Here is a 54,502-nt window from a genome sequence, read left to right as displayed (position 1 = left end):
CGACACGCCCACCGCTTCCGACAACGTGCGCTCCGCCGGCAACGCCTCGCCTGCGCTCCAGGTGCCCGCATGAATGGCGCTGGCAAGACGCGACGCAAGCTGCAGGTAGAGCGGCGTTGCGCTCTGTGCATCCGGCGTCAATGCCTGCCAATCGTCACCCATCTGGGCTCCCGAAAACCTTGAACGGAGCCCATTATATAACCAACATAATACCAGTCAACGCTTGTTCAACGCCCCTGAGATAGCGATGTAACCCGTTTCAAATCAATTATTTATATGATTTTTTTCGCATTTTTTCGAATTTGACGAACATCAGGATTTACCCGTATCGGCATTCCACTTTTACAAGTGGTTTGCAATGTTGAATTCATTCAACTTTCGGGCATTTTCGTATTCGCATGACCAATCCTTCTTGGCACAATGCTGTCGCTAATTCGGATTCAAAACTAAATTCAATCAAAAATTTTTGAGAGACTACGCGATGGGCCATCCAGATCCGAGCCGGGCCGTTGAAGCAGTGCGTCGCTTCAACCGCTTCTATGCGCGCCATACCGGCGCGCTCCATGAGCGGCTTCACAAGAGTTCGCTTTCCCTTACCGAGATTCGCATCCTTCACGAGCTGGCGCAGCACAAAGCCAGCACGGCCGCGGACCTGTCGCGCAATCTTGGACTGGACACCGGCTATCTCAGCCGGTTGATCAGCAACTTCCAGAAGCTCGGACTGATCGCGCGCCGCAAGAACGAGGCGGACGGACGCGCTCATCTGCTGTCAATCACACCCGAGGCGAAGGCCAAGGTCGATGAAATCGACCTGCATGTTTCCGGCGACACCGCCTTGTTGCTGAAGAAGCTCACGTGCGCCGAAATCGAGCAGTTGTGCTCGGCCATGGCGGATGTCGAACGCCTGCTGTCGCCGGCGCGTCCTGATGTCGAGACGCGTCTTCGTGGTCCACGCGGCGGCGACTTCGGCTGGATGATCGAGCGCCATGCACACCTTTCCGTGGCCGGACGGCCGAAGTTGCAGCACGAGGCGTTCGCCGCGAAACTGGTCGCGCGCTTTTTGACGGCCATGCAGGCGAACACACCGCGTATCGCCTGCTGGGTGGCGGAGCAGGACAATTCCACGCGTATCGGCGCAGCCATGCTGACCGAGGCGTCGCACACGCAGGCGAGCATCGACATGTTGTTCGTCGAGCCGGGCGCGCGCCGTCGCGGGCTTGGAGAACGGATGCTGGCCGCCGCCACCAACTTCGCGCACGGCGCCGGCTATGGACAGGTGATCTGCCGTCTCGAGGAGGCTCAGGAGGATCTGTGCGGACTGTTCCTGCATACCGGCTTCACGCCCGTGCAGGACGATTCGACCACCCTGATCTGGCAACGCGAATTGCAGCAGCTGTTTGTCGAATGAAGCGGCGCGGCGTGAAAGGCACAACGGCGTCCCGCAGGACGCCGTTGCTGGCAATGACGGGCGAAGGCGTCGAGCCTTCGAGCGCCCTCAGAACGACGGCACCATCGAGCCCTTGAACTCGCTCTTCAGGAACTGGCGCACGTCGTCGGACTGGTAGGCGGCCACGAGTTTCTTCACCCACGGCTGGTCCTTGTCCTGCGCGCGCACGGCGATCAGGTTCGCGTACGGGCTATGCACGTCTTCGAGCGCAATGGCGTCCTTCGTCGGCTGCAGGCCTGCCGCAAGCGCGAAGTTCGTGTTGATGACGGCAGCGTCGACGTCGGCGAGCGTGCGCGGCAACTGCGCTGCATCGAGTTCGACCAGCTTGATCTTTTTCGGATTCGCCGCCACGTCGAGCGCGGTCGCGTTGTTGCCGTTCGTGCCGGCGCCCGCCTTCAACTTGATCACGCCCTGCGTCTGCAACAGCAGCAGCGCGCGGTTCTCGTTCGACGGATCATTCGGCACCGCCACCTTCGCGCCCTGCGGCAAGTCCTTCAACGACTTGAGCTTCTTCGAATACACGCCGAGCGGCGAGATATAGGTCAGGCCCGCGCTGACGATCTTGTAGCCGCGCTGCTTCACCTGGCTGTCGAGATAAGGCTGGTGCTGGAAACTGTTGGCGTCGAGATCGCCGGCGTCGAGCGCGGCGTTCGGCTGCACGTAGTCGTTGAACTCGATGACCTTCACGTTCAGCCCTTCGCGCTTCGCGACCTTCTGCACGACTTGCCAGATCTGCGCGTCGGGGCCGCTGATGGTGCCGACCTTGATGACCTTGTCATCCGCGTGCGCGGCGGCGCTCGCGAACAAAGCGGCGGACGTGAGGGCGGTGAGGGCGGTAAGGGCTTTGAGCAAATTTCTGCGCTGCATGGTGTTCCTTGTTTCGATGATGCGTGGCTTGCAGGTAGGCGCCGGTGAGTGACGCGCCAGGGTGACGGATGTTCGCACAGCGCTGGTGCAAGTCGAAATACCGTTTGCTCATGTCTTTATCACGTGCATCACGACGCAGCTAGAATCGCGACAGAAGATCACCATTGCGCATTCAAAGGAGGCGAGCCTCGACATGTATCTGATCAACCTGCGCTATACCGGCGCGCTGGCCGAAATCGACGACGCACTCGACGCTCACCGGCTCTTTCTCGAACGCTATTTCGCGGCGGGCGTGTTCGTCATCGCGGGGCCGAAGGTACCGCGCGAGGGCGGCGTGATCCTGGCGTCGAACATCGAACGTGAGCGGCTCGACGCGATCATCGCCGAGGACCCGTTCACGCAGCAAAATCTCGCGCACTACGAGATCACCGAGTTCAAGGCCACGCGGCTTGCGCCCGGGCTGAACCTGCCGGAGCCTTCTTCCGACGCATGAGAAAACGGCCCGTCGAGCGGGCCGTTTGCAGGTTCAGTCGATCAGCAGCTTCAGGTCGTGCACCCAGGGCTCGACGCCCTGGCCGTCGCGCGCGAAGAGACGCAGCTTGCCGTCCTTGTCGAAGACGTAGCTGGCGGCGGTGTGATCCATCGTGTAGTCGTCGGCGGTCTTGCCCGCCGATTTCGCGTAGTACACGCGAAAGTCCTTGGCGACCTGCGCGAGCTGCGCGTCGTTATCAGGCCTCAGGCCGATGAACGAAGGATTGAAGGCCGCCACGTATTGACCCAGCAATTCAGGCGTATCGCGTGCGGGATCGACGGTCACCATCAGCACCTGCACGTCCTGCGCCTTGTCGCCGAGTTGCTGCAGCGCTTGCGAGAGTTCGGCGAGCGTGGTCGGGCAGACATCGGGGCAATGCGTATAACCGAAGAACAGCACGACGGCCTTGCCCTTGAAATCGCCGAGCGTGCGGGTCTTGCCGTGCGTGTCGGGCAATGAGAAGGCGCTGCCGAACTGCTTGTTGCCGGTGATGTCGAGATTCTTGAAATCGGGCGCTTTCTCGCAGGCGGAAAGCAGCGCCGCGATGAACAGCAGCGCGAACAGACGACGCAGACCGGCCATCATGCCCCGATCACCGTGCGCACGTAATGATCGACGAGCAGCGCGCCGAACAGCAGCGACAGATACACGATGGAATAGCGGAAGGTCCTGCGCGCGAGGGCATCGGAATAATCGCGGTACATCTTCCACGCATAGCCGATGAACCCCGCGCCGAGCGCGATCGCACTCGCCAGATACACGACGCCGCTCATGCCGGAGATGTAGGGCATCAGCGTGACGGCGAACAGCACGAGCGTGTACAGGAAGATGTTGAGCAGCGTGTACTTCTCGCCATGCGTGACCGGCAGCATGGGCAGGCCGGCGTTCTCATAGTCCTTGCGGCGATACAGCGCGAGCGCCCAGAAATGCGGCGGCGTCCAGACGAAGATGATCAGCACGAGAATCCACGCGTCGCCGGGCACGGCGCCCGTCACCGCGGCCCAGCCGAGCGCGGGCGGCATGGCGCCGGACGCGCCGCCGATCACGATGTTCTGCGGCGTGTACGGCTTGAGCAGCAGCGTATAGATGACCGCATAGCCGACGAAGGTGGCGAGCGTGAGCCACATCGTGAGCGGATTGGTGAAGCGATAGAGCGTCCACATGCCGATGCCGCCCAGCACCGCCGAGAACCACAGGATCTGCGCCGTGGTGATCTGGCCGCGCGCGGACGGACGCCATGCAGTGCGGCGCATCTTGGCATCGACCTTCTGCTCGACGAGACAGTTGATGGCGAAGGCCGCGCCTGCCAGCAGCCAGATGCCGACGGCGCCGCCGATCAGCTTGTCCCACGGCACCATGCCGGGAGTGGACAGGAACATGCCGATGACGGCACAGAACACCGCGAGTTGCGTGACGCGCGGCTTGGTCAGCGCGAGATACTGCGCTGCGCGGCTGCCGATGGGGGAGTTGAGAGTCGTGCTGTCCATGATGTGGAGTCACGCTGAAACGACGTCGCGCGCGAGAAGCGTGGCGCGGCCGGGACGGCTGGAAGAGATTCGAAAGTTTAGCATAACGAGTAGCAGCAACAGGATCGCGGCGCCGCCGTTGTGCGCGACGGCAATGGGCAGCGGCCATTGCAGCACGACGTTCGAGAGGCCGGTCAGGAACTGGATCACGATCACGAACAATACGCCATTCGCGGGCTTGCGCAGCGATTCGAATCGTCGCAGGCGGCTTGCAAGCCACAGCAGGTACAACACCACAACGATCGCAAAGGTGCGGTGCGTCCAGTGGATCGCGACCAGCGCGTCCTGCGAGATCACGTCGCCGTCGCCGGTCATGCCGAGCGCGCGCCACAGATGGAAGCCGTGCTCGAAGTTCATCGGCGGAATCCATTGGCCGTTGCACAGCGGGAAGTCGGTACACGCGAGCACCGCGTAATTGGTGCTGACCCAGCCGCCCAGCGCAATCTGCACGATCAGCAACAGCAAGCCGAACATCGCGGCGGGCATCCAGCGCGCGGCGGCGGTGTCGAGCGACGGAATCGGCGTCATGCGCGCGGCCAGCCAGCCGAGCACGCCGAGCAGCGCCAGGCCGAGCAGCAGGTGCGTCGTGACGATCACCGGCTGCAGCTTGAGCGTGACTGTCCATGCGCCGAACGCGCCTTGCAGCAGGATCAGCGCGAGGATGCCGGTCGGCCACCACGGCGACACGTGCAGCGGCCGCTTCCTGATGCGCGCGGCCCACGCGATGATCGTCTGCGCGATGATCAGCACGCCGATCGCCATCGCAAAGTAACGGTGCAGCATTTCGATCCACGCCTTCATCATGCTGACGGGGCCGGTCGGCATCGCCTGGTACGCGGCGGCAATCTGCGCATGCGCGATGAACGGCGACGACGTGCCGTAGCAGCCCGGCCAGTCGGGACAGCCGAGGCCCGAATCGGTCAGGCGCGTGAAGCCGCCGAACATGATCAGGTCGAGCGTCAGGAAAGTCGTGAGCCAGACGAGCTTGCGAAACTTGCTGTCATCAGCCTTGACCCACACGTAGGACAGCGGCAGCAGCGCGATGCACACGCCGATCAGCCCCAGTTGCAGTAGGAACATGCTCTCTTACCCTTGCACTTCAGTATCAGGCGCCCATCAGCCGATCCGCGACCACTTCAACAGCTTGGCCACGTCGCCGTTGATCTTCTTCGGATCGGGGTTCTTCGGGAAACGCATCATCAGATTGCCGTTCGGATCGACGAGATAGATGTGGTCCGTGAGCTTCGTGCCGTCATCGACGGGCAGCCACGCGGCCACCGCCTTCTCGTCGGCGACCAGCATGCGCGTGTCGGGTTGCGGATAGGCGGCCTTGATGACGTCAGAGACCGGCTTGTCATCGGTACGCAGCCAGACGTTCACCACGCGCTCGCGCTCGCCCGATTGCAGCACGCGCACCTGACGCATGAAGTAGAGGCGCGTCACGCATTGCTCGTCGCACGCGCTGCCGTTCACCGTGATCATCAGCCATTTGCCTTCGAGCGACTTGAGCGGCACGCTCTGCCCCTGCTCGTTCGTCACGACCAGTTGCGAAGGAATCGGCCGCTGCGGTTCGACCAGCGCGCCGTAACTCGACGTGCCGCCCGCCGGCTTGAACACGTAGTACATCAGATAGGACGCGATCACCGGCGCCGCGCACACGAGCGCCAGCAAGACCAGCATCCAGCGTCCGCTGGTCCAGGAGCCTTGTCTGGCCGTGCGTTGCCGGGCGCGGGGGGTCTTGTCGGGATCGGTGTCGGCGGCGGTGGAGCGTTGTGTTTGCATCGATGAAACGTGCCTCGGTTCTTCGGTTGTCAGGCGTGGTGTTCGGCTTCTTCGTCGAGTGTGTCGCGTGTCGTGCCCTTCTTCGCGGCACGCCGCGCGGCGTACAGGCCGAAGCCGACCGCCGCCGCCGCCATGCCCCACCACTGGAACATGTAGCCATAGTTGCGCTCGACGCCCAAGGTCGGCGCGGGCCAGTCACGCACGAGCTTGTCGCCGGTGTCGTTGGTCTGCTGGATCACGAACGGCTGGAACGACAGACCGGTTTCTGCGGCATACGCGCGGATATCCAGGTTCTGGCGGATCTCCTTGTGCGCGGCCGAGCCGCCATGACCCAGTTCGAAAGCCTGCGACGCATTGGCGCGCGCGATGCCCTGCACGTCGACGACCCCTTTCGGCGTGTCGTACGCCTCGATGCCCGTGCGATCCGCCATGTTGCGCGGCAGCCAACCGCGATTCACGAGCACGTAGCCGCCGTCCTCGAGTTTAAGCGGCATCACGACATAAAAGCCCGGCTGGTCGTTATACGGACGATTGTCCAGATACACGACGCGTTCCGGCATGAACTCCCCGCGCGCCTCGACGCGATGGAATTCGATCGACTTCAGCGGCAGCGGCTCGACGCGGACTGTCTGCGCCGGCGCATGTTCGAAGGCGAGGATATGCGCGTTGAGCGCCTCCTTCTGATGGGCGCGGTCGCGCTGCCAGAAGCCCAGCCGCACCGTCACCGCGACGACGATCAGGATGAGGAGCGTGGGCCAGAAACGAATCTTCATGCGGCAAGCCTTACCGCCGGCATCCGTTTGAGCGGCGCACGGCGCAATCCGTCGAGTGAGATAATGGGATGTTTCGATTCCATACTGCTCAAGGTGGTTCCTGACATGGCCTGAAGTGCCGCCAACCGGACCCACGAGCAAACAAGGCTGGCTGGTTTCATGCACATCTTCGTTGCTATCGCATTCATCCTGATCATCGGCAGCCTGGGCTCGGCGCTCTACTTCATGATGACCGACAAGGGCCGCACCAAGCGGATGGTCTGGTCGCTCGCCGCGCGCGTCGGACTGTCCATCTCGCTGTTCCTCTTCATCCTGTTCGCTCACTGGATGGGCTGGATTCAATCATCGGGCGTGCCGATCGGACGATAACGCCGTTGCGGGCAGGTCCCGCGAGACGGATTGTCGCGCCCCGTCCCTGCGCTGCCCACTGCGCATCAAACGACAACGCCGCCCCTGTGGACTTCGAGGGCGGCGTGTTGGTCACTGCTTCTATGCTCTCTTCAAACAGCGTTGCCACCGGTCGCGCATCGCGGACGGCGCAGCGCGCCGGTCCGCTCCAGTCTTCTTACAGCCAGTAGACGACGACGTACAGACCCAGCCACACGACGTCGACAAAGTGCCAGTACCATGCGGCGCCTTCGAAGGCGAAGTGATGCTCCGCCGTGAAGTGACCGCGGATCAGACGGATCATCACCACGGCCAGCATCGTGCCGCCGAGGAACACGTGGAAGCCGTGGAAGCCGGTCAGCAGGAAGAACGTCGAGCCATACACGCCGGAATTGAGCGTCAGGTTCAGTTCGTTGTACGCGTGGAAGTATTCGTAGCCCTGGCAGAACAGGAAGATCAGGCCCAGCAGCACGGTGGCGCCCAGCCAGATGATCGCTTTCTTGCGATGGTCTTCACGCAGCGCGTGGTGAGCCACCGTCAGCGTCGCGCCGGACGACAGCAGCAGCGCGGTGTTGATGGTCGGCAGGGGCCACGGCACCATCGCGCGGAAATGCGGCACGAGCGCGGCGGGACCGTTGTTCGGCCAGACGGCGCTGAAGTCCGGCCAGATCAGCTTGTAATCGAGGCTGCCGAGTTCATGCAGCGCGATCTGCCGCGCATAGAACAGCGCGCCGAAGAATGCCGCGAAGAACATGACTTCCGAGAAGATGAACCAGCTCATGCTCCAGCGGTACGACACATCCACGCGCTTGCCGTACATGCCGCCTTCGGATTCGGAGATGGCGTCGCCGAACCAGTGCCACAGCACGAACAGTACGAACAGCAGGCCGATGAACGTGCCCGCAGGCCCGAAGCTATGACCGTTCACCCACGATGCCAGCGACGCCAGCATGATCAGCAGGCCGGTTGCAGCCATCACCGGATGCCGCGACGGATGCGGCACGAAATAGTACGGGCTCTCGTTTTGACCGCTCATTGTTGATTCTCCACTTCGATCCAGTTGCTTGAATTTTCTTTTCCCGCCGGACGCATGGCTGGGCCACGTCCCGGCGTTCCGTCTATCCCACTACCGCGCGCACGATCAGCAGCAACACGACGATGAACAGCACCGCGCCGATGATGCCTGCCGCGATCAGATGCAGTGGGTTCAGCTGGGCCGCATCGCTTTCCAGGTCCGCGCGCCGGCGTACGCCGAAGAACGACCAGAACACGGCCTTCATGAGCTTGAGGAAACCACCCTTCGGCGAATCCGCGCTCATGGCCGTCAGGTTCCTTTCTCGACCGTCTTCGGCGCATCCAGCTCGAAGAACGTGTACGACAGGGTGATCGTCCTGATGTCCTTCGGCAGCTTCGGGTCGACGACGAACACCACCGGCAGGCGCTTGGTTTCGTTCGGGCCGAGCGTCTGCTGCGTGAAGCAGAAGCATTCGATCTTGTTGAAATACTCGGTGGCCTGCTTCGGGGCATAGCTCGGGATGGCCTGCGCCTTCACCGTGCGACCCTGCTGGTTGGTCACCTGGTACATCACCGTCATCACTTCGCCGGGGTGGATGTCCAGCGTGTTCTGCTCCGGCTTGAACTGCAGCGGACCGCGTGCGTTCGCATCGAACTCGATGGACACCGTGCGGCTCGCATCCACCTGCGTGTTCTTCGCCTCGCGCGCGCTGACGTCGCGCTGCACGAGGTTGTTGATGCCGGTGACTTCGCAGATGGCCTTGTACATCGGCACCAGCGCGAAGCCGAAGCCGAACATCAGCGCGGCCACGACGAACAGCTTGACGAGCATCGACCGGTTGAACGACCGGTCGACATGCGAATTTTCCTGCGGAGCAGACACTTGGCTTTCCTACCCTCGTGACAACAGGTACTGCCTGACGACGATACCCACAAAGAAGACGGCGGCAATCAACACCATGACGATTCCGAGCCGCTTGTTGCCCGCGCGGATTTCTTCGGGCGTGCGTCTTTTTTGTGGATCCGGGGCCATGCTTTCCTTGGCTTTCCTTGCTCTCGATTCGCGGGACGCTCGGGAGAGCCGCCCCGCGAAGCATTCAGACTGATTACTCGACCGTCGGCGGATGCTCGAAGGTATGGAACGGCGCCGGGCTCGGCACGGTCCATTCGAGGCCTTCCGCGCCATCCCACGGCTTGTCGCTCGCCTTCTCCAGCTCACCGCCGCCACGGTACGTGGGCAGCGCGACCGCGAACAGGAAGTACACCTGCGCGAGGCCGAAGCCGAATGCGCCGATGGTCGCGATCTGGTTGAAGTCGGTGAACTGCGCCGGGTAGTCCGCATAGCGGCGCGGCATGCCCGCGAGACCCAGGAAGTGCATCGGGAAGAACGTGATGTTGAAGAAGATCATCGACGCCCAGAAGTGGATCTTGCCGCGCATCTCGTTGTACATCCAGCCGGTCCACTTCGGCGCCCAGTAGTACCAGCCCGAGAACAGCGCGAACAGCGAACCCGCCACCAGCACGTAGTGGAAGTGCGCCACCACGTAGTAGGTGCCGTGCATCTGGATGTCGAGCGGTGCCATCGAGAGGATCAGGCCCGTGAAGCCGCCCATCGTGAACACGAACAGGAAGCCGATCGCGAACAGCATCGGGGTTTCAAAGGACAGCGCGCCGCGCCACATGGTGGCCACCCAGTTGAACACCTTCACGCCCGTCGGCACGGCGATCAGCATCGTGGCGTACATGAAGAACAGCTGGCCCGTCACCGGCATGCCGGTCGCGAACATGTGGTGCGCCCACACCATGAACGACAGGATCGCGATCGATGCCGTTGCGTACACCATCGAGCTATAGCCGAACAGCGGCTTGCGCGAGAACGCCGGGATCACCTGCGACACGATCCCGAACGCCGGCAAGATCATGATGTACACCTCGGGGTGACCGAAGAACCAGAAGATGTGCTGGTACATCACCGGATCGCCGCCGCCCGCTGCGTTGAAGAACGACGTGCCGAAGTGACGATCGAACAGCACCATGGTGATGGCGCCCGCCAGAACCGGCATCACGGCGATCAGCAGGTACGCGGTGATCAGCCAGGTCCACGCGAACATCGGCATCTTCATGAGCGTCATGCCCGGCGCGCGCATGTTGAGGATGGTCACGACGATGTTGATGCCGCCCATGATCGACGACGCACCCATGATGTGGACCGCGAAGATCGCGAAGTCCATGCCCGGGCCCATCTGCGTGGAGAGCGGCGCGTACAGCGTCCAGCCCGCGGCGGTCGCGCCGCCCGGTGCGAAGAACGAACCGACCAGCAGCACGGCGGCGGCCGGCAGCAGCCAGAAGCTGAAGTTGTTCATCCGCGCGAACGCCATGTCCGATGCGCCGATCTGCAGCGGCACCATCCAGTTCGCGAAACCGACGAACGCCGGCATGATCGCGCCGAACACCATGATGAGGCCGTGCATGGTGGTCAGCTGATTGAAGAACTCGGGGCGCATGATCTGCAGGCCCGGCTCGAACAGCTCGGCACGGATGCCGAGCGCCATCACGCCTCCAGAGAGGAACATGATGAAGGAGAACAACAGGTACAGCGTACCGATGTCCTTGTGGTTGGTGGCGAAAAGCCAGCGGCGCCAGCCATGCGGCAGTTCGTGCGCATGGTCATCGTGCGCGTGGTCGTGGCCTGCGCCTACATCGTGTCCGATGCTAGACATGACAATCATCTCCTAAAGCGAATACTCGGGGCACTTGGCAATGACGCGTGGTTTTCCGTTGCTTATATGCATCTTCCGATGCGGCGAAGGAAAACAGCACGCCAGGCACGTCAAGCAGCCGGACTGATTTCAACGCGACGGGCTTCCTTGTTGTCGGCGCCCCCCGTGATGGTTTCCGGTTTCTTCAACACGATACGGTCTTCCGCTACGCCCGCTGCCTTCAGCGCATCGCGCACGGCTTGCGCGCGGCGCTTGGCGAGGTCGGCGTTCAGGTCGGCGCCGCCGGTGGCATCGGTGAAGCCGGACAACGCGATCTTCGCGTCCGGATGCGCCTTGGCGTAGGCCGCTGCGGCGTCGACCGCGTTTTTCGCGTCGGCGGGCAGAGTGTCCTTGCCCGTCTCGAAATAGATGCTCGCGGGCAGGCCGGCGGCCTGCGTCGCGCTGCCGGCTTCCGCGCCCGATGCCGCCGGGGCGCTCGCTTCGGCCGCGGCGGGCGCGGCGCTCGCTGCTTCCGGAGCGGATGCCGATGCCGCCGCTGCCGTGCCGCCGCCCTCGGGCATCTTGCCGGCCTTGGCGTCGATGACCTGCTTCGGTTGCAGCACGTCGCCGGTGTGGTTGCTCCAGCTATTGCGTTCGAAGGTCACGACCGAGGCGATCTCGACGTCGTTCAGCACGCCCTGCCACGAAGGCATCGCGCCCTTGCCGTGCAGCACGAGATTCAGGTGCTCGGCGATCGAACCGTTCGCGATTTTCGAGCCGTCGAGCGCCGGGAACTGGCCCGCGCCCTTGCCGGTCGGCTGGTGGCAGACCGCGCAGTTCGACGTGTAGACCTGCTGGCCGCGCGCCATCAGCTCATCCTTCGTGTAGGTCTTGAGCGGATCGTCCTGGCCTGCGGCCATCTTCTTCTTCTGGCCGTCGACCCACTTCGCGTAGTCGTCGGTGGACAGCACTTCCACCACCACCGGCATGTACGCGTGCTCCTTGCCGCACAACTCCGTACAGAAGCCGCGGTAGGTGCCGACCTTCTCCGCCTTGAACCACGTGTCGCGCACGAAGCCGGGGATCGCGTCCTGCTTCACGCCGAAGGCCGGGACATACCACGAGTGCACGACGTCGTTCGCCGTGGTGATGATGCGGATCTTCTTGTCGACCGGCACGACCAGCGGGTTGTCGACTTCCTGCAGATACAGCGTGGAGATAGGCTTCTGGCCATTGGTCTCGCTGCGCGGCGTGGACAGGGTGGAGAGGAAGCTGATGCCTTCGCCCGGACCCTTCACGTAGTCATAGCCCCACTTCCATTGATAGCCGGTGACCTTCACGGTGAGGTCGGCGTTGGAGGTGTCCTTCATCGCGACGACCGCCTTGGTGGCGGGCAGCGCCATCAGGATCACGATGATGAACGGCGCGATGGTCCAGATGATTTCGACCGTGGTGCTTTCGTGGAAATTGGCGGGCTTGAAGCCCTTCGACTTGCGATGCACGAACATCGAATAGAACATCACCCCGAACACGCCAACGAAGATGACGGTGCAGATGATGAGCATGAAGATATGGAGGCCGTAGAGCTCCTCGGCGATCTTCGTCACGGGCGGCTGAAAGTTGATCTCGTTGACAGCGGGACCGCCTGGACTGTTTTCGACCGCCAGGGCTGCGCCGGCGGAAAGCAGTGCGCCTGCCGCCAGCACGCCCGAGAGGGCTCGCTTGATTGTTTTCATAGCATCCTTACCCAAATTTTCCATTCAAACCCTCGACCCCCGTGGCATCAAGCATCGGCCGGCTCCTCTCGCAGGCGCGCATCAGAGACATCTCAAAGACATCTCAGCGAGGCCCGCAGCTCGGCAGCAAAGTGTTGGCGACGATGCTGTGCAAGGTGTTGTCCGATTTTCACCGATTGACCGCGCGAGGTGATCGTGAGCGGTTCCCTCGGTGTCGCGCCCGCTTCGACCCGCACCCAACGCGGATTGAACTCGAACTGCGTCAGCTCTTCGGCGTTCATCTGCTCGATCAACAACCGGTTTTGATACAGCCGGATTCGCTCGTAGTCCACCGCATGACGCGCGTAAATCACGAACGCAATGCCTGTGACCGTCAGTTCGATTCCGGTGAACGGCAGCACCAGCCAGGCGCCATTCAGGAACAGCGGCGTTGCGATTGCCAGCGAAAACAACGCAAGCGACAGATAGAAGCCCACGAACTGACGCGGCGATACCGAACAGTTGCGCTTCATGAGCCAGTCCTTGATGACCGGCTCGGTATCCGTCAGCGTCTGGCTGGCTTGCATCGCTGCCTCCATCAATCCGCACGCAATCGCATACTTTTGCTCGGATTTCGCCCAAAATTGTGTCAGCCCGGGCGACAAACTGACGCATTATAGGCGTCTTGAGGGGCATCCACAAGCAAGGGTCGTAACGCTGGAAAGCCAAGCGCCACAAGCTTCTGCGCCCTTTTGACGCACCTTTTTGCGCAGCTTTTCCACGCAAATTTCAGACATAACCTGAGCCCTATTTACGGCTCGGCGCTTCTCCCTACAACTTCCTTTTCGGTCCTCGCCCGACATCCTCGAGCCGCACAATGCCGTGTCCTTCCGCCGTGGTGCGCGGCACGGCCTTCCATGCGTGGCCGTAGATCACCTCGAAGGTCAGCGGAATGGTGCCGTCGTCGCGGCGCAGCGCCTCCAGCGCCTGATGCACCGCACCGCACACGGCTTGCGGATCCGCGCGGCCCGCCGCGTAAACCCGGACGAACGGATACGCGCCCCACCGTGTCACATCGGCCAACAGGGATTCAGGGGACTTGTAGGTAATGGTCAGGACTTCCTGATCCATCACCGGAATTTCGAAGCCGCTCTCCACGAGCATGTCGCCGAGATCATGCATGTCGACGAAATCGATCGTGTGCGGCACAGGCGCGAGACCCAGCGTGCGCTCGGCTTCGCGGTACGCGGCTCGCAGCTCGCGCAGCGTGTCGGGGCCGAACGTGCTGAACATCAGCAGGCCGTTCACCTTCAGCACGCGCTGCCATTCCGGAAACACGAGATCCGGGCGCGCGTGCCAGTGCAGCGCGAGATTCGACCAGAGCAATTCGAATGCGCCCGATGCGAACGGCAACTCGGAGAAATCGGCTTGAGCGAGTTGCGGGCCGCGCGCGCCGAGCGCCTTGGCGAGTGTCGCGGGGAGGAAACGGCGCCAGCCTGCGCCGGCATCGCCATCGGCGGCCTCGGCGGCGTGCGCGCGTGCGAGCATTGCAGACGAAAGATCGACACCTGTCACCGAAGCTTCGGCGAAGCGTTCCCGCAGACCGGGCAGATCGGCGCCCATGCCGCACGCCGCGTCGAGTACGCGCAGCGGGGCGACCTTGATGTAGTCGAGCCGCTCGCGCATCCGTCCGGCGATCTCGCGCGGCAGGAATGCGACCTCGTCGAAGGCAGCGGCGCGGTCGTCGAAGATCGCGCGCAAACGGCGCGAATCATAGGCCGGACGGCTGGTTTCGGAGGAGGTTGGGGACATGTCGATCTATTTGCGAAGAGTGCGAAGTATACTCGGTCGTCTCTAAAACGACCCATGCGAAGTGCTGATACGAGGCATAAAGGCCGCGAGACGCATGACGAGTGCGTGCAAGCAGCCGGGTCGAGCCATCATTTTTCCGGGCAAGCGGCCTTGAACGCCAACACGATTCGTCCCTCGTCTCAATCGCCTCGTTCGCCGGCTGTCAGTGGCTTTATGCGCCTGCGCGCATTCGGCACAGCGTTGAAGCGCCTCGTCTCGGCTGCGCTGCCGGGTCAGTGCGCACTATGCGGCAATTTGTCGCAAAGCCTGCTGTGCCCGGGATGCGATGCGCAAGTCTGGAACGAGCCGCGGATGCGCTGCGCCACGTGCGCCCTGCCGCTGACCGTGTTTCAGCTCCGCCGCCGCGGCGACGATGCACGATGTCATTGCGGCGCGTGTCTCGACAAACCGCCTTCCTTCAACGATACGCTCGCGCTCGCCGACTATCGCGCGCCGCTCGATACGCTGACCGTCGGACTCAAGTTTCGCGGCCAGCTCGCGGCGGCCCCGGCATTCGCGCGGCATCTGCATGGCGCGTTCGAGGACAGCGGCCTGCCCCGGCCGGACGTGATCGTTGCGGTGCCATTGTCGCGCAAGCGGCTCGTCGAACGGGGCTACAACCAGGCTTGGGCGATCGCGCGTCCGCTCGGGCGCCTGATGGGCGTGCAAAGCGATGCAGCGCTCGTGCTGCGCAACCGGCACACGCCGGCGCAGTCGCGGCTCGATCAGGAGACACGCCGCCGCAATGTCGCCGAGGCGTTTTCGGTTTCGCGAGCGGTGCGCGGCCTGCACGTCGGCGTGGTGGATGACGTGATGACCTCGGGCGCGACGCTCGACGCGCTCGCCCACACGCTCAAGCGAGCCGGCGCGCGCCGCGTCACCAACTTCGTGGCGCTGCGCACGCCGCAGGATTAACCATTTCATCTTCAGACAGTCATGTTCAACGTCGTACTCGTCGAACCCGAAATCCCGCCGAACACCGGCAATGTGATCCGCCTGTGCGCCAACACCGGGGCGCGGCTGCATCTGATCGAGCCGCTCGGTTTTCCGCTCGACGACACCAAGATGCGTCGCGCCGGCCTCGACTATCACGAGTACGCCGAGATGAACGTGCATGCCAGTTGGGACGCGTTCATCGGGAAGGAAGCGCCGGATGCGGCGCGCATGTTCGCGTTCACGACGCGCGGCTCGACGCCGTTCTTCGATCACGCGTTCAGACCCGGCGACTGGTTCGTGTTCGGCGCCGAAACGCGCGGACTCGCGCCTGCGCTGCTCGAACGCTTTCCGAACGGACAGCGCGTGCGCCTGCCGATGCGACCCGGCAACCGCAGCCTGAACCTGTCGAATACGGTGGCGATCGTGACGTTCGAGGCCTGGCGTCAGGCCGGTTTCGAAGGCGGTGCCTGAAGGTCGGGTTCGGACCGGAGTTGGGAATGGAGTGCGGCCTGGAGTTCAGCCTGATAGCGCGTGAGCATGTCGTCCTGGAAGCAGGCGAAGATCACGTGCTTGATGCCAGGCGCGGCGGGCAGGGTTTGAATGACCGTGCGCACGGCAATCGGCACGGCTTGTTCGACGGGAAAGTGATAGATGCCGCAACTGATGGCCGGGAACGCGATCGACTCGCAGCCGGCTTTAGCCGCCAGTTCGAGCGAGCGCCGGTAACAGCTTGCAAGCAGTTCGGGCTCGTTCTTGTTGCCGCCGCTCCAGCGCGGCCCGACGGCGTGAATCACGTGTTTCGCCGGCAGGTCGTAGCCCGCGGTGAGCTTCGCGTCGCCGGTTTCGCAGCCGCCGAGCGTTTCGCATTCGCGCAGCAGATTCTTCCCCGCCTTGCGATGAATCGCACCGTCGACACCGCCGCCGCCCAGCAGCGACTTGTTCGCCGCGTTGACGATGGCATCGACTTGCAGCGTCGTGATGTCGACCTTTCGGGCTTCGAGCTGGGCCATGGCGCGCCTCCGGTTCGTGGACTTCAGCGACTCTGACGACGCGCCTGTCCGGTCCTGCGCGGACCTATTCCGCCTTCGCGTCCCGATTGAGCAGCGCCTGCACGGCATCGCGGGGCGCTACCTGCTCGAAGAGCACACGGCATACCGCCTGCGTGATCGGCATCTCGATGCCGCGCGACTGCGCGAGCGCCAGAACAGCGCGTGCGCAACGCACGCCTTCCGCGACGTGGCCGAGCGCCGTGAGAATCTCGTCGAGCGTGCGGCCGCTCGCCAGCTGCACGCCGACGGTACGGTTGCGCGACAGGTCGCCCGTTGCGGTGAGGATCAGGTCGCCCAAACCGGTCAGGCCCGTGAAGGTCTCCGCCCGCCCGCCGAGCGCGACGCCCAGACGTGACATCTCGGCCAGCCCGCGCGTGATCAGCGCGGCGCGCGCGTTCAAGCCGAGACCGAGGCCGTCGGAAATGCCGGTGGCGATGGCAAGCACGTTCTTCACCGCGCCGCCGACTTCCACGCCGATGACATCGTCGCCGGTATAGATGCGCATGGCGCCGTGATGAAACGCCGAAACCGTGCGCGCGGCCAGTTCCGCCGATGCGCTCGCGACCGTCAGCGCGACCGGCAGGCCCTGCCCCACTTCGCGCGCGAAGCTCGGGCCGGACAGCGTGCCGTTGCTCCTGTGCCCGGGCAGTTCGGCCGCGACGACTTCATTGGGCAGGCACTGCGTGTCGGCCTCGAAGCCCTTGCAGAGCCACACGACATGCGCCGGAACGATGCCTTCCCGATGCATGGCGCGGCACAACTGGCGCAGCCCCGCGACCGGCGCGGCGACGACGCAGAGCGCGTCATCCGCGCACGCGTGCCGCAGCGCGGCGGCGAGGTCCGTCTCGAACGCCAGCGACGGCGGCAAGCGCACGCCAGCCAGATAGCGCGTGTTTTCGTGCGTGCGGGAGAGTGATTCGATGAGCGCGGCGTCGCGCGCCCACAAGGTCGTGTCGTGCCGCTCCGCGAGGTGGCCCGCCAATGCGGTGCCCCACGCGCCGGCGCCAAGAACGGCTACTTGCATTGCCCGGCTCCGGTCGGCAGAAGTCGCGGGAATTTAATGCGTGGCGCCGTTCGCCGCGCCTTCCTGCGCCGTGGCGAGCTGGGCCATGCGTTGCTCGTACAGCGCCTGGAAGTTGATTTCCGCGAGGTGAATGGGGGGAAAACCGGCGCGCGTGATGGCGTCGGCGATATTCGAACGCAGGTACGGGAACAGGATGGTGGGGCACGCAATGCCGACGAGCGGGTCGATCTGTTCAGCCGGAATGTTGCGGATGTCGAAGATGCCTGCCTGCTTCGCTTCGATCAGGAACGCCACCTTGCTCGTGACCTTGGCCGTGACGGTGCCCGTCACCAGCACTTCGAACACGCTTTCCGCGAGACGGTCGGCCTTCACGTCGACTTCGACTTCCACCGAGGGCATTTCCTGCTCGAGGAAGATGGCCGGCGAATTCGGCTGCTCGAGCGACATGTCCTTCAGATAGATGCGCTGGATGTTGAAAAACGGCTGGTTGTTCTCGTCGGACATAGTGATTTCCTAGGTGATTCGGTATGGACGCGCGGTGTCAGGATGGCCCGCGCGCCGGAATGCGAGCTGCTTCAGGCCGATTCGAGCAGCGGCACGAGGCCGCCCTGGCGGTCGAGCGCGGAAAGGTCGTCGTAGCCGCCGACGTGCGTTTCGCCGATATACACCTGCGGCACGGTGCGACGGCCGGTGCGCGTCATCATTTCCTCGCGGCGGCCGGGTTCACGGTCGATCAGGATCTTCTCGATGGCTTCGACCCCGCGGGACTTTAAAAGACGTTCGGCCATCTGGCAATACGGGCACACGACGGTGCTGTACATGACGACTTTCTTCACTTCGCTGCTCCTTGTTTCACCACCGGCATGCCGGCTTTCTGCCAGGCATCGACGCCGCCTTCCAGGACATGGACTTCGGCGTAGCCTGCTTCGGACACGCTGCGGCTCGCACGTTGCGATTGTTGACCAGTCTGGCAGACGAGCACGACCGGATTACTCTTATTCTTTGCGATCTGGCCAATTTTTGCTTGGAGCTCGGACACTTCGAGATTGCGCGCGGACGGCAGGTGGCCGTTGGCGAATTCCGCGGCCGGCCGCAGGTCGACTACGACGGCATTGCGGCGGTTGATCAGCGTGGTGGCCTCGGCGGCGGAAATGCCGCCCCGGCCGCGCCGCATGATGGCCGGCCACAGGAGCAGCGCGCCGGACACGAGCGCGATGACGATGAGTGCGATGTTCTGGTATTCAGTGAAAAACTTCACGTCGAGGGCCGCCGAAATTGAGTGAAAAAGGGAGAAACAGAAATGAGGGCAATCGGCGCATTATAAAATAACCGTTTCCCGCGATGGCCTCTGCCATTCGGCCAATGGCGCCGCGACGCGCGCGCAGGCAGGATGACGGGGTGCGATCGGCGCACCCGCTTTTCCAACTGACCGACCGAAATCATGTACAAGCTAGTGCTCATCCGCCACGGCGAATCGACGTGGAACAAGGAAAACCGCTTTACCGGCTGGGTCGACGTCGACCTGACCGAGCAGGGCAACCGCGAAGCCCGCCAGGCCGGCGTGCTGCTGAAGGAAGCAGGCTATGCGTTCGACATTGCCTACACCTCGGTTCTGAAGCGCGCCATCCGCACGCTGTGGCACGTGCAGGACGAAATGGACCAGATGTATATCCCGGTCGTGCACTCGTGGCGCCTGAACGAACGCCACTACGGCGCGCTCGCGGGCCTCAACAAGGCCGAGACCGCGAAGAAATACGGCGACGATCAGGTCCTCGTCTGGCGCCGCAGCTACGACACCCCGCCGCCCGCGCTGGAGCCGTCGGACGAGCGCGCGTCGTTCAACGATCCGCGCTACGCCAAGGTGCCGCGCGAGCAACTGCCGCTCACCGAATGCCTGAAGGACACGGTTGCGCGCGTCCTGCCCATCTGGAACGAATCCATTGCGCCGGCCATCAAGTCGGGCAAGCAGGTCGTGATCTCGGCGCACGGCAATTCCATTCGCGCACTGGTCAAGTATCTCGACAACGTTTCGGATCAGGACATCGTCGGGCTGAACATTCCGAACGGCGTGCCGCTCGTCTATGAACTGGACAGCGAACTGAAGCCCATCAAGCATTACTACCTGGGCGATCCGGAAGCCATCGCCGCCGCGCAGGCAGCCGTCGCCAAGCAGGGCAAGGCAGGCTGACGCGCACGGGGTTCGCCGGCAATCCCGGCTTCGGCCGGGCGCTCGCGAACTGGCCTGCGCGTCGCGCTTATCTCACGCATCGCACGCGTCGCGCGCATCGCGCAGGCAGAGGCACTTTCGCGAGGGGCGCGCCCCTTCCCGCACATGACGCCCCGCTGACGCCTCGCGGGCCGCATCGACAGCAACGTCCATGACCGGGCTCATCCCCTGCTGGTGGGCATGCGAGCCCCGGGCATTTAAGTTGCGATTAAGTCGCCATTTGAGACGAGCAGGTATACTGGCCCGTCACCACGATGCAGCCCATCCGATTCCGACCGCACCCCTCTATGCGAAAGAACCTGAAAAACTTCAGCCTGGTCGCCGTTGGCGTTGCTGCCGGCGCACTGGCAACCCTGCAGATCTCTGCCTTCGCGCAACAAGCCGCATCGTCGCCTCTGCCGCTCGACCAGCTGAGGCTCTTCGCCGAAGTCTTCGGTCAGATCAAGCACGAATACGTCGAACCCGTCGATGACAAGAAGCTCCTCACCGCCGCCATCAAGGGCATGGTGTCGAGCCTCGACCCGCACTCGTCCTACCTCGACAAGACCGACTACGAGGAACTCCAGGAACAGACCAAGGGCCGCTTCGCCGGGCTGGGCATCGAGATCTCGTCGGAAGACGGGCTCATCAAGGTCATCTCGCCCATCGAAGACACGCCCGCGTTCCGCGCCGGCATCCGTCCGGGCGACCTGATCACGCGCATCAACGACAAGCCCGTGCGCGGCATGACGCTCGACAAGGCCGTCAAGCAGATGCGCGGCGAGCCGGGCACCAAGGTCACGCTGACCATCTTCCGCAAGAGCGACGACCGCACCTTCCCGCTCACCGTCACGCGCGCCGTGATCCGCGTGCAGTCGGTGAAGATGAAGATCCCCGAGCCGGGTTATGGCTATATCCGCATCACGAGCTTCCAGGAACGCACGGTGCCGGACCTCGCCGCGAAGCTGCAAGACCTCGCGCGCCAGCAACCGAACCTGAAGGGCCTCGTGCTCGACCTGCGCAACAACGGCGGCGGTCTGCTGCAGAGCGCGGTCGGCGTCGCGGGCGCGTTCCTGCCGGACAACTCCGTGGTCGTCTCCACGAATGGCCAGATCGCGGACGCGAAGCAGACCTTCCGCGACACCTATGACAACTACCGTCTGCCGTCCTTCGATTCCGACCCGTTGAAGAACGTGCCGGAAATCTTCAAGAAGGTGCCGATGGTCGTGCTGACCAACGCCTACTCGGCGTCGGCGTCGGAGATCGTCGCGGGCGCGCTGCAGGATCATCATCGCGCGCTGATCGTCGGCAAGACCACGTTCGGCAAGGGCTCGGTGCAGACCGTGCGCCCGATGACCGCGGACACCGCGCTGCGTCTCACCACGGCGTACTACTACACGCCGAGCGGCAAGTCGATCCAGAACCAGGGCGTGCGTCCTGACGTGCCGGTCGACCAGTACGCGGACGGCGATCCGGACGACGCGCTCGTCACGCGCGAAGTGGATTACTCGAACCACCTCGCGAACACGCAGGATCCGAACGAGAAGAAGGAGCAGGAGCAACGCGAGGCGGACCGTCTCGAGCAACTGCGCATTCTCGAAGAGCAGAACGACAAGAAGACCCCCGAACAGCGTCGCAAGGATCGCGAGCGCAAGCCGGTCGAGTTCGGCAGCTCGGACGACTTCATGCTGCAACAGGCTCTGAACAAGCTGGAAGGCAAGACGGTGGTCGAGTCGAAGTCGTATAGCGAACGCAAGCTCGCGCAGAACAAGCCGGGACGTTCGGCTTCGGCGCCGGTCGTCGCACCGCCGGCACTGCCGGCCACGCCGGGCTCCGCGCCGGCGTCGGGTGCACAGCCTGCCTCTTCGCCGACCGCACAGCAGTCGAAGTAAGCGAGTCAGCGTCGTACACGAAGGGCTTCGCGGCATCGCGCCGCGAAGCCCTTCGTCTTTGGTGCGCTTAAAATATTCGCTTCCAGCGCGCCGTTCTCACCGGCGTTCCCTTCGCGGCACTCACAGCGCATTCCACGGCGCGAGCTCGATGAACGACGATCAACTCCTCCGCTATTCCCGCCATATTCTTGTCGATGAGATCGGCATCGAGGCGCAGCAGCGCTTCCTCGATGCGCATGCGCTCATCGTCGGCGCGGGCGGTCTGGGCGCGCCCGCGGCGATGTATCTGGCGGCGGCGGGCGTCGGCAGGATCACGCTGGTGGACGCCGATACCGTCGATCTCACCAACCTGCAACGGCAGATCGTGCATATGACGCGATCGGTCGGAACGCCCAAGGTGGCATCGGCACGTGAGACGCTGAACGCGCTGAATCCGGAGGTGAATGTCATCGCGGTGAACGCGCGCGCCGACGCTGCGTGGCTCGCGCTCAATGTGCCCGGCGCCTCGGTCGTGCTCGATTGCAGCGACAACTTCGCCACGCGCCACGCCATCAACGCAGCCTGCTTCGAGCACAAGGTGCCGCTCGTGTCGGGCGCGGCGCTGCGTTTCGACGGCCAGATCAGCACCTTCGATCTGCGCTCGCCCGACTCGCCCTGCTATGCGTGTGTGTTTCCGCCGGACCAGGCGTTCGAGGAAGTTGCCTGCTCGACGATGGGCGTGTTCGCGCCGACGGTCGGCATCATCGGCGCGATGCAGGCGGCGGAAGCGTTGCGCGTGATCGGCGGCTTTGGCGAAACGCTCGCGGGCCGGCTGATGATGCTCGACTCGCTGCGCATGGAATGGAACACGATGAAGATCGCGCGGCAGCCGGACTGTCCGGTCTGCGGCGCGCATTCCAAGGGTTGAAGAACTTCAGACCTTCTGCAGCACGTTGAGCGCGGCCAGCAGTTCATTGGGCTCATAGGCCGCGAGCACGTCCGCGACCGGCTTGTCGAACGCCTTCAGGTTCGAGCGCAGAATCTCCTGCTTCACCACGAGCAACTGGCTCGGATGCATCGAGAACTCGGTCAGCCCGAGTCCGAGCAGCAGCCGCGTGACCGACGGATCGCCGGCCATTTCCCCGCACACCGACACCGGCACGCCCGCGCGCTTCGCCTCGCGCAAGGTGAACGCGATCAGATTCAGCACCGCCGGATGCAGCGGATCGTACAGATGCGCGACGGCATTGTCCGCGCGATCGATCGCGAGCGTGTACTGGATCAAATCGTTCGTGCCGATCGACAGAAAATCCAGCCGGCTCAGGAACAGCCGCACGGCAATGGCCGCGGCGGGAATCTCGATCATCGCGCCGACCTGCACCTGACGGTCGTAGCCGATGCCCGCGTCATCGAGCTGGCGCTTGGCCTCGCGGATCAGGTCCAGCGTCTGGTCGATTTCCTGCGCGTGCGCGAGCATCGGAATCAGGATCTTGGTCGGGCCGAACGCGGACGCACGCAGGATCGCGCGCAACTGCGTCATGAACATCTGCGGCTCGGACAGGCTCCAGCGGATCGCGCGCAAGCCGAGCGCCGGGTTCGGCGCGGTTTCGTAGCCGTCGCCGCCGCTCATCGAATCGAGCGGCTTGTCGGCGCCGACGTCGATCGTGCGGATCGTCACGGGCTTGCCGTTCATCAGCTCGACCGCGCGCTTGTACGCCTCGAACTGTTCCTCTTCTTCCGGCAGCCGGTTCTTGTGATTCATGAAGAGGAACTCGGTGCGGAACAGGCCGACGCCCATCGCGCCCGCCTCCACGGCGACCTTCGCGTCCTCCGGCAATTCGATGTTCGCGCACAGCTCGATCTTCGTGCCGCACAGCGTCTGGGTCGGCGAGAACTTGAGGCGCTGGAGCTTGCGCTGTTCGAGCTGCTTTTCGCTCTGGCGGTAGGAATATTCTTCGAGGACGATCGGCGCCGGATCGACGATCACGATGCCATGGTCGCCGTCGACGATGATCAAATCGTTCTGACGGATCAGCACGCTCGCCTGCTGCACGCCGACCGACGCCGGGATGCCCAGGCTGCGCGCGACGATGGCCGTGTGCGACGTGCGGCCGCCGAGATCCGTCACGAAGCCCTTGAACGCCTGCGTCTTGAACTGGAGCATGTCGGCCGGCGCGATATCATGCGCGACGACGATCATTTCGTTGTGACCGTTGCTCGCGGCCGTATGCACGACCAGCGAAGCAGCGGTGGGCGCGCCGGCCAGCGCCTTCAGCAGCCGTTCGACCACCTGCTCGATGTCCGCCTTGCGTTCACGCAGATACTCGTCTTCGATGTCGTCGAAATAGCCGCCAAGGATATCCAGTTGTTCGGTCAGCGCCCACTCGACGTTATAGCGGCGCGTACGAATGAGGTCGATGGTTTCCTGCACGAGCATGGCGTCGTTCAGGATCATGGTATGGACATCGATGAAGGCGCCCATTTCGCTGGGCGCATCGGCGGCGAGGTCGCTGCGCAGTTCCGCGAGTTCCGCGACGACAGCGGCCTGCGCCGCAAGAAACCGGGCGATTTCCGCGTCGATTTGATCGGGGTCGATCAGGTAATGCGCCACGTCGAGCGCCGCCGGCGCGATCAGATAGGCGCGTCCGATGGCAATGCCGCGCGAGACGGGAATTCCATGCAGCGTGAACGACACGCGCACCTCCTCTAGTTGTGATGTCGCAGCCCCTCGGGCGCCCCTCGGTGGGCGCCAGCCGCTCGCTCATTATAAATTCGAATCCGCTGTCCAGTCCCGGAACAGCGGGTCGCAGCAAGGCCGGCACGGTTGCGCCGCCGTTGCTGCAAACGGCGCACATGCAAAAAAGCCGCGTCGGTGCGCGGCTTGTTCGGCTAGTTCCATGACGGGTGACAGCGTGTTACTGGCCTTCCCCGAATTTGTCCGCGATCAGCGCCAGGATGGCCTGCATGGCTTCGGCTTCGTCGGCGCCTTCGGTCTCGATGGTGACCGTGCTGCCGATCCCCGCCGCCAGCATCATCACGCCCATGATGCTCTTGGCATTGATCCGGCGGCCGTTCCGGCTCATCCAGATCTCGCATTGAAAGTTGCCCGCCAGTTGCGTGAGCTTCGCCGAAGCACGTGCGTGGAGACCCAGCTTGTTCACGATTGTTGTTTCTTGTTGCAGCATGATGCTCCGAACGCTAGGTGGAAAAAGTGAGCGGCGTCAGTGGCTGGCGGCGGCCTTGGCGTTCTCGAGATCGGCGCTCGCGGAACAGGCCGGATCGGGCGAACCGGCGGCTTTCGCGGCGAGCGCGCAGGGGTTCATCGGCGTGGATGCGTCCAGCTCCTGGATGCCCTTGGAGCCGCCCTGGAGAATTTTTTCAGTGAGCGTGTCGAGCGGCGTGGCGCGGTAGCAGACGGCGCGCACGAGCATCGGCAGGTTGCAGCCGGCGAGCACGCGCACGTCGGAATCATGCAGGCTGGCGGCGATGTTCGCCGGCGTCGCGCCAAACACGTCGGTCAGCACGATCGCGCCATTGTCTTCCTTCAGACGATCGATCTCCGATCGCGCGAACGCCCGCACCTCGACCGGATCGCAGTCCGGCGTGACATCGATGACGCCGATGCGCGCGGGCAAGCCACCATAGATATGAGCAATACACTCGCGTAGCGCGGTGGCGAAAGGAGCGTGCGCGATGATCAGAATGCCAGCCATGTCAGGAATGCAATCTCAGCAAAAATCAGACGGAATCGTCAGAGTTCGCTCGAAAGCGCGCGAGCGGCGCGGCCATGCAAAGAAGATGGGCGCGGAACGATGGAAATCAAATAGATGCAATCCACGCGCCCGTTGCTTTCGATACTGTTACTCCACCCTGTGCTTGCCAGCTTAAGGCAGCTTTAAAGCGCAGGGGAACCAATTGTAACAGTCTCTCCCGACTCGGTTCTGGCGCTGCTCACCCGCTTCAACGCGGGTATCCCGCTCAGTGAACCGCGCGCTCCAGCGCGTCGATGAACATGCCCGCGACGTCGAAGCCCGTCTGATCCATGATTTCGCGGAAGCACGTGGGGCTCGTGACATTGACCTCGGTGAGATAGTCACCGATGGCGTCCAGGCCCGCGAGCAACAGGCCGCGTTCCTGCAGCACCGGCCCGAGCATTTCCGCGATTTCGCGATCGCGCGCCGACAGCGGCTGCGCGCGGCCGAGCCCGCCCGCCGCCAGATTGCCGCGCACTTCGCTGCCCTGCGGAATGCGCGCGAGCGAGTAAGGAACCGGCTGGCCGCCGATCACCAGAATGCGCTTGTCGCCGTCCTTGATCTCGGGAATGAAGCGCTGCGCCATTACCGTGCGCGCGCCGTCCTCCGACAGCATCTCGACGATCGACCCGAGATTCATGCCATCCGCCTTCACGCGGAACACGCCCATGCCGCCCATGCCGTCGAGCGGTTTCAGGATGACGTCGCCATGCTCGGCGTGAAACGCGCGCAGCCGTGCGGCGTCGCGGGTGACGAGCGTCGGCGTGACGAACTGGGGCCATTCCGCGATGGCGAGTTTCTCCGAGTGATCGCGAATCGCCTGGGGCTTGTTGAAGACGCGCGCGCCGCTACGCTCGGCGATCTCCAGCAGCCACGTGGCGTTCACGTACTCCATGTCGAAGGGCGGATCCTTGCGCATCAGCACGGCATCGAAATGCGTGAGCGCGAGATGCTCGGCCTGTTCGGCCGCGAACCACGGCCAGCGGTCGCTGTTCGCCTCGTCGCCGACGATCGCAATGCGCCGCACGCCCGCCTCGACCTTCGTGCCGGTCCACGCAAGATGCTGCGGCTCGCACGCGTACAGCACGTGGCCGCGCCGCGCGGCTTCGGCCATCATCGCGTAGGTCGTGTCCTTGTAGATCTTGAAGCGGTCGAGCGGGTCGGCGATAAAGAGAATGTTCATGACGATTTGCGGGTTCGGTGCGCGGCCTGCGAGCTTACCGCAAGCCGCCCGATCACACCTGAATGGCTTCCGGGTCGGTCTTTTCAAGCTCGACCGATGCGGCCAGGAGCCCCAGCCGCGCCACCACGCCATACATGTAGAAGCGGTTCGGCGGCGCGGCGCCGGGCTTCGCGTGGGTGTCCGGCAACGCCGTGTGCTCGAAGCCGAGCGGCACGAAATGCATGCCCGGCGCGTTGAGGTTCTGGTCGCGCTCGCGCGATTCGTGCACCCGGTAAAAGCCGCCGACCACATAGCGGTCGATCATGTACACGACCGGCTCGGCCACCGCGTTCTCGACGCGCTCAAAGGTGTGCACGCCTTCCTGCACGATCACGTCGTGCACCTGCAAGCCTTCCTTCGCGTCGTTCATGCGGACGCGCTCGCGCTTGGTCAGCGCCGCGACCTCGCTGGCGTCGTGCACCGTCATCACGCCCTTGCCGTAGGTGCCGGCATCCGCCTTGATGACCACGTACGGCTTCTCGCTGATGCCGTACTCGCGATACTTCTTCGCGATCTTCTTGAGCACGCCGTCGATGGCATCAGCCAGCGCTTCCTCGCCGGTGCGCGCCTCGTAATCCACGCCTTCCACATGCGCGAAGTACGGATTCACCATCCACGGATCGATCTCGACCAGCTTCGAGAACTTCTTCGCGACGTCGTCATAGCAGGAAAAGTGCGTCGACTTGCGCCGCACCGCCCAGCCCGCGTGCAGCGGCGGCAACAGATACTGCTCGTGCAGGTTCTCCAGCACGGGCGGGATGCCGGCCGAGAGATCGTTGTTCAGCAGGATCGAGCACGGGTCGAAGTTCTTCAGGCCGAGACGTCGCGGCGTGCGTTCGAGCGGTTCGAGCACGATCTTCTGGCCGTCCGCGAGCGCGATGGTCACCGGGCCATGAATGTTTTCATCGAGCGTGCCGAAGCGGATGTTGAGCCCCGCCTGTCGCATGATGAGCGCGAGACGCGCGACGTTCTCCAGATAGAACGCGTTGCGCGTGTGGCGCTCGGGAATCACGAGCAGATTCTTCGCGTCCGGACAGATCTTCTCGATCGACGCCATCGCCGCCTGCACCGCAAGCGGCAGCACTTCCTGCGGGAGATTGTTGAAGCCGCCGGGAAACAGGTTGGTGTCGACGGGCGCGAGCTTGAACCCCGCGTTGCGCAGGTCGACCGAACAGTAAAACGGCGGCGTGTGCTCCTGCCATTCAAGCCGGAACCACCGTTCGATGGCGGGCATGGCCTCGAGGATTTTCCGCTCGAGGTCGAGCAGCGGGCCATTCAACGCCGTGACTAAATGCGGAACCATGTAGTACTCGCAGTGCGTTTTGCGTATGACCGGAAAGGCGCTCAAGCCCCCGCCGGCCGATACAGGGGAGCGAAGATTGTAGAGCAATTGCCTTGCCCAATTGGGGATGAACCGGCAATTGGCAAGGTTTCCCGGGCTTGATCCGCCGGCCTTCCGGGCCCGATGCGCCGCAATCCGCCCCGCTCCCATGGACGAAACCCCGACGCGCGCCCGAGGCAAAAAAATGCCCGCCTGAAAGGGCGGGCAAAGTCGCTGCGCTCATACCTTTGCGCTGGCCGGACGTCCTCTCGCGACGTCCGGCAAACCTCGTTGTTACTCGACGTGTTCGCCGTGCAGCGTGACGTCGAGACCCTCACGTTCCTGTTCTTCGGTGACGCGCAGCCCCATCGTCATGTCGATGACCTTCAGCAGGATGAAGCTCACCACGCCGCTGTAGATCAGCGTGACGAGCACGCCCTTGGCCTGGACCAGCAGGCTGCCGTCGAAGCCGCCGATGTCCTTGACCGCGAACACGCCCGTCAGCAACGCGCCGATGATGCCGCCCACGCCGTGCACGCCGAACGCATCGAGCGAGTCGTCGTAGTTGAACTTGTGCTTGAGCCAGGTGGCCGACCAGAAGCAGACCACGCCCGCCACGATGCCGATCACGATCGCGCCCGTCACGCCGACAAAGCCCGACGCCGGCGTCACCGCCACCAGGCCGGCAACCGCGCCCGAGATGATGCCCAGCACGGACGGCTTGCCCTTGGTGATCCACTCCGCGAACATCCAGCCGAAAGCGGCGAAGGCGGTGGCGATCTGCGTCGTGAGCATCGCGAAGCCGGCACGGCCGTCAGCCGCGACCGCCGAACCCGCGTTGAAGCCGAACCAGCCCACCCACAGCATCGATGCGCCGATCAGCGACAGCACCAGGTTGTGCGGCGCCATCACTTCGCGGCCGTAGCCGACGCGCTTGCCGAGCACCAGACAGCACATCAGGCCCGCGATACCGGCGTTGATGTGAACCACGGTGCCGCCGGCGAAGTCGAGCACGCCCGCCGATGCGAGCCAGCCGGTCGGTTCCCAGACCATGTGGGCGATCGGCGAGTAGACGATCAGCGACCACAGCGTCATGAACACGAGCATCGCCGAGAACTTCATGCGGTCGGCAAACGCACCGGTGATGAGCGCCGGCGTGATGATCGCGAAGGTCAGCTGGAACGCGAAGTAGACCGACTCCGGAATCGTCGAGGCGAGGTGGCTCACGGTGAGCGTCGTCGCCTTGTCGCCCTTGATGTAGGCCATGCCGTGCAGGAACACGCGCGAGAAGCCGCCCAGGAACGAACCGCCCGGCGTGAACGCGATGCTGTAGCCGACCACGGTCCAGATGATCGTGATCAGGCAGCAGATCGCGAAGCTCTGCATCGCGGTCGCGAGCACGTTCTTCTTGCGGACCATGCCGGCGTAGAACAGCGCGAGGCCCGGAATCGTCATGAACAGCACGAGGGCCACCGAAGTCAGCATCCACGCGGTATCGCCCGCGCTGATCTTCGACGAATCGACCATGAACGGCTCGGTCGGCGCCGCAGGCGCGGCGTCCGAGGCGCCGGAAGCCGCCGCGGCCGCTTCAGCCGACGAGGCCATCGCCGTGTTGGCGGAAGCCGGTGCGCTGGCGGCAGTGTCCGACGACGCGGGCGCCGAGGCCGCGGCCGGAGCCGACGCGTCCTGCGCGAGAGCGGTGCCGACATTCGCGCCGATCAGCGCGCCCGCCACCATCAGTGACATCAAAAAATTACGCATTCTTCTGGTTCCTCTTATCGCCAATTTCTTCTTAGAGCGCGTCGGCGCCGGTCTCGCCGGTGCGGATGCGGATAACTTGTTCGATTGCGGTGACGAAGATCTTGCCGTCGCCGATCTTGCCGGTGCGCGCGGCGCGTTCGACAGCTTCGATCGCCTGGTCGACGATGTCATCCGACACGGCGGCCTCGATCTTCACTTTCGGCAGGAAGTCGACGACGTATTCCGCGCCACGGTAGAGCTCGGTGTGGCCCTTCTGCCGGCCGAAGCCTTTCACCTCGGTCACCGTGATGCCCGAGACGCCGATGGCCGAGAGCGCTTCACGCGCTTCGTCCAGCTTGAACGGCTTGATGATTGCGGTAATGAGCTTCATGTATCCCTCGCGGTGGTGTGCTGATCCTTCGTTGCCTTCTGAAGCGGGATGCGCCGGGTGTTACCGCCATGTCCGCAGGTCCACGCCGCCGGGAGCAGCGTGCCGAAAAGGTCGCGCCAGTTATGCAACTCGTATGCCATGCGAGTGTTCATGCGGGTTTGCGCGATTTTCCGAAACGCGAGGGCAGAGCCTCGGCCGAACGGCCAGCGCGCGCCGCGCCTGCTGGCGTCGAGGTTGGTTCATTGCTAGAGTGGCCTCGAAGTCCCGCAAAAAGGGGCACGGGCGGGATACGCGAGGCGCTGCGGCGCTAAAATCGCGGCGCCTTGAAGGTGCGCCGAGGCGTGGCGGCGTCAAAGCCGGTACGCACCAAAATCGACCATTCGATTATTCGGGGCACTGACCTAACAATGAATGCACTATTCCTGTGCAAAGAAGGGAGCAACGATGAAACAGCCCAACGACGTTTTCAACGATCTGCAGCAGAAGATGAGCGATCTCTTCAAGAATTCGCCGGCCAAGGACGTCGAACGAAACATGAAGGCCATGCTGTCGCAGGGCTTTTCGAAGCTTGATCTCGTGACCCGCGAGGAGTTCGACACGCAGACGCAGGTGCTGATGCGCACGCGCGCGCGGCTGGAAGAACTCGAGAAGCGCGTCGCGCAGCTCGAGCAGCGTCTTGCTGGCGGGAGCGGAGGCAGCACCGCGCAGGACTGAGGCTCCTCACTCCTCACCCGCGTATCCCGGCCAGCGAGCCGTCAGTTCCCAGATGTGTTGCCGGCGCGTGTGCCGCGCCGTTTCAGGTGAAATCATGTCGCTTGCCGTGGTACGCAGCCGCGCGCCCGCTCCTGGGCGCGCGCCGGAAGTCGTCGTCGAAGTCCATCTCGCCAACGGGTTGCCGTCGTTCTCCATCGTCGGTCTGCCCGATCTCGAAGTCCGCGAAAGCCGCGAGCGCGTGCGCGCCGCGCTGCAGAACTGCGGCTTCGACTTTCCCGTACGCAGGATCACCGTCAATCTCGCGCCCGCCGATCTCCCGAAGGAGACGGGCCGCTTCGACCTGCCGATTGCGCTCGGCATTCTCGCCGCCAGTGGCCAGATTCCCGTTGAATCGCTCGAATCCCGCGAGTTCGCGGGCGAGCTGTCGCTCACCGGCGCGCTGCGCCCGATGCGCGGCGCGTTTGCCATGGTCTGCGGCGCCGCGCGCCAGCATGCGTCCGCACACGAGCGGGGCGAGCGCGTGCCGGAAATCTACGTGCCGCTCGCGAGCGCGGCGGAAGCGGCGCTCGTGCCAGGCATCGAGGTGTTCGGCGCCGCAGACTTGCCGGCGCTCTGCGCCCACCTGAACGGCGTGCCCGGCGCGCGCCTGCGTCCGGTGCAGGCCGCGTCGCTCGAACAGACGGCCGCGCCCGGTCCCGACCTTGCCGACGTCATCGGTCACCCGGCCGCCCGCCGCGCGCTCGAGGTCGCCGCGGCAGGCGGACATCATCTGTTGATGGTGGGCCCGCCCGGCGCGGGCAAGTCGATGCTCGCCGCCCGTCTGCCCGGCCTCCTGCCGCCGATGAGCGACGACGAAGCGCTCACCTCCGCTGCGATTCTCTCCGCCAGTTCCATCGGCTTTGCGCCCGAGCAGTGGCGGCAACGGCCGTTTCGCGCGCCGCATCACTCATCGAGTTCAGCTGCGCTCGTCGGCGGCCGCAATCCGCCGCAACCGGGCGAGATCACCCTCGCCCATCTCGGCGTGCTGTTTCTCGATGAAATCCCCGAGTTCGATCGCAAGGTGCTGGAAACCCTGCGCGAGCCGCTCGAAGTCGGTCACATCACCATCTCACGCGCCGCCCAGCAGGCGGACTTTCCTGCGGCGTGCCAGCTGATCGCGGCGATGAATCCGTGTCCCTGCGGCTGGCGCGGCGATCCGAGCGGCCGCTGCCGCTGCTCGCCGGAGGTCGCCACGCGCTATCTGCGCAAGCTGTCGGGGCCGTTGATGGACCGCATCGACATTCAGATCGAATTGCCCGCGCTGTCGCCGGCGGAATTGTCGGCGCGCAGCACTGCGCGCGGCGAATCGAGCGCCGTGGTCGCGGCGCGCGTGGCGGCGGCGCGCGAGATCCAGTTGCGGCGCCAGGGAAAGACCAATCGCGAACTGAGCGGCCGCGAAGCCGACGCACTCTGCCGCCCCGACGCCGACGGCGAAGCGCTGCTTCGCGCGGCCGGTGAGCGGTTCGGGTGGTCGGCGCGGGCGTACTACCGCGTGTTGAAAGTCGTGCGGACGATCGCCGATCTGGCCGGCGCCGACCGGCCCGACGCCGCGCATGTGGCAGAAGCCGTGCAATACCGGCGCGCCCTGTCGGCGGCCTGAGCGGGCCGAAACGCTCTGGTTCGGGGCTCGTAAGGCAGAAACATGCTTGTCAAGACTTGACTTATGCACATTGGAGCGATCCGGGACCGATGTTTGTCTGATCAAACCCCGGAAACAACGTTTCTGCACAGACTATTGATTTTATTGAATTATTTAACTTGCCGCGAACGCAGGCAAAGTAACGTAAACCGCATCAATCGGGCATGTGCGCGTAAACGTAAGCTGTTTTCCACATAGTTATCCACAGACACTGTGGATAGTGCAAAAAACCCATATGAATCCGTCGATTAGCTTCCAAACTTGCGACGGAACTTTCAGTCCGGAAGCGGAACTAAGCCGCCTCCGTTGTCAGTGAATGCTGAATTCGAGGGTTCCCTCTAAAACAGCTTGAACGACGAAAAGAACTGATCTGACTGCTCGGCCGGCGGCATTTTGTCCCCGACGATCGCGACTTGATAAACGTGCGCACCGCGCGCCACGAAGCGGGCGTGAATGGTTCGCGCCTCGCGCTTGGCGCCGCTCTCGCCCTGAACTTCGATCTCGCTTCCGGGGACGTGGCCGCCCATGGCGAGGTCGATCTGTGCATCGCGTGTGGCAGGCCGCGCGTTCACGTTGCGCGCCAGTCCCGCCTGGAGAAAGTCCAGCGCGGCGCGCTGCAGGGCCGGATCCGAACTTGGCAGCACTACGGTGCCGACGGCGAACACGGCGTCGTTGGCCTCGGCGGTCTGCATGCGCATCGTCATCGCCTGGCCGGCAATTTCGATCTTGCGTTCGTCCGAACGCGGCTTCGCAGGCAGGGTGACTTCGTAGCCATCGTCGTTGTTCATGATGGTGCGCCAGTCGTAGGCGGGCGTGCAGGCCAGCAGCGCGCCGCATGCGACAGAAGCGCACACCACGGCACGCATCGTCCGGCCAGCGAAGAGATTCGTATGGCGGAAATTCGAGAGAGAAAACCTGCCGGACAGAGGGAAAGCTCGCTTCATGGAAGACTCGTGGAAAACTCGTGCGTGAAAACCTTCATTATCTCGCGCTGATCCCGGGCCTATCGGCGCGTCACGACTCCATCCCGAAAACGGCGCTAGAATACGCAGCACTTCCCCGTGCGGCCGCGCCAGTCTCCGGCGCCGTTTCCGGCAATCCGAGGTTCACATGTCCCAAGCCACGCAAGACTCATCCAGGCGCGCCAAAGGCCCGCTGCGCTATATCGCGATGGCGCTCGTCGCGGGCGTCATCGCCGGCACCGGCTATTTCGCCTTCGGCGGCCAGCAGAAGGTGCCGGACGCGACCTTCACGCTGCTGTCCGGGCAGAAGGTCTCCACTCAGGGCGATCTGAAGGGCAAGGTCTATCTCGTCAATTTCTGGGCGACGAGCTGCGAGACCTGCATGAAGGAAATGCCCGACATGATCAACACGTACAACAAGTTCAAGGGGCGCGGACTGGAATTCGTCGCGGTCGCGATGAACTACGACGCGCCAATGTACGTGACCAATTACGCGCAGACGCGCAATCTGCCGTTCAAGGTGGCGATGGACGACGGCAGCGTCGCCAAGCAGTTCGGCAATGTGCAATTGACGCCGACCACCTTCGTCATCGACAAGAACGGCAAGATCCTCAAGCGCTATGTCGGCGAGCCGACTTTCGCGGAACTGGATCAACTGCTCGACAAGGCGCTCAGCGCAGCCTGAGCAGAGCCACCGCCTGGCATGCGACGCCCGCTTAAGTCCAGCGGGCGTTTTTCTTTTCAGCGCTCCGCCGCCTCTCCCTTCACCACGATCCCAAACCGCTTGATCTTCTCGTAGAGCGTCGCCTTGCCGAGTTGCAGCCGGTCCGCCGCCACCGCGACCACGCCGCCGCAGTGCTCCAGCGCTTCCGTGATCACCGCGCGCTCGAACAGCTCGGTGCGCTCCTTCAGCGATTGTGTCGACGGTTCCAGCGCGGCCGCGCCGCCGTCGTCGAGAATGCCCAGCACCATGCGGTCCGCCGCGTTGCGCAGTTCGCGCACGTTGCCGGGCCAGTCGCGCTGCATCAGTTCCGCGCGCTGCCGATCCGTGATGAGCGGCGCGGGCCGCTCGTAGCGCACCGCGGCATCGAGCAGGAAATGCTCGAACAGCGGCACGATGTCTTCGCGCCGTTCGTTGAGCGGGGGCAGCGTGATGGTCACGACGTTCAGGCGGTACAGCAAGTCGCGCCGGAACGTGCCGTCGGTGACGAGTTCGTTCATGTCGCCCTTCGCCGCCGCGATGACGCGCAGGTTCGCCCGCACCGGCTGGTTCGAGCCGAGCCGCTCCAGCACGCCGTCCTGCAGCACGCGCAGCAGCTTCACTTGCAGCGAGAGCGGCATGCTTTCGATTTCGTCGAGAAACAGCGTGCCGCCCGAGGCGGCTTCCAGCTTGCCGATACGCCGCTTCTGCGCGCCCGTGAAAGCGCCGGCTTCATAGCCGAACATCTCCGATTCGAACATCTGCTCCGGCAACGCACCGCAATTCACCGCGATGAAGGGTTTGTCGCGACGCGGCGACATCTCGTGCAGGCTCCGCGCGATCAGCTCCTTGCCCGCGCCGGTATCGCCGTTGATGAGCACGGACGCGTCCGTCGGCGCGATGTTCGCGATCAGCTGGCGCACCTGCCCGATCGCCGGACTGCGCCCGATGATGCGGCTCTGTCCCGCCAGCTCGCGCCGCAGCGCCTGGTTTTCGAGCACCAGCGACCGCCGCTCCAGCGCGCGGCGCACCGCTTCGATCAGGCGCTCGGAGGCAAACGGCTTCTCGATGAAGTCATAGGCGCCGTCGCGCATCGCCTGCACGGCCATCGATATGTCGCCGTGACCGGTGACGAGGATCACGGGCACTTCCGGCGCGCGTTCGCGGCATTGCGCGAGCAGGTCAAGACCGCTCGCGCCCGGCAGGCGGATGTCGCTGACGATCACGCCCGGAAAGTTCGCGACGATCAGGCGCTCCGCAGCCTCGACGCTGCCGTGCCCGGTCACGTCGAAGCCCGCGAGTTGCAGACTCTGCACGCTGGCGCGCCGCACGAGTTCGTCGTCTTCGATGAAGATCACCTGCAAACCGGTGGTCATGTCTTGCTCCAGCTAGAGGTTGCGCGGCACGTTCACGCGCGCCGCAGCGTCAGTACGAACTCCGCGCCATGCGAATGATCGGCATCGGCCTGCGTGCCGCCCTCGGGACCGTCCGCGACGATCGGCGCCTCGCGATTGCGCGCGGCCAGCGTGCCGCCGTAATCGCGCGCGATCGCCGATGAAATCGCCAGGCCGAGGCCCAGCCCCTGGCCCATTTCCTTGGTCGTGAAGAACGGCTCGAAGAGGCGCGGCAGGGCGTCGGCGGGAATGCCGGGACCATTGTCGCGCACCGTGAGTTCGATCGACCCGGCGCGCGCATCGAGTTCGATGACGATGCGCGGCCGGTCGCACGACGCCACCGCGTCCAGCGCATTGCCGACCAGATTGATCAGCACCTGCTCCAGCCGCAGATCCTCGCAGCGCACGAACTGCGGCGGGCTGTCGCCGTCGAGCTCCGGCGCGATGTCGACCGTGACGTGCTTCATGCGCGGACGCAACATCGAGAACACGTTGCGCAGCGCGCGCGCCACGTCGGCGCGCGCGTTCTTCGGCCGCGCCTTGGTGACGAACAGCTTGAGCTGGTTCGTGATGTTGCCCATGCGCTCCGTCAGCGCGGCGATCGCTTCGAGATTCTCGCGCGCCGCCACCTGCTCGCCCCGCTCGATCAGCACGCGGGTGTTGTCGGAAAAGCTGCGCAACGCGGCGAGCGGCTGATTCAGTTCATGCGTGATGCCCGCCGCCATCTGACCGAGCGCGGCGAGCTTGCTCGCCTGGATGAGCTCGTCGTGGGCGGCGCGCAGGTCCTGTTCCGCGCGGGTGCGTTCGGCCACTTCCTTGGTCAGCTGCGCGTTGGCCTGCGAGAGGTCCGCCGTGCGTTCCGCGACGCGCTGGTTCAGTTCGGCATACGCGGTCTGCAGCAGTCCGCGGCTGCGGATCATCTCGCGCACGCGCGCGCGCCGCATGCGCCAGTAGAACGCGAGCAGGCACAGCGAGACAAATACGAGCGCGGTGACGATCACGGCGTTCTGCGCGGCGCTTTCTACGGGATCGAGCGCGGCCATCGTGATGAGCTGCCAGTCGGGCTCGCCGATCGAACGATGGGTCGCGAGGAACGCCGGCGCATTGCGGCCGCCGCCCACGCGCACGATCTGCGCGCCGCCTTCGAGCGTCTTCACGATGCTGAGCGGCAGCGGCGTGATGGCCTGCTGCGCGTACTGGCGCGTCGCGTACACCGAGGCCTCGACGTTCTGCGGCAGCGGCCGCACCGTGTGGTACTTCCAGCCCGGCACCGACGAAAGAAAGATGACGCCGTGATCGTCGGTGACGATGAGCGGTTCCGACGCATCCGCGCCTTGCAGCCACTCCAGATTGAGCTTCACGACCACGACGCCGACGACCTCCTTCGTGCCTTCGCGATACACCGGCTGCGAGATGTAGTAGCCGGGTTCGGTCGAGATGGTGCCGATGCCGAAGAAGCGGCCGACGCCGCCCTTCATCGCGTCGATGAAATACGGCCGGAAGTTGTAGTCCACGCCGACGAAGCTGTCGGCCCCGTTCCAGTTGCTGGCGGCCACGCAGATGCCGTTGGCGCGGATCAGATAGGTGACGGTGGCGTGCGCGCGCGCGTTGAGGTCTTCGAGGTACCGGTCGGCACGTTCGACGCGCGCCGCATCGGGATGATCGAGCACGTCCTGCACGACCGGATGCCGCGACAGCAGGTACGGCAGATATTCGTAGCGGTCGAGCGTGCTCTTGAGGGTATTGGTGGTGCGATCGACGCGCGCGGCCGCATTCAGCCGCAATTCGTCGGTGCCGCGTTGCCAGGCCACGTGCCACGTGAGCGCGCAGCACGCCATGAGCGCCGCGAAAAGCACGAAGAACACGAGGATGCGGCGCGTCACGTGGGCTGAGTCCCGCGAAAGAGGATCAACCATTGTGGCATACGCGCCCGCGAGATCCGGACCCGCAGACGACGGCGGCGAAGCGCTCGTGGAGTGAGGCTTCGCCGCTTGCATGATGACGTCGTCCGGAGGAAGGAGGCCTGAAGTGCCCGGGCCGGCTTAGACCGACTTCGCTTCTTCGACGTCGGTCACGTCGACGTCACGGGACAAGGCCGCTTTCAGCTTGCTGCGGTCGAGTTCCTTTTCCCATGCCGACACGACCACCGTCGCCACGCCGTTGCCGACGATGTTCGTCAGCGCGCGGCACTCCGACATGAAGCGGTCGATGCCGAGAATCAGCACCATGCCCGCGAGCGGAATGGTCGGCACGACGGCCAGCGTCGCCGCCAGCGTGATGAAGCCCGCGCCGGTCACGCCGCTCGCGCCCTTCGAGGTCAGCATCGTGACCGCGAGCAGCGTCAGTTGCTGGCCCCACGAGAGATCCGTGTTGGTCGCCTGGGCGATGAACAGCACGGCCATCGTCATGTAGATGTTGGTGCCGTCGAGGTTGAACGAGTAGCCGGTCGGCACCACGAGACCCACCACCGAGCGCGAGCAGCCGAGCTTTTCGAGCTTGAGCATCAGTTGCGGCAGCGCGGCTTCCGACGACGACGTGCCGAGCACGATCAGCATCTCTTCCTTGATGTACGCAACGAACTTCAGGATGTTGAAGCCGACCATGCGGGCGATGGCGCCGAGCACGAAGACCACGAACACGATGGAGGTGAGATAGAAGGTGCCGATGAGCTTGAGCATCGGCAGCAGCGAACCGATGCCGTACTTGCCGATGGTGAACGCCATCGCGCCGAACGCACCGATCGGCGCGAGCTTCGTGATGATGCCGACCATGCCGAACAGGATGCTCGACAGGCCTTCGATGAAGTTCGTCACCACCTTGCCGCGCTCGCCGACGTGCGTGAGCACCGCGCCGAACAGCAGCGCGATCAGCAGGATCTGCAGGATTTCACCTTGCGAGAACGCCGAGACCAGCGTGTCCGGGATGATGTGCATGAAGAAGTCGACGGTGCTCTGGCCGTGCGCCTTGGTCGCGAAGGAATCGACGGCCTTGTGGTCGAGCGTGGCCGGATCGACGTTGAAGCCGACGCCCGGACGCAGCAAGTGCGTCGCGGCGAGGCCGAGGATCAGCGCGAAGGTCGAGACGATTTCGAAGTACAGCAGCGCCTTGCCGCCGACGCGCCCCACCTTCTTCATGTCTTCCATGCCGGCGATGCCGGTGACGACGGTACAGAAGATGATCGGACCGATCACCATCTTGATGAGCTTGATGAAGGCGTCGCCGAGCGGCTTCATGTCGGTGGCGAGCGCGGGATAGAAGTGCCCGAGCGCGATGCCGATGATGATGGCCACGATCACCTGCACGTACAGGATTTTATGGAGAGGTTTTTTCACGATGTTTCCAGGCAATAACCAGCAGTTGGCGGGAAGTCAGCCAGCGGCGAGCGTGACGTGCGGGAGGATTCGTCCGTGCGCGGTGAAGCTTCGAGGGATGCGTCCGGTGAATCGCGCCGCAAGGGCGTTTAGCCGCTTCGTCGACGAATTCAGGGACGTTGGGATGCGAGAGGGGTCATCGGCTTGTCTCCTTGACTTTTATGGGCGGCTCATGGGCCGTGCCTTTCTGATTGCAAGGGTGATGCCAGGATTGATTCTTCTATAAGCCGCTGATTTTTATAGCTTATTTTTAGCGGCGGCACGCGCGGAATCCGGTATTCCGGAAATCCGGAATCAAGGCGTCCGGCGATCCGGACAGGATTCAACGGTCAAATGCGTTGCGTGCCGGGCTTTCTCCGCACAAACAAAAAACCCACGGTTTCCCGTGGGTTTTTTTCGAAGCGCATAAACAGGCTTAAACCACCCCCGCTCCATGCGCCTGAAGATCCGCGTGATAACTCGATCGCACCATCGCGCCGACCGCCGCATGCGTGAAGCCCATCTTGTAGGCCTCTTCCTCGTACATCTTGAACGTATCCGGATGGACGTATGCACGCACCGGCAAGTGATGCTCCGACGGTTGCAGATACTGGCCGATCGTCAGCATGTCCACGTCGTGGGCGCGCAGGTCGCGCATCACCTGGAGGATTTCCTCTTCCGTCTCGCCGAGTCCGACCATCAGGCCCGACTTCGTCGCCACTTCCGGATGCAGCGCCTTGAAGTCCTTCAGCAGCTTGAGCGAATGGTGATAGTCCGAACCCGGACGCGCTTCCTTGTACAGGCGCGGCACGGTTTCGAGGTTGTGGTTCATCACGTCAGGCGGCGCGGCGGTCAGGATGTTGATCGCGCGATCCAGACGGCCGCGGAAGTCCGGCGTGAGAATCTCGATGCGCGTTTCCGGCGATTGCTCCCGCACCTGCCGGATGCATTCGACGAAGTGCGCCGCGCCGCCATCGCGCAGGTCGTCGCGATCCACCGACGTGATCACCACGTACTTCAGCTTCAGCGCACCGATGGTGCGGGCGAGGTTCGCCGGTTCGTCGGCATCGAGCGGATCCGGGCGGCCGTGACCGACGTCGCAGAACGGGCAGCGGCGCGTGCACTTGTCGCCCATGATCATGAAGGTCGCGGTGCCCTTGCCGAAGCATTCGCCGATGTTCGGGCAGCTCGCTTCCTCGCACACCGTGTGCAGGTTGTGCTCGCGCAGGATCTGCTTGATCTCGTTGAAGCGCGAATTGCCGGTCGCCGTGCGCACGCGGATCCATTCCGGCTTCTTGAGCTTCTCGATCGGGATGACCTTGATCGGAATGCGCGAGGTCTTGGCCTGCGCTTTCTGCTTCGCGGTGGCGTCGTAGGGCGCGGGAGAGGCCGAAGCAGCGGCGGTGTCGCCGGCCAGGTTTGCGGTTGCGTCAGTCATTCGGTCGATCCGGTGGTTGCAGCGGCAAATGCGGGGAGGCCGCCGATTTGATGCGCCAGCCGTTCGGCCAGCGTAAAGGCTACGTCGCGCCAGTCGGCCGCGACGCCGAGCGTCGCCATGTCGACCGTTTCGAGCCCCGCGTAGCCGCACGGGTTGATCGCGAGAAAGGGCTGCAGGTCCATGTTCACATTCAGGCTCACGCCGTGGTAGCTGCAGCCGTTGCGAATCTTGAGTCCGAGCGCCGCGATCTTCGCGCCCTCATGCAGTGCGTGCTGTTCGCGCAGACGACCGACCGCGCCCTGCGCCTCCGGACGTCCGGAGGGCTGCGCCACATAGATGCCGGGCGCGCCGGCCTTGCGGTCGGTCGCGAGATTATACGTCGCGAGCGTTTCGATCACGGCTTCCTCGATGCGCCGCACCAGCTCGCGCACCATCAGCTTGCGCCGGCGCAGATCGATCAGCAGATAGGCCACCACCTGCCCCGGACCGTGATACGTGATCTGTCCGCCGCGATCCACCTTGACGAGCGGAATACCGCTGTCGGCAAACAGCAAGTGCGCGGGATTGCCCGCCAGGCCGAGCGTGAACACCGGCGGATGTTCGACGAGCCAGATTTCGTCGGGCGTGTCGGGCGTGCGGGCGTCGGTGAACGCGCGCATCGCGTCGAAGCTGTGATCGTAGGATTCGAGCCCCAGCCAGCGCAGCGTGAACGGCCATTCACCGGCTTCGAGGGCGGTGTCGGACGTGTCGGCTGTGTCTTGTGGGAGGGCGAGCGGTGTGGCGGACATGATCCCGGTAGTTTACCGAAAGTGGATCATGCCCGCCGATGGTGAATTCGCATGCCTGCGATGACAAAACCGAATAGTTGCAGCACGCTTCAGACGGTGCGCCAGCCGGACCGGAAACGCTGCGCGAGCCGTTCGATGCCTGCCGACAGCCACTGGATCGCGCGTTCGTCGCAGCGCGGCACGATCGTGAAGACGACGTAAGCCGGCTGTTCGCCCTCCACCGACAGCCAGAGCCGCTCGCGTTCGCGCAACTTCAGGCTGTCGCCGGGTTCGAGCCAGTAGTCGTCGATGTCGTTGCTGCGCGTCGCCCAGACCGCGTTGCCCTGCACCGCGAGACGTGTGCCGCGGGCAATGCGCATCGGCACGGTTTCGCCGGGCTTGATTTCGAAGGTGACGCTTGTTGAAATTTCTCGCATGACCGACTCCGCCAAAGGAACGTTTCGATGACTACAATCCTAGGCGTGGCAAGGCATCAGGCAAAACGATCAATTTTCACCGCTATGTGAGCCAATTTGACAACGGACCCGGCGACCCTGCATATGGACCTGCGACAGCTTCCTGCGTTGAACGCTCTGCGCGCCTTCGAGACCGCCGCGCGTCACGAGAGTTTTTCCCGCGCCGCCGACGAACTCGTCGTCACGCACGGCGCCGTCAGTCACCAGATTCGCGCGCTGGAGGCCGAGCTCGGCGTGCCGCTCTTTGCCCGCGACGGCAAGCGCGTGCGGCTCACGGATCGCGGCCGGCAGTACGCCGCCGAAGTGCGCGCGGCGCTGCTCGCGCTCGCGGAATCCACCCGCCGCATCCGCTCGGGCGACCGCGACCGGCGGCTGATCGTGTCGATGCTGTCGTCGTTCGCGGCGCGCTGGCTGACGCCGCGCGTGGGCCGCTTCATCGAGAAGCATCCGGAGATCGACCTCGAACTGCTGTCGACGAACGCGCTCACCGACTTCAACCGCGACGACGTGGACGTCGCGATCCGCTTCGGCTACGGCAAGTACGCCGGCATCCATACGGAGGAACTGCTGGACGAAGTGTTCTTTCCGGCGTGCTCGCCGAATTTCCGCGGCGGCGACCTGCCGCGCGTGCCGGCCGATCTGGCCAGCCTGCCGCTGCTGCGCTCGGATGAAGAACTGTGGCGCCCATGGTTCGACGCGGCCGGGCTCACCGACCTGGCGGAGCCGAAGCGCGGCGTGTTGTATGAGGATTCGTCGAATCTGCTGCAGGCGGCAATCGACGGTCAGGGCATCGCACTCGTGCGCCGTTCGCTGTCGATGCAGGAGATTCTCGCGGGACGGCTCGTGCGCCTGTTCAACGTGGACGGACCGAGCCCGTGGAAGTATTTCTTCGTGTGCCCGCCCGCGCTGCTCGGAACGGCGCGGGTGCAGGCATTCAGGAACTGGGTGTTCGACGAGGCCGAGCAGTTCAGGCAGCTTTACGAGCGCACGCCCGCCGTCTGCGACGCCCCCGCCGGCAAGCTCAAAGCACTATCTTGACCATCGGATGGCCGGTCAGCGCGCGATAGATGTCGTCGAGATGGGCGCGATTCTGCGCCTTCACCGTGCAGGTGAGGCCCGTGTAATTGCCGCCCGACGACGGCCGGGTCTCGACGCGCGAGGCGTCGAAGTCCTGGTCGAACTGCTTCAGCACGCCGACGATCGTGTCCTGGAACTCGGGATGCGACTTGCCCATCACCTTGATCGGAAAGTCGCACGGGAAGTCGAACAGCTCGTCGGCGCTGTGCGCGGCGGAGTCGGTGGGATCGGTGGCTTGGGGCTTCGAATCTGGTTTCGTATCGGACATGATGTTCTCCTTCACTTCGCGCGCGGCGCCTCGTCGGCGAATTCGCGCGTCTTGGCCCGCTGGTAGGCCTCATACAGCGCAGCATAGACCGGACCGGGACGGCCGTCGCCGACGCGCGCGCCGTCCAGCGTCGTGACCGGCATCACTTCCTTGGTCGCGGAGCTGATCATGATTTCATCGGCGGAACGCAGTTCGGCTTCGCTGATGTTGCGTTCCTCGAAGGCAATCCCGGCGTCCTGCGCCAGCGTCTCGATCAGGCTGTAGCGAATGCCTTCCAGAATGCGCGGTCCGCGCGGCGCGCCCAGCAGCACACCCTGCTTCACGATCCACACGTTCGACGACGAGCCTTCGGTCAGCAGCCCGTCGCGCAGCTGGATGGTCTCCAGCGCATCGTGTTCGGCCGCGTGCTGCGCCATCAGCACGTTGCCGAGCAGCGAGGTCGACTTGATGTCGCAATGCAGCCAGCGCTTGTCCTCGGCGGTCACGGCCACGGCGCCTTGCGCGCGTTCGGCCGGGCTCGGGAACGCGAGCTTGCCGAGCATGACGAACACGGTCGGCGTGATGCCCGCCGGGAACGCATGGCCGCGCCGCTTGGCAACGCCGCGCGTCACCTGAATATAGACGAGCGCATCGCCCTCGCCCGGATTCTCGGCAACCACGCGGTCGATCAGCGCGCGCCAGCCCGCTCCGTCGAACGGATTGCCGATACGGATTTTCCCGAGGCTGCGCTCGAGCCGCGCGAGATGCTGCTTCAGCCTGAACGGCAAGCGCGGACCTGCGGCCTGTGCATAGAGCGGCACGACTTCATAGACGCCGTCGCCGAAGATGAAGCCCCGGTCGAGCACGGGAATGCGCGCTTCGGAAAGCGGACCCCATGCGCCGTTCAGATACACCGTGGGATCGAAATCGTCAGACTGGCTCATCGATACCGCTCCTCGTTCGTTCCGGCTTTACTTGCGCTTTTGCCACCACAGCAGCGCCGAATCCCACAGACGGCCGACCATGCCGGCTTCCGGCACGTCCTGCAGCGCGACCAGCGGGAACTGCGCGACTTCCTTGCCGTCGGCCATCATCTTCACCGAGCCGATCTGCTGGCCCTTCTTGATCGGCGCGACGATCAGCTGATCCTGCGTGACGGTCGGCTTGACCTTGTCGCCGAGACCCTTGGGCACGGTGATGTACTGATCCGTCGTCACGCCGGCCTGCACGTTGTTGGCCGCGCCCTTGTAGACGCGCGGCGACGCGATCACCTGATCCGCCTTGTACAGGCGCAGCGCGTCATACGCGGTGTAGCCGTAGTTGAGCATCTTCAGGCTGTCCTGCACCCGGTTGTGCTCTTTCGGCTCGCCCATCATCACCGACACCAGACGGCGGCTCGCATCGGGCACGCCCGCCAGCGGACGCTTCGCCGAAGCGATCAGGCAGTAGCCGGCGGCCTTCGTGTGGCCGGTCTTCAGGCCATCGACGGTCGGATCGAGCCACAGCAGGCGGTTGCGGTTCGGCTGCTTGATCTTGTTGTACGTGAAGTCCTTCACCGAGAAGATGCTGTAGTACTCGGGGAAGTCGCGGATCAGGCGTGCAGACAGCAGCGCGAGGTCGCCGGCCGTCGTGTAGTGCTGCGCGTCCGGCATGCCGTTCACGTCGGCATAGTTGGTGTGCGTCATGCCGATGCGCTTCGCCGTGGCGTTCATCAGCTGCACGAAGTTGCTCTCGCTGCCGCCGACCAGTTCCGCCAGCGCGATGGCCGCATCATTGCCCGACTGCACGATCATGCCGTACACGAGATCGTGCACGGTGACCGGCTTGTTCGCCTCGATGAACATGCGCGACTCGTCGGTCTTCACGCGGCGCACGGCCTCGCTTGGCATGACGGTCTGGTCCATGTTGATCTTCTTCGCCTTGAGCGCGTCGAAGACGAGGTAGGCGGTCATCAGCTTCGTGAGCGAAGCGGGCTCGACACGTTCGTCGGGATTGCCGGACGCGAGCACCTGGTTGCTGGTGGCGTCGACGAGCACCCACGAGTTCGCCGTCACATCGGGCGGCGGGACCTGCGCGTACGCACTCGCCGCGGCCAGCATGGCGGGCAGGACGAGAGCGGCTTTCGTGGAAACGGAGACAGACGGAAGAGACAGACCGGAAGGGACAAAGCGCATAGGATCGATCGGCGGAAAAAGCAGGCTGCGACGATGGCGATCGGGGATCGGATGATCGGCGAAGCACGGGTTGAACAGGCAGACCGTCGCTGTTGGTCGGGCCTTTCGCCATAACGGCGGCCATGACAGCGGCCATGGCAGCGGCGCTGCGGCAAAAAGCGCTCGTTCGACAGACGGAAGCGAAATCGGTTCTCGGAAGCCGGTGTTCCCGAAGGCCGCGACGCGCGCCGGAAGGCGTCGTGCGGCCGGGAGCAGCGAAAAAATTCTGCGCCATTATACGCGCGGGCTGCTTGCGTCTTCCTTCGAATCTGCGTGCTGGCCGCGTGTTTTAACGTTTTTCCGAGGCGGCTTCAGCGCTTTTCGAGTGTTTCGAGCGCTGCGCGGCAGCGCTCGCGAGTGCATCGCAGGGAAGGACGATCAGCGCCAGGCGTCGACGATCACGCGCTTGAGAATATGCAGCTTGCGATGGAAGAAGTGCTCGCCGCCGGGGATCACGACCACCGGCAGTTCCTGCGGCCGCGCCCAGTCATAGACCGACTGGATGGGCACCGTGTCGTCCACTTCGCCGTGGATCACGAGCGTGCTCTCCGGCACCGGCGCGACTTCCCAGCGGCTCGCCGCCGTGCCGACGAACACCATGCGTTCAATCGGCTTGCCCGCTTCGAGCAGGCGCTTCGCCACATGCGACAGCACGAAGGTGCCGAAGGAAAAGCCCGCGAGGACGATCGGCACGTCGGACTGGCCGGGCTGCGCGCGCATGTGGTCGATCAGCGCGAGCAGGTCGTCCTGTTCGCCGATGCCGTTGTCATGCTCGCCGCCCGTCTGCCCGACGCCGCGAAAGTTGGAACGGAAGGTGGTGTAGCCGAGTTGCACGAAGGTGCGCGCGAGCGTCTGCGCGACCTTGTTGTCCATGGTGCCGCCGAACAGCGGATGCGGATGCGCAACGAGCGCGATGCCGCGCGGCGCCATGTCCGGCTGGTCGAGCGCGCATTCGATCTTGCCGACCGGCCCGTCGATCAGGAACTTCTCGGTCTGCGCGTTCATGCCGGTTGATCGATCAGCAGGCGTTCGACGATCTTGCCGTTGGCCAGATGCGAGTCCACGATTTCGTCGATATCGGTTTCATCGACATACGTGTACCAGGTGCCTTCCGGATACACGACTACGACCGGACCCAGTTCGCAGCGGTCGAGGCAGCCCGCCTTGTTGATGCGCACCTGGCCTTCGCCCGCGAGGCCCAGTTTCTTGACGCGCTTCTTGGCATATTCCTGCATGGACTGCGCGTTGCAGTTGGCGCAGCTTGGCCGCGCGGCGCCTTCTTCGCGCTGGTTCAGGCAGAAGAACACGTGATACTTGTAGAAGGAATCCATGAGTCTGGCACGCTGAGAGTATCGGCCGATTATAGCCAGCGATGTTCGTGCCCGCTCCGGGCGGTTCCACCCAAGCTCAGCGCCCGCGCTGCGCACGCCGCCGCGCCAGCCACGCGTGCTCCGCCGCCGAAGCGAGCCAGCCGAGCGCCGCGTAAGGCCACACCCACGACAGCCAGTGCACCAGCCCGTTGAAATGCACATAGCGGCCCTGCCGCCAGTCGGCGAGGACGATATCGAAGTACGGATTCACCGGCAGCAGGTTGACGAGCGCGAGCGACATCAGCAGCGCCGCCCCCGCGAGCGCTGCGCGCAGGCCGCGCGGCAGCGACACCGAGAGCAGCGCCGCCAGCATCGCGATGGCGACGCCTTCCAGCGCGCCGTCCGTGGCCCAGTCGAAGGTGAGGCCGGCGCGCGACTGCAGAAAAGTCGCGCCCGCCTTCGCGAACAGCGTCAGCGCGACGAGGCCCAGCATCAGGCGCATGCGCGGCGCACGGGTGCGCGTCAGCAGCGTCGCCAGCACAAGCGCGCCGAACAGGCTGCTCGACGTGATCAGCGCTTCCCAGGCGTCGTCGGGCAGCAGCGCGCCGAGCCGGTCCGGCCAGCTTTCCACGTCCCAGGCGACGGGCGTCCACGCAAGGATCGCGTCCTGCATCGCCGGATCGAGCGTGTCCCACAGCATGCGCGGCAGATCGCCGCCGCCGAACAGATAGGGCGCCGGAAACATCGCCGCGAACGGCCACAGCGCCGTCAGCCCGATCACATAGGCCGCGTCGCGCTCGAACCAGGTGAAGCGGATGCGCCGCAGCAGGCCGCGGTCGAGCAGCGCGCTCGTCGCGGGCGCGGCCAGCACGCCGCCGAGCAGTGCGCCGAACGCATTGGCCGCGAGATCGAGGTTCGAGGCGACGCGCGTCGGCAGATAGGTCTGGATGGCTTCCATCGCCCCCGACAACAGCATGCCGCCCGCCAGCGCCGCGCCCACCGCGAGCGTGCCGCGCCAGCGCGGATACAGCGCGAGCACGATCAGCGCGCCGAGCGGCATGTAGCCGAGCACGTTGGTGACGACGTCGAAGACCGTCAGGTATTGCGGCAGCGGATCGGTGAGATAGGCGAACGGGCTCAGGCCCAGCGAGCGCCAGCCGGAAAACGGATACAGCGAGCCATACACGACGAGCGCCGCATACGCGGCGAGCGCCTGCCGGGAAAACGCCGACGGGCGGCGCTGCCATTGCTTGATCGTCATGAGCCGCCCGGATGCCTCCGTGCTGGGCGGAAGAGCGGACCGCCGCGCGTCATCGCGTGGCGGCGAGCGGTTGGGCGGCAAGCCACGCGGAGACCTGCGCGATCACATCGTCCGAGGCTGCAGCAAGCGCCTGCGCGCCGCCCGCCGCATTCGCGCTGCGCGCGGGCACGCTGGCGCTGAAGCTGCGCTGGCCCACCACGCGGCCCTGCTGCGTGAGCGTCGCGCGCACGTCGACGACGCCATGGCTCTGCTCCGGCGCATCGAAGTCCTGTTCGAAGCGGGTCAGCTCGACTTCGAGCAGCGGCACGGCGCGCACCGGATCGGCGCCCGACAGGATCTGACCGCGCGCAGCGAGCGCGTCACGCAGGCGCTGCGTCAGCAGGCGCGCCGGCGGCATCGTCCAGTGACTGTCGGAATAAGTGGCGACGCGCTGCGGGTCGACGTAGCTCAGGCGATAGGCGAACGCGTCCGTTTCGAGATTGCGCGGCGCGGCCACGGCCAGCACCTTGACCGGCGGCAGCGGCAACGCCCCCGCCGACGCATTCCCGATCCGCAGCGCGCCCAGGTCGTAGCGGGCATCCGGCAGCGCGTCCGGCGTCGAGGCGCAGCCCGCCAGCAGCGCGACGCAGGCGCACGCGCCGATGCACAGCCGAGTCACCCAGGCGGTCTTCGTGTCGATGTCTGGCATGTCGTTCTCTCACTCAATGCGCGGGCTGCGCGGGCCACGTGAAACCCGCCTCGCCCGGTCCCGGCGCCTGCTTCGGCGCGCCGAACAGCACGCTGCGCGGATTGGTGCTGAAGGCATCGGCGGCGCGGTCCACCGAACGCGCGGCGGCGCTCACGTCGTCGCTGAAGGAATAGAAGCGCGGCAAGGCCTCGAAGCCCACTCGCGCCGTCACGAAGCGCAGCGATTCGTTCATGTCGGCGAGCGAGGCGCTCGCGTCCTCGGCGGCCTTGCCCGCCTTGTTCAGATTGGTGACGAGCGGACCGTCCGGGCGATTCAGGTTCTGCACCAGCTGATTGGTCGAGGCCAGTGTGGTGTCGAGCTGCTTGAGCGTCTGCGGCAGTTGCGCCGTCGCCGGCTGCACCTGGCTCGCGAGCGTCGCGATGCCGTCCGCCGCGCCCTGCAGGCTCTTCGTGGTCGCCATCAACTGGTTGCGGACGTCATCGGACAGGAACTTGTCGGCGTCTTCGGAGAGGCGCTCGAAGCGCTTCAGAATGACGTCCCCGCGTTGCTGCAACTGCTCGAACAGGCCGGGATGCATCGGCACTTCGGCGATGTGCTGCGCCGACGAAGCCAGCGGGCTCGTGTCCTTGCCGGTGTCATCCAGCTGCACGAAGGCGATGCCCGTCACGCCCTGGAAGCCGAGCGTGGCGAAGGTCGAGTGCGTCATCGGCGCGTTCTGGTCGACGAGGATGCGGATGCGGATCTGCCCCGGATGGGCCTTGTCAAAGCTGATCGACTGCACCTTGCCCACGCCGAGCCCGCGATAGCGCACGGCGGCATCCGTGTAGAGGCCGGTCACGTTGGTGCGCGCGATCAGGTCGTATGGCACGCGCACCGTACGATCCACGTTGAAGAAGAACACGGCGAACGCGATGGCCAGCACGAGGGCGATCGTGAACAGCCCGGTCCAGAACGCATGTGATTTGTTTTCCATCGGCAGGTTCCTTTGACTTCGCGGCGGCGCCGGCTTCGTCCATGCGTGATGCGGCTACTTGTTGACGGTGATCGGCGCGTCCTCGAGCGCCGCCGCGGGCAGCTTCGCGCGGCGCTCCGGCGGCAGCGCCTGCAGCGCGCGGCGGCCGCGCCGGCCGAGAAAATACTCGCGGATGAACGGATGATCCACCGCGCAGGCTTCCTCCACCGGCGCCGCGACGAGCACATGCTTGTCCGCCAGCACGGCGACGCGGGTGGACAGCGCCACCATCGTATCGAGATCGTGCGTGACCAGCACGACGGTCAGGCCGAGCGCGCGATGCAGCGTGGCGATCAGATCGACGAACTCGTCCGAGGCCTTCGGATCCAGGCCGGCCGTGGGTTCGTCGAGAAACAGCAGTTCCGGCTCGAGCGCGATCGCGCGCGCGATGCCGACGCGCTTGACCATGCCGCCCGACAGCGCCGAAGGCATCTTGGTGGCGTGCTTGCACGACAGCCCGACCATCTCCAGCTTGAGCATCACGAATTCGCGGATCAGGTCCTCGGGAATCTTGCCGAGTTCGCGGAACGGCTGCGCGATGTTGTCGTACACCGTCAGCGACGAGAACAGCGCGCCCTGCTGGAACATCATGCCGGAGCGCGAGCGCAGCATCTTGGCGGTGTCCTCGTCCATGCGCGTCCACTCTTCGCCGAGCACGCGGATGGTGCCAGACGTCGGCGCTTCGAGCCCGAGCATCTGCCGCACGAGCGTGGTCTTGCCCGAACCCGAGCCGCCCAGCAGCGCGACGATCTCGCCGCGCCGCACATCGAGGTCCAGATGCTCGTGGATGACCGTGCGGCCGTAGCGCTTGGTCAGGTCGCGCACTTCGATCACCGGCTCCGCGATGACGGGCGGAGGCTGATGGCGGACGGCGGTGGCGAGCGTCGTGGACATGTGCGTCTACAGCCCCACGTTCTGGAACAGGATGGCGAACACGGCGTCGGCGAGGATTACTACGGTGATCGACGTCACCACCGACGTGGTCGTGCCTTCGCCAAGACTCTGCGAATTCGCCTTGATGCGGAAACCGAAATGGCAGGCGGTCAGCGCAATCAGCATGCCGAACACGACGCCCTTGCCGAGCCCGATCCACAGATTGGCGATCGGCACAACGGAGGGCAGCGAGCGGATGAAGAAATTCATGTCGATGGACAGCACGAGCTTCGCGGCGAGCGCGCCGCCCAGCAGGGCGACGATGTTGGTCCACATGACGAGCAGCGGCATCGCGACGCCCAGCGCGATCACGCGCGGCAGCACGAGCCGCAGGCCGTGCGGGATGCCCATGACCTGCATGGCGTCGAGTTCCTCGGTGACGCGCATCACGCCGATCTGCGCGGTGATCGCGGAGCCCGAACGGCCGGCGACCAGAATGGCCGAGAGCACCGGCCCGAGTTCGCGGATCACCGAGAGGCCGAGGATATTGACGATGTACTGGTTCGCGCCGAACGCGCGCAGCTGCTGCGCGGACAGATAGCTCAGCACGATGCCGATCAGGAACGCGACGAGCGCGGTGATCGGCAGCGCCTGGGCGCCGGCGCTGTAGATGTTGGCGGAGATTTCCGTCCACGGGATACGGCGCGGACGGCGCACGAGACCGAACAGGTCCAGCACGAAGGCGCCGAACATCGCGAGGCCGCCGTGCAGGTGGTCGAAGAACGTGAAGATCAGCTGGCCGAGCCGCGTGACGGGATCGATGCGATCGACGGGTTCAGGCTCCTCGCGCTCGGCGTCGAGCAGCGCGACGCGCTCGAAGATCTCCCGCTGGGTGTCGGAGAGTTCGACGGCGGCGGGCATCTTGCGGCCCCAGATGCGCCAGAGCGCCTGGCCGCCGACGTGATCGAGACGCTCGATGGCCAGCAGGTCCCATTCGCCGATCGCCTCCCGCCCGATGGCCCGCAGCCGCCGCGTGACGCCGCTCTTGGCCCGGTCGCGCGCGAGCGCGAGCGCGGTCCACTGACCCGAGAGCCGGACCACCTTGCCCTGCTGACCGGCTTCCACTCTCAGGCGCGGCGGCGTGTCGAAGTCCAAGGATCGATGGCGCGGTAAAACGCGGTTAAGGGTGAAGGGACATTGTAGCGAAGGTTGGTTTGGGGACGCGGGATGGGGGTTTGCAGGCACCCATCACATGACGCGTGAAACTGGGAAAATTCGGCTTGCCATGCGCTCAAGGCGTCGCGCTATGATGACTTCACCAATTCGGGGGTGCATGACATGGACGGAAAACTGGATCCGCGTATTTCTGAATTCGAGTCCTTCGAGGACGCCGAACGCTATCAAAAATGGTTCCGCGAGGAGATTGAGGCTTCACTTGCGGAGGCCGCACCGTCCATTCCGCACGACGAGGTGTTCGCGGAAATGGACGCATTGATCGTTGCGAAGCGCAAGGCTCGGCATGCTCGTTGACTGGAGGCCGCGCGCACGCAGGCGGCTCAAGGAAATCTACGAATACATCGAAGAGCGTGACCCGGGGGCGGCTGAAAGCCTGGTTGAATTGATCAGGGAAGCCGTCATCACCTTGGCCGAGAATCCTTACATTTATCGCCCTGGACGCGTTCCCAACACACGTGAAATGGTCGTCCACCCGAATTACCTCGTGATTATTCGAGTCAGCGACCGCGTCACCGTGCTGAACGTCTTGCATGCCCGAATCCGTTATCCCCGCGAGAACGAAAATTGACTGCCTTCGCGAATCAAATCCCGAACGCTGGGCATGAAATGCGCGACGCTCTCCTGCAAGCTCGCCGGGAAGCCGGTCTCGATCAAGCGCAGATTGGGGAACGTATGGGCATGACCGGGTGGGCAGTCGCGGACCTCGGAAGCCGGCTGGTCAGCGAAACACATTCGCCATCCATCGCCACGCTCCGCAAGTACGCGGCGGCCTGCGGCAAGACATTGCGCATCGCTTTCGTATTAGCGTTCCGGCCGTGGCGGCGCGTGGCGCGCGGCTACAATAGCCACCATGAACCCGACTCCCTTCGCCCCCGACGCGCCCTGGCGCATCGACCTCACACGGCTGGCGACGCTCGCCGAGCGTCCCGCTCGCGACTGGACCATCGATATCGTCGACGAAACCGGCTCGACGAACGCCGACCTGATGGCGCAACTGCGCGCCTTGCCCCGCAACAGCACACCGGCGCCCTGCGTGCGCGTCGCCTATTCGCAGACCGCCGGACGCGGGCGGCGCGGCCGCGCGTGGCTCGCCGAGCCGGGCAACGCGCTGCTGATGTCGGTCGGCTGCGTGCTGAAGCGGCCGGTCGAAGGCCTCTCCGGGCTGAGTCTCGCCATCGGCACCGTCGTGCTCGACGCGCTCTCGCGCCTGCCGCTCACGCCGTCCGCGCGCCCCGCGCTGAAGTGGCCCAACGACGTCCTGCTCGATGACGGCAAGCTCGCCGGCATTCTCATCGAAACGGCGTGGAATACGCCCGGCGCCACGGCTGTCGTGATCGGCATCGGCACGAACCTGCACGGCGCCGAACAACTCGCCACCCAGGTCGAGGACGCGAACCGGTCGTCCGCGGCGGCCTCGTCGTCCACGCCCGGCGCCGCGCCGGCCGCCCTCGCGCGCGCATGGCCCGACGCGAACCTGACCGAAACGCTCGCGGCCCTGCTCAACGCGCTCGACACCGCTCTGCCGCGTTTCGAGGCCGAAGGGTTCCGGCCGTTCCGGCAACGCTGGCTCGACGCGCACGCCTGGGCCGGCCGCGAAGTCGCGCTGCTCGACCAGGGTCTGGAAGTGACGCGCGGCATTGCATCGGGCGTTGACGAAAGCGGCCAGTTGCTGATCGACGCGCCCGAAGGTCCGCGCACCGTCACGACCGGCGAACTCACGCTGCGGCTCGCGAGGGAGCGTCCGTGAACGCTGCGCCGTACTTGCTGATCGATGCCGGCAACAGCCGCATCAAGTGGTCGCTCGTCAGTGCAGACGGAGCCCCGCTCGCGAACGGCGCATTCGAGCACGCGCACCATTCCACCGCCGCCGATGACGCCGCGCTCGACGCCTGGTCCGCGCTCGCCGCGCCGTCGGCTGTCTGGATCTCCAACGTCGCCGGCTTGCCGGTGCAGAACCGTATCCAGCGCCTGATCGACGCGCGCTGGCCTACCGTTCCGCGCACTATCGTCAAGGCGCAGGCCGAGCAATGCGGCGTGTGCAACGGCTACACCGAACCCTCGCGGCTCGGCAGCGACCGCTGGTGCGGCCTGATCGCCGCCCGCGCCGCCTATCCCGGCGAACATCTGCTGATCGCGACCTTCGGCACCGCGACCACGCTCGAAGCCTTGCGCGCCGACGGCGTGTTCACCGGCGGGCTGATCGCGCCGGGGTGGTCGCTGATGATGGAATCGCTCGGCAGCCACACGGCGCAACTGCCCACACTGGATGCCGCCGCCGCGCGGGCCGCGCTGGAACGGACCCGCAGCCAGTTCGCCACGGACACGGCCGCCGCGCTCTCGGCAGGCTGCCGGCTGGCGCAGGCGAGCCTGATCGAACGTGCCTGGCGCGATCTGAAAGCAGACTGGCGCGCCGAAGTGCGGCTCGTGCTCGGCGGCGGCGCGGCGCACGAAATCGCGGACGCGCTCGAGGCGCCTTATACGCGCCACGATTCACTTGTGCTGTCGGGTCTGACGCTCATCGCGCGGGACGCCGCTGCATGCCATTCATCCTGATTCGCTGATTCGACGGACGGAGCCCACGAATGCTGCGCTGGCTGATCGCCCTACTGATACTCGCCAACCTGCTGATGTTCGCGGTGATGCGCGGCATGGTGGGGCCGCTGCCCGCCGCGGGCGCGCGCGAGCCGCATCACCTGTTGCAGCAGGTGCATCCCGAGGCGCTGAACACGCGCCCGATCCACCCGGAAGAAGCGTTCGACCAGCCGCGCGTCGGCGGTCCGGCGCCGGCCGCCAATGTGCAATCCACGCCGCTCGGACAATAAGACGGGGCGCGTCAGGACTGCGCGCGGACCTTCCTGAGCAGCGCGGTGGTCGAGCGGTCGTGCTCGAACGCGATGGCCAGCGCCTTGCCGCCCCAGCCGCGCACGAGCGCCGCTTCGGCGAGCTTGTCCATGTCGTAGTCGCCGCCTTTCACGAGCACGTCAGGACGCAGGACACCGAT

62 protein-coding genes and 1 pseudogene (2 of these 63 running past the window's edge) are annotated in these 54,502 nt (G+C 64.8%); 18 read left to right on the top strand and 45 right to left on the bottom strand.

Annotation, left to right across the window (positions count from 1 at the left end):
• Positions 1-162 carry the start of a GntR family transcriptional regulator gene (locus QCE69_RS01085; protein WP_309913497.1) on the bottom strand. The gene continues 573 nt to the left of window position 1, outside the view, so only the first 162 of its 735 coding nucleotides appear in the window; the start codon lies at positions 160-162; the stop codon falls past the left edge of the window.
• 319 nt (positions 163-481) lie between these two features.
• Between QCE69_RS01085 and QCE69_RS01080 the strand changes: the two genes are divergently transcribed.
• Positions 482-1,408 (top strand): bifunctional helix-turn-helix transcriptional regulator/GNAT family N-acetyltransferase, encoded by a 927-nt coding sequence (locus QCE69_RS01080; protein ID WP_309913494.1) that lies wholly within the window; start codon positions 482-484, stop codon positions 1,406-1,408.
• A gap of 87 nt (positions 1,409-1,495) precedes the next feature.
• On the opposite strand, the gene QCE69_RS01075 is transcribed toward QCE69_RS01080, so the two are convergent.
• On the bottom strand, positions 1,496-2,314 hold the full coding sequence (locus QCE69_RS01075) for a MetQ/NlpA family lipoprotein (RefSeq protein WP_309913492.1): 819 nt from the start codon (positions 2,312-2,314) through the stop codon (positions 1,496-1,498).
• Positions 2,315-2,507: 193 nt separating this feature from the next.
• Here QCE69_RS01075 and QCE69_RS01070 point away from each other — a divergent pair, with 193 nt between their 5' ends.
• The gene (locus QCE69_RS01070; RefSeq protein WP_309913488.1) at positions 2,508-2,807 is read left to right on the top strand and encodes a YciI family protein; all 300 of its coding nucleotides are present in this window, start codon (positions 2,508-2,510) and stop codon (positions 2,805-2,807) included.
• A gap of 33 nt (positions 2,808-2,840) precedes the next feature.
• Here QCE69_RS01070 and QCE69_RS01065 read toward each other — a convergent pair whose 3' ends face one another.
• The 5 genes from QCE69_RS01065 to QCE69_RS01045 are packed head-to-tail and all read right to left on the bottom strand — an operon-like array spanning position 2,841 to position 6,927.
• Positions 2,841-3,431, bottom strand: coding sequence for an SCO family protein (locus QCE69_RS01065; RefSeq protein ID WP_309913485.1), 591 nt, complete (start codon positions 3,429-3,431; stop codon positions 2,841-2,843).
• Positions 3,428-4,333 (bottom strand): heme o synthase, encoded by a 906-nt coding sequence (gene cyoE, locus QCE69_RS01060; RefSeq protein ID WP_309807102.1) that lies wholly within the window; start codon positions 4,331-4,333, stop codon positions 3,428-3,430. The genes QCE69_RS01065 and cyoE overlap by 4 nt, the downstream gene beginning before the upstream one ends.
• A 9-nt stretch (positions 4,334-4,342) precedes the next feature.
• Positions 4,343-5,452 (bottom strand): COX15/CtaA family protein, encoded by a 1,110-nt coding sequence (locus QCE69_RS01055; RefSeq protein ID WP_309928995.1) that lies wholly within the window; start codon positions 5,450-5,452, stop codon positions 4,343-4,345.
• A 36-nt stretch (positions 5,453-5,488) separates the two neighbouring features.
• The gene (locus QCE69_RS01050) at positions 5,489-6,154 is read right to left on the bottom strand and encodes an SCO family protein (RefSeq protein ID WP_404987123.1); all 666 of its coding nucleotides are present in this window, start codon (positions 6,152-6,154) and stop codon (positions 5,489-5,491) included.
• Between the two features lie 29 nt (positions 6,155-6,183).
• Entirely contained in the window at positions 6,184-6,927 is a 744-nt protein-coding gene (locus QCE69_RS01045; protein WP_309913480.1) for an SURF1 family protein, read from the bottom strand.
• A gap of 159 nt (positions 6,928-7,086) precedes the next feature.
• On the opposite strand from QCE69_RS01045, the gene QCE69_RS01040 reads away from it, so the two are divergent.
• On the top strand, positions 7,087-7,296 hold the full coding sequence (locus QCE69_RS01040) for a twin transmembrane helix small protein (protein WP_309807098.1): 210 nt from the start codon (positions 7,087-7,089) through the stop codon (positions 7,294-7,296).
• A 196-nt stretch (positions 7,297-7,492) separates the two neighbouring features.
• Here QCE69_RS01040 and QCE69_RS01035 read toward each other — a convergent pair whose 3' ends face one another.
• The 8 genes from QCE69_RS01035 to QCE69_RS01000 form a co-directional block, all read right to left on the bottom strand.
• Positions 7,493-8,350, bottom strand: coding sequence for a cytochrome c oxidase subunit 3 (locus QCE69_RS01035; protein WP_309807097.1), 858 nt, complete (start codon positions 8,348-8,350; stop codon positions 7,493-7,495).
• Positions 8,351-8,432: 82 nt separating this feature from the next.
• A complete protein-coding gene (locus QCE69_RS01030; RefSeq protein WP_309913477.1) occupies positions 8,433-8,633 on the bottom strand; it encodes a DUF2970 domain-containing protein in 201 nt (66 codons plus the stop codon).
• Between the two features lie 5 nt (positions 8,634-8,638).
• Positions 8,639-9,211, bottom strand: coding sequence for a cytochrome c oxidase assembly protein (locus tag QCE69_RS01025; RefSeq protein ID WP_309807095.1), 573 nt, complete (start codon positions 9,209-9,211; stop codon positions 8,639-8,641).
• Positions 9,212-9,220: 9 nt separating this feature from the next.
• Entirely contained in the window at positions 9,221-9,361 is a 141-nt protein-coding gene (locus QCE69_RS01020) for a cytochrome oxidase small assembly protein (RefSeq protein ID WP_087047888.1), read from the bottom strand.
• A gap of 73 nt (positions 9,362-9,434) precedes the next feature.
• On the bottom strand, positions 9,435-11,048 hold the full coding sequence (gene ctaD / locus QCE69_RS01015; RefSeq protein ID WP_309807093.1) for a cytochrome c oxidase subunit I: 1,614 nt from the start codon (positions 11,046-11,048) through the stop codon (positions 9,435-9,437).
• Positions 11,049-11,158: 110 nt separating this feature from the next.
• A complete protein-coding gene (gene coxB, locus QCE69_RS01010; protein WP_309807092.1) occupies positions 11,159-12,787 on the bottom strand; it encodes a cytochrome c oxidase subunit II in 1,629 nt (542 codons plus the stop codon).
• A gap of 68 nt (positions 12,788-12,855) precedes the next feature.
• Positions 12,856-13,329, bottom strand: a complete 474-nt coding sequence (locus QCE69_RS01005) for a DUF2244 domain-containing protein (RefSeq protein WP_309919523.1) — start codon at positions 13,327-13,329, stop codon at positions 12,856-12,858.
• 244 nt (positions 13,330-13,573) lie between these two features.
• On the bottom strand, positions 13,574-14,554 hold the full coding sequence (locus tag QCE69_RS01000) for a methyltransferase domain-containing protein (RefSeq protein ID WP_309928993.1): 981 nt from the start codon (positions 14,552-14,554) through the stop codon (positions 13,574-13,576).
• A gap of 213 nt (positions 14,555-14,767) precedes the next feature.
• On the opposite strand from QCE69_RS01000, the gene QCE69_RS00995 reads away from it, so the two are divergent.
• Both QCE69_RS00995 and trmL read left to right on the top strand, forming a co-directional pair.
• Entirely contained in the window at positions 14,768-15,508 is a 741-nt protein-coding gene (locus tag QCE69_RS00995; RefSeq protein ID WP_309928991.1) for a ComF family protein, read from the top strand.
• Positions 15,509-15,529: 21 nt separating this feature from the next.
• Positions 15,530-16,000 carry a tRNA (uridine(34)/cytosine(34)/5-carboxymethylaminomethyluridine(34)-2'-O)-methyltransferase TrmL gene (trmL, locus tag QCE69_RS00990; RefSeq protein WP_309928989.1) on the top strand — a complete coding sequence of 157 codons (471 nt, stop codon included), beginning with the start codon at positions 15,530-15,532 and terminating at the stop codon, positions 15,998-16,000.
• Here the strand turns inward: trmL and QCE69_RS00985 are convergent.
• From QCE69_RS00985 to QCE69_RS00965, 5 genes are all read right to left on the bottom strand, one after another.
• Entirely contained in the window at positions 15,973-16,539 is a 567-nt protein-coding gene (locus QCE69_RS00985) for an O-acetyl-ADP-ribose deacetylase (RefSeq protein ID WP_309928986.1), read from the bottom strand. The two genes, trmL and QCE69_RS00985, sit on opposite strands and share 28 nt — an antisense overlap.
• A gap of 64 nt (positions 16,540-16,603) precedes the next feature.
• On the bottom strand, positions 16,604-17,602 hold the full coding sequence (locus QCE69_RS00980) for an NAD(P)H-dependent glycerol-3-phosphate dehydrogenase (RefSeq protein WP_309928984.1): 999 nt from the start codon (positions 17,600-17,602) through the stop codon (positions 16,604-16,606).
• Positions 17,603-17,635: 33 nt separating this feature from the next.
• A complete protein-coding gene (gene secB / locus QCE69_RS00975) occupies positions 17,636-18,106 on the bottom strand; it encodes a protein-export chaperone SecB (RefSeq protein ID WP_309807086.1) in 471 nt (156 codons plus the stop codon).
• A gap of 71 nt (positions 18,107-18,177) precedes the next feature.
• Positions 18,178-18,438, bottom strand: coding sequence for a glutaredoxin 3 (grxC, locus tag QCE69_RS00970; protein WP_309913461.1), 261 nt, complete (start codon positions 18,436-18,438; stop codon positions 18,178-18,180).
• A complete protein-coding gene (locus QCE69_RS00965; RefSeq protein ID WP_309913458.1) occupies positions 18,435-18,860 on the bottom strand; it encodes a rhodanese-like domain-containing protein in 426 nt (141 codons plus the stop codon). Before QCE69_RS00965 ends, grxC begins: the two co-directional genes overlap by 4 nt.
• Positions 18,861-19,043: 183 nt before the next feature.
• On the opposite strand from QCE69_RS00965, the gene gpmA reads away from it, so the two are divergent.
• The 3 genes from gpmA to QCE69_RS00950 all read left to right on the top strand — a co-directional run bounded on the left by gpmA (position 19,044) and on the right by QCE69_RS00950 (position 22,607).
• Positions 19,044-19,790, top strand: coding sequence for a 2,3-diphosphoglycerate-dependent phosphoglycerate mutase (gene gpmA, locus QCE69_RS00960; protein ID WP_309913457.1), 747 nt, complete (start codon positions 19,044-19,046; stop codon positions 19,788-19,790).
• Between the two features lie 326 nt (positions 19,791-20,116).
• Positions 20,117-21,700, top strand: coding sequence for a S41 family peptidase (locus QCE69_RS00955; protein WP_309913454.1), 1,584 nt, complete (start codon positions 20,117-20,119; stop codon positions 21,698-21,700).
• A 148-nt stretch (positions 21,701-21,848) separates the two neighbouring features.
• Entirely contained in the window at positions 21,849-22,607 is a 759-nt protein-coding gene (locus QCE69_RS00950; RefSeq protein ID WP_309928981.1) for a molybdopterin-synthase adenylyltransferase MoeB, read from the top strand.
• Between the two features lie 6 nt (positions 22,608-22,613).
• Here QCE69_RS00950 and ptsP read toward each other — a convergent pair whose 3' ends face one another.
• The 7 genes from ptsP to QCE69_RS00915 all read right to left on the bottom strand — a co-directional run bounded on the left by ptsP (position 22,614) and on the right by QCE69_RS00915 (position 30,105).
• Positions 22,614-24,374, bottom strand: coding sequence for a phosphoenolpyruvate--protein phosphotransferase (gene ptsP, locus QCE69_RS00945; RefSeq protein WP_309913449.1), 1,761 nt, complete (start codon positions 24,372-24,374; stop codon positions 22,614-22,616).
• A 220-nt stretch (positions 24,375-24,594) separates the two neighbouring features.
• On the bottom strand, positions 24,595-24,864 hold the full coding sequence (locus QCE69_RS00940) for an HPr family phosphocarrier protein (protein ID WP_008351787.1): 270 nt from the start codon (positions 24,862-24,864) through the stop codon (positions 24,595-24,597).
• A gap of 36 nt (positions 24,865-24,900) precedes the next feature.
• The gene (locus QCE69_RS00935) at positions 24,901-25,392 is read right to left on the bottom strand and encodes a PTS sugar transporter subunit IIB (protein WP_309807079.1); all 492 of its coding nucleotides are present in this window, start codon (positions 25,390-25,392) and stop codon (positions 24,901-24,903) included.
• A gap of 265 nt (positions 25,393-25,657) precedes the next feature.
• Complete coding sequence (gene gshB / locus QCE69_RS00930; protein ID WP_309928977.1) at positions 25,658-26,614, bottom strand: glutathione synthase; 957 nt, start codon at positions 26,612-26,614, stop codon at positions 25,658-25,660.
• 52 nt (positions 26,615-26,666) lie between these two features.
• A complete protein-coding gene (gene gshA, locus QCE69_RS00925) occupies positions 26,667-27,956 on the bottom strand; it encodes a glutamate--cysteine ligase (RefSeq protein ID WP_309807077.1) in 1,290 nt (429 codons plus the stop codon).
• A gap of 312 nt (positions 27,957-28,268) precedes the next feature.
• Positions 28,269-29,735 carry an ammonium transporter gene (locus QCE69_RS00920; RefSeq protein WP_309913443.1) on the bottom strand — a complete coding sequence of 489 codons (1,467 nt, stop codon included), beginning with the start codon at positions 29,733-29,735 and terminating at the stop codon, positions 28,269-28,271.
• 31 nt (positions 29,736-29,766) lie between these two features.
• On the bottom strand, positions 29,767-30,105 hold the full coding sequence (locus tag QCE69_RS00915) for a P-II family nitrogen regulator (protein ID WP_014190273.1): 339 nt from the start codon (positions 30,103-30,105) through the stop codon (positions 29,767-29,769).
• Between the two features lie 444 nt (positions 30,106-30,549).
• On the opposite strand from QCE69_RS00915, the gene QCE69_RS00910 reads away from it, so the two are divergent.
• Both QCE69_RS00910 and QCE69_RS00905 read left to right on the top strand, forming a co-directional pair.
• Complete coding sequence (locus tag QCE69_RS00910; protein WP_309913440.1) at positions 30,550-30,819, top strand: accessory factor UbiK family protein; 270 nt, start codon at positions 30,550-30,552, stop codon at positions 30,817-30,819.
• 94 nt (positions 30,820-30,913) lie between these two features.
• Positions 30,914-32,458 (top strand): YifB family Mg chelatase-like AAA ATPase, encoded by a 1,545-nt coding sequence (locus tag QCE69_RS00905; RefSeq protein WP_309928974.1) that lies wholly within the window; start codon positions 30,914-30,916, stop codon positions 32,456-32,458.
• A gap of 377 nt (positions 32,459-32,835) precedes the next feature.
• Here the strand turns inward: QCE69_RS00905 and QCE69_RS00900 are convergent, their stop codons facing one another.
• On the bottom strand, positions 32,836-33,441 hold the full coding sequence (locus QCE69_RS00900) for a hypothetical protein (protein WP_409021159.1): 606 nt from the start codon (positions 33,439-33,441) through the stop codon (positions 32,836-32,838).
• A gap of 166 nt (positions 33,442-33,607) precedes the next feature.
• Here QCE69_RS00900 and QCE69_RS00895 point away from each other — a divergent pair, with 166 nt between their 5' ends.
• Positions 33,608-34,144 (top strand): TlpA disulfide reductase family protein, encoded by a 537-nt coding sequence (locus QCE69_RS00895; RefSeq protein WP_309807071.1) that lies wholly within the window; start codon positions 33,608-33,610, stop codon positions 34,142-34,144.
• Between the two features lie 56 nt (positions 34,145-34,200).
• Here the strand turns inward: QCE69_RS00895 and QCE69_RS00890 are convergent, their stop codons facing one another.
• The 6 genes from QCE69_RS00890 to QCE69_RS00865 all read right to left on the bottom strand — a co-directional run bounded on the left by QCE69_RS00890 (position 34,201) and on the right by QCE69_RS00865 (position 41,545).
• Entirely contained in the window at positions 34,201-35,535 is a 1,335-nt protein-coding gene (locus tag QCE69_RS00890) for a sigma-54 dependent transcriptional regulator (protein WP_309928972.1), read from the bottom strand.
• Positions 35,536-35,567: 32 nt separating this feature from the next.
• A complete protein-coding gene (locus QCE69_RS00885; RefSeq protein ID WP_409021158.1) occupies positions 35,568-37,550 on the bottom strand; it encodes an ATP-binding protein in 1,983 nt (660 codons plus the stop codon).
• A gap of 45 nt (positions 37,551-37,595) precedes the next feature.
• Complete coding sequence (locus QCE69_RS00880; protein WP_309807068.1) at positions 37,596-38,885, bottom strand: dicarboxylate/amino acid:cation symporter; 1,290 nt, start codon at positions 38,883-38,885, stop codon at positions 37,596-37,598.
• A gap of 454 nt (positions 38,886-39,339) precedes the next feature.
• Complete coding sequence (gene lipA, locus QCE69_RS00875) at positions 39,340-40,341, bottom strand: lipoyl synthase (protein ID WP_309928968.1); 1,002 nt, start codon at positions 40,339-40,341, stop codon at positions 39,340-39,342.
• The gene (gene lipB, locus QCE69_RS00870; RefSeq protein ID WP_309928966.1) at positions 40,338-41,129 is read right to left on the bottom strand and encodes a lipoyl(octanoyl) transferase LipB; all 792 of its coding nucleotides are present in this window, start codon (positions 41,127-41,129) and stop codon (positions 40,338-40,340) included. The genes lipA and lipB overlap by 4 nt, the downstream gene beginning before the upstream one ends.
• Positions 41,130-41,218: 89 nt before the next feature.
• The gene (locus tag QCE69_RS00865; RefSeq protein WP_309913419.1) at positions 41,219-41,545 is read right to left on the bottom strand and encodes a DUF2917 domain-containing protein; all 327 of its coding nucleotides are present in this window, start codon (positions 41,543-41,545) and stop codon (positions 41,219-41,221) included.
• A gap of 123 nt (positions 41,546-41,668) precedes the next feature.
• Here QCE69_RS00865 and QCE69_RS00860 point away from each other — a divergent pair, with 123 nt between their 5' ends.
• On the top strand, positions 41,669-42,622 hold the full coding sequence (locus tag QCE69_RS00860; protein WP_309928964.1) for a transcriptional regulator GcvA: 954 nt from the start codon (positions 41,669-41,671) through the stop codon (positions 42,620-42,622).
• Here QCE69_RS00860 and QCE69_RS00855 read toward each other — a convergent pair.
• The 10 genes from QCE69_RS00855 to QCE69_RS00810 all read right to left on the bottom strand — a co-directional run bounded on the left by QCE69_RS00855 (position 42,606) and on the right by QCE69_RS00810 (position 51,420).
• On the bottom strand, positions 42,606-42,929 hold the full coding sequence (locus QCE69_RS00855; RefSeq protein ID WP_309830184.1) for a DUF493 family protein: 324 nt from the start codon (positions 42,927-42,929) through the stop codon (positions 42,606-42,608). The genes QCE69_RS00860 and QCE69_RS00855 overlap by 17 nt on opposite strands.
• 11 nt (positions 42,930-42,940) lie before the next feature.
• A complete protein-coding gene (locus QCE69_RS00850; RefSeq protein ID WP_309928962.1) occupies positions 42,941-43,852 on the bottom strand; it encodes a D-amino acid aminotransferase in 912 nt (303 codons plus the stop codon).
• 27 nt (positions 43,853-43,879) lie between these two features.
• A complete protein-coding gene (locus QCE69_RS00845) occupies positions 43,880-45,082 on the bottom strand; it encodes a D-alanyl-D-alanine carboxypeptidase family protein (protein ID WP_309913408.1) in 1,203 nt (400 codons plus the stop codon).
• A gap of 417 nt (positions 45,083-45,499) precedes the next feature.
• A complete protein-coding gene (locus QCE69_RS00840; protein ID WP_309928960.1) occupies positions 45,500-46,126 on the bottom strand; it encodes an alpha/beta hydrolase in 627 nt (208 codons plus the stop codon).
• On the bottom strand, positions 46,123-46,452 hold the full coding sequence (locus QCE69_RS00835) for a (2Fe-2S) ferredoxin domain-containing protein (RefSeq protein ID WP_309913401.1): 330 nt from the start codon (positions 46,450-46,452) through the stop codon (positions 46,123-46,125). The genes QCE69_RS00840 and QCE69_RS00835 overlap by 4 nt, the downstream gene beginning before the upstream one ends.
• 76 nt (positions 46,453-46,528) lie before the next feature.
• Complete coding sequence (locus QCE69_RS00830) at positions 46,529-47,692, bottom strand: VanZ family protein (protein ID WP_309928957.1); 1,164 nt, start codon at positions 47,690-47,692, stop codon at positions 46,529-46,531.
• A gap of 49 nt (positions 47,693-47,741) precedes the next feature.
• Positions 47,742-48,380: an ABC-type transport auxiliary lipoprotein family protein gene (locus QCE69_RS00825; RefSeq protein ID WP_309928954.1), complete on the bottom strand. Its 639-nt coding sequence runs from the start codon at positions 48,378-48,380 to the stop codon at positions 47,742-47,744.
• A gap of 13 nt (positions 48,381-48,393) precedes the next feature.
• On the bottom strand, positions 48,394-49,353 hold the full coding sequence (locus QCE69_RS00820) for an MlaD family protein (RefSeq protein WP_309807054.1): 960 nt from the start codon (positions 49,351-49,353) through the stop codon (positions 48,394-48,396).
• Positions 49,354-49,407: 54 nt separating this feature from the next.
• Positions 49,408-50,286: an ATP-binding cassette domain-containing protein gene (locus QCE69_RS00815; RefSeq protein ID WP_309913390.1), complete on the bottom strand. Its 879-nt coding sequence runs from the start codon at positions 50,284-50,286 to the stop codon at positions 49,408-49,410.
• Between the two features lie 6 nt (positions 50,287-50,292).
• Positions 50,293-51,420: an ABC transporter permease gene (locus QCE69_RS00810; protein WP_309913387.1), complete on the bottom strand. Its 1,128-nt coding sequence runs from the start codon at positions 51,418-51,420 to the stop codon at positions 50,293-50,295.
• Positions 51,421-51,603: 183 nt separating this feature from the next.
• On the opposite strand from QCE69_RS00810, the gene QCE69_RS00805 reads away from it, so the two are divergent.
• From QCE69_RS00805 to QCE69_RS00785, 6 genes and pseudogenes are all read left to right on the top strand, one after another.
• Complete coding sequence (locus tag QCE69_RS00805; protein WP_309928951.1) at positions 51,604-51,795, top strand: antitoxin; 192 nt, start codon at positions 51,604-51,606, stop codon at positions 51,793-51,795.
• Positions 51,785-52,069: a type II toxin-antitoxin system RelE/ParE family toxin gene (locus QCE69_RS00800; RefSeq protein WP_309928947.1), complete on the top strand. Its 285-nt coding sequence runs from the start codon at positions 51,785-51,787 to the stop codon at positions 52,067-52,069. Before QCE69_RS00805 ends, QCE69_RS00800 begins: the two co-directional genes overlap by 11 nt.
• Positions 52,066-52,299, top strand: a pseudogene (locus QCE69_RS39470) (helix-turn-helix domain-containing protein); the annotation flags it as partial. The gene QCE69_RS00800 and the pseudogene QCE69_RS39470, both read left to right, overlap by 4 nt.
• A 52-nt stretch (positions 52,300-52,351) precedes the next feature.
• A complete protein-coding gene (locus tag QCE69_RS00795; protein ID WP_309928944.1) occupies positions 52,352-53,248 on the top strand; it encodes a biotin--[acetyl-CoA-carboxylase] ligase in 897 nt (298 codons plus the stop codon).
• Positions 53,245-54,054: a type III pantothenate kinase gene (locus QCE69_RS00790; RefSeq protein ID WP_309928942.1), complete on the top strand. Its 810-nt coding sequence runs from the start codon at positions 53,245-53,247 to the stop codon at positions 54,052-54,054. Before QCE69_RS00795 ends, QCE69_RS00790 begins: the two co-directional genes overlap by 4 nt.
• 29 nt (positions 54,055-54,083) lie before the next feature.
• Positions 54,084-54,323 (top strand): hypothetical protein, encoded by a 240-nt coding sequence (locus QCE69_RS00785; RefSeq protein ID WP_309807047.1) that lies wholly within the window; start codon positions 54,084-54,086, stop codon positions 54,321-54,323.
• Between the two features lie 11 nt (positions 54,324-54,334).
• Here QCE69_RS00785 and rfaE2 read toward each other — a convergent pair whose 3' ends face one another.
• Positions 54,335-54,502, bottom strand: partial view of a D-glycero-beta-D-manno-heptose 1-phosphate adenylyltransferase gene (rfaE2, locus tag QCE69_RS00780; protein ID WP_309928939.1) — the final stretch only. Its footprint extends 315 nt past the window's final position; 168 of the gene's 483 nt are visible here — the last part of the coding sequence; its start codon lies beyond the right edge, outside the window — the gene reads right to left on this strand; the stop codon is at positions 54,335-54,337.

Origin of the sequence: Caballeronia sp. LZ032, from assembly GCF_031451315.1 — a bacterium.
Lineage (GTDB): Bacteria > Pseudomonadota > Gammaproteobacteria > Burkholderiales > Burkholderiaceae > Caballeronia.
The sequence above is the reverse complement of the archived record's forward strand: the minus strand, read 5'-3'. Positions and strand labels throughout refer to the sequence as shown.

Bases quoted from the DNA above. Each gene is read 5' to 3' on its own strand.
- QCE69_RS01080 (WP_309913494.1), top strand. From the start codon at position 482: ATGGGCCATCCAGATCCGAGCCGGGCCGTTGAAGCAGTGCGTCGCTTC.
- QCE69_RS01075 (WP_309913492.1), bottom strand. From the start codon at position 2,314: ATGCAGCGCAGAAATTTGCTCAAAGCCCTTACCGCCCTCACCGCCCTC.
- QCE69_RS01070 (WP_309913488.1), top strand. From the start codon at position 2,508: ATGTATCTGATCAACCTGCGCTATACCGGCGCGCTGGCCGAAATCGAC.
- QCE69_RS01065 (WP_309913485.1), bottom strand. From the start codon at position 3,431: ATGATGGCCGGTCTGCGTCGTCTGTTCGCGCTGCTGTTCATCGCGGCG.
- cyoE (WP_309807102.1), bottom strand. From the start codon at position 4,333: ATGGACAGCACGACTCTCAACTCCCCCATCGGCAGCCGCGCAGCGCAG.
- QCE69_RS01055 (WP_309928995.1), bottom strand. From the start codon at position 5,452: ATGTTCCTACTGCAACTGGGGCTGATCGGCGTGTGCATCGCGCTGCTG.
- QCE69_RS01050 (WP_404987123.1), bottom strand. From the start codon at position 6,154: ATGCAAACACAACGCTCCACCGCCGCCGACACCGATCCCGACAAGACC.
- QCE69_RS01045 (WP_309913480.1), bottom strand. From the start codon at position 6,927: ATGAAGATTCGTTTCTGGCCCACGCTCCTCATCCTGATCGTCGTCGCG.
- QCE69_RS01040 (WP_309807098.1), top strand. From the start codon at position 7,087: ATGCACATCTTCGTTGCTATCGCATTCATCCTGATCATCGGCAGCCTG.
- QCE69_RS01035 (WP_309807097.1), bottom strand. From the start codon at position 8,350: ATGAGCGGTCAAAACGAGAGCCCGTACTATTTCGTGCCGCATCCGTCG.
- QCE69_RS01030 (WP_309913477.1), bottom strand. From the start codon at position 8,633: ATGAGCGCGGATTCGCCGAAGGGTGGTTTCCTCAAGCTCATGAAGGCC.
- QCE69_RS01020 (WP_087047888.1), bottom strand. From the start codon at position 9,361: ATGGCCCCGGATCCACAAAAAAGACGCACGCCCGAAGAAATCCGCGCG.
- ctaD (WP_309807093.1), bottom strand. From the start codon at position 11,048: ATGTCTAGCATCGGACACGATGTAGGCGCAGGCCACGACCACGCGCAC.
- coxB (WP_309807092.1), bottom strand. From the start codon at position 12,787: ATGGAAAATTTGGGTAAGGATGCTATGAAAACAATCAAGCGAGCCCTC.
- QCE69_RS01005 (WP_309919523.1), bottom strand. From the start codon at position 13,329: ATGCAAGCCAGCCAGACGCTGACGGATACCGAGCCGGTCATCAAGGAC.
- QCE69_RS01000 (WP_309928993.1), bottom strand. From the start codon at position 14,554: ATGTCCCCAACCTCCTCCGAAACCAGCCGTCCGGCCTATGATTCGCGC.
- QCE69_RS00995 (WP_309928991.1), top strand. From the start codon at position 14,768: ATGCGCCTGCGCGCATTCGGCACAGCGTTGAAGCGCCTCGTCTCGGCT.
- trmL (WP_309928989.1), top strand. From the start codon at position 15,530: ATGTTCAACGTCGTACTCGTCGAACCCGAAATCCCGCCGAACACCGGC.
- QCE69_RS00985 (WP_309928986.1), bottom strand. From the start codon at position 16,539: ATGGCCCAGCTCGAAGCCCGAAAGGTCGACATCACGACGCTGCAAGTC.
- QCE69_RS00980 (WP_309928984.1), bottom strand. From the start codon at position 17,602: ATGCAAGTAGCCGTTCTTGGCGCCGGCGCGTGGGGCACCGCATTGGCG.
- secB (WP_309807086.1), bottom strand. From the start codon at position 18,106: ATGTCCGACGAGAACAACCAGCCGTTTTTCAACATCCAGCGCATCTAT.
- gpmA (WP_309913457.1), top strand. From the start codon at position 19,044: ATGTACAAGCTAGTGCTCATCCGCCACGGCGAATCGACGTGGAACAAG.
- QCE69_RS00955 (WP_309913454.1), top strand. From the start codon at position 20,117: ATGCGAAAGAACCTGAAAAACTTCAGCCTGGTCGCCGTTGGCGTTGCT.
- QCE69_RS00950 (WP_309928981.1), top strand. From the start codon at position 21,849: ATGAACGACGATCAACTCCTCCGCTATTCCCGCCATATTCTTGTCGAT.
- QCE69_RS00940 (WP_008351787.1), bottom strand. From the start codon at position 24,864: ATGCTGCAACAAGAAACAACAATCGTGAACAAGCTGGGTCTCCACGCA.
- QCE69_RS00935 (WP_309807079.1), bottom strand. From the start codon at position 25,392: ATGGCTGGCATTCTGATCATCGCGCACGCTCCTTTCGCCACCGCGCTA.
- gshB (WP_309928977.1), bottom strand. From the start codon at position 26,614: ATGAACATTCTCTTTATCGCCGACCCGCTCGACCGCTTCAAGATCTAC.
- gshA (WP_309807077.1), bottom strand. From the start codon at position 27,956: ATGGTTCCGCATTTAGTCACGGCGTTGAATGGCCCGCTGCTCGACCTC.
- QCE69_RS00920 (WP_309913443.1), bottom strand. From the start codon at position 29,735: ATGCGTAATTTTTTGATGTCACTGATGGTGGCGGGCGCGCTGATCGGC.
- QCE69_RS00915 (WP_014190273.1), bottom strand. From the start codon at position 30,105: ATGAAGCTCATTACCGCAATCATCAAGCCGTTCAAGCTGGACGAAGCG.
- QCE69_RS00910 (WP_309913440.1), top strand. From the start codon at position 30,550: ATGAAACAGCCCAACGACGTTTTCAACGATCTGCAGCAGAAGATGAGC.
- QCE69_RS00905 (WP_309928974.1), top strand. From the start codon at position 30,914: ATGTCGCTTGCCGTGGTACGCAGCCGCGCGCCCGCTCCTGGGCGCGCG.
- QCE69_RS00900 (WP_409021159.1), bottom strand. From the start codon at position 33,441: ATGAAGCGAGCTTTCCCTCTGTCCGGCAGGTTTTCTCTCTCGAATTTC.
- QCE69_RS00895 (WP_309807071.1), top strand. From the start codon at position 33,608: ATGTCCCAAGCCACGCAAGACTCATCCAGGCGCGCCAAAGGCCCGCTG.
- QCE69_RS00890 (WP_309928972.1), bottom strand. From the start codon at position 35,535: ATGACCACCGGTTTGCAGGTGATCTTCATCGAAGACGACGAACTCGTG.
- QCE69_RS00885 (WP_409021158.1), bottom strand. From the start codon at position 37,550: ATGCAAGCGGCGAAGCCTCACTCCACGAGCGCTTCGCCGCCGTCGTCT.
- lipA (WP_309928968.1), bottom strand. From the start codon at position 40,341: ATGACTGACGCAACCGCAAACCTGGCCGGCGACACCGCCGCTGCTTCG.
- lipB (WP_309928966.1), bottom strand. From the start codon at position 41,129: ATGTCCGCCACACCGCTCGCCCTCCCACAAGACACAGCCGACACGTCC.
- QCE69_RS00865 (WP_309913419.1), bottom strand. From the start codon at position 41,545: ATGCGAGAAATTTCAACAAGCGTCACCTTCGAAATCAAGCCCGGCGAA.
- QCE69_RS00860 (WP_309928964.1), top strand. From the start codon at position 41,669: ATGGACCTGCGACAGCTTCCTGCGTTGAACGCTCTGCGCGCCTTCGAG.
- QCE69_RS00855 (WP_309830184.1), bottom strand. From the start codon at position 42,929: ATGTCCGATACGAAACCAGATTCGAAGCCCCAAGCCACCGATCCCACC.
- QCE69_RS00850 (WP_309928962.1), bottom strand. From the start codon at position 43,852: ATGAGCCAGTCTGACGATTTCGATCCCACGGTGTATCTGAACGGCGCA.
- QCE69_RS00845 (WP_309913408.1), bottom strand. From the start codon at position 45,082: ATGCGCTTTGTCCCTTCCGGTCTGTCTCTTCCGTCTGTCTCCGTTTCC.
- QCE69_RS00840 (WP_309928960.1), bottom strand. From the start codon at position 46,126: ATGAACGCGCAGACCGAGAAGTTCCTGATCGACGGGCCGGTCGGCAAG.
- QCE69_RS00835 (WP_309913401.1), bottom strand. From the start codon at position 46,452: ATGGATTCCTTCTACAAGTATCACGTGTTCTTCTGCCTGAACCAGCGC.
- QCE69_RS00830 (WP_309928957.1), bottom strand. From the start codon at position 47,692: ATGACGATCAAGCAATGGCAGCGCCGCCCGTCGGCGTTTTCCCGGCAG.
- QCE69_RS00825 (WP_309928954.1), bottom strand. From the start codon at position 48,380: ATGCCAGACATCGACACGAAGACCGCCTGGGTGACTCGGCTGTGCATC.
- QCE69_RS00820 (WP_309807054.1), bottom strand. From the start codon at position 49,353: ATGGAAAACAAATCACATGCGTTCTGGACCGGGCTGTTCACGATCGCC.
- QCE69_RS00815 (WP_309913390.1), bottom strand. From the start codon at position 50,286: ATGTCCACGACGCTCGCCACCGCCGTCCGCCATCAGCCTCCGCCCGTC.
- QCE69_RS00805 (WP_309928951.1), top strand. From the start codon at position 51,604: ATGGACGGAAAACTGGATCCGCGTATTTCTGAATTCGAGTCCTTCGAG.
- QCE69_RS00800 (WP_309928947.1), top strand. From the start codon at position 51,785: ATGCTCGTTGACTGGAGGCCGCGCGCACGCAGGCGGCTCAAGGAAATC.
- QCE69_RS00795 (WP_309928944.1), top strand. From the start codon at position 52,352: ATGAACCCGACTCCCTTCGCCCCCGACGCGCCCTGGCGCATCGACCTC.
- QCE69_RS00785 (WP_309807047.1), top strand. From the start codon at position 54,084: ATGCTGCGCTGGCTGATCGCCCTACTGATACTCGCCAACCTGCTGATG.